This is a genomic window from Shewanella morhuae (genome assembly GCF_900156405.1).
Classification (GTDB): Bacteria; Pseudomonadota; Gammaproteobacteria; order Enterobacterales; family Shewanellaceae; genus Shewanella; species Shewanella morhuae.
This window is the reverse complement of record NZ_FTNN01000002.1, coordinates 390,903-442,956: the sequence shown is the minus strand read 5'-3', so window position 1 is coordinate 442,956 and position 52,054 is coordinate 390,903. Positions and strand designations below refer to the sequence as shown.

General features: G+C 42.0%; 42 protein-coding genes, 1 rRNA gene and 2 pseudogenes (1 of these 45 running past the window's edge). 29 read left to right on the top strand and 16 right to left on the bottom strand.

What is annotated here, in order from left to right; genetic code table 11:
- The first annotated feature begins 8 nt into the window (after positions 1-8).
- Positions 9-124: ribosomal RNA gene (rrf, locus tag BW947_RS04230) — 5S ribosomal RNA — on the top strand.
- A 398-nt stretch (positions 125-522) separates the two neighbouring features.
- Positions 523-777 (top strand): annotated as a pseudogene (locus BW947_RS18850) (transposase); the annotation flags it as partial.
- Positions 778-1,009: 232 nt separating this feature from the next.
- On the opposite strand, the gene BW947_RS18765 reads toward BW947_RS18850, so the two are convergent.
- Together BW947_RS18765 and BW947_RS04215 are read right to left on the bottom strand one after the other, a co-directional pair.
- Positions 1,010-1,177: a hypothetical protein gene (locus tag BW947_RS18765; protein WP_167368901.1), complete on the bottom strand. Its 168-nt coding sequence runs from the start codon at positions 1,175-1,177 to the stop codon at positions 1,010-1,012.
- 238 nt (positions 1,178-1,415) lie between these two features.
- Positions 1,416-2,669 carry a dicarboxylate/amino acid:cation symporter gene (locus BW947_RS04215; RefSeq protein WP_076497063.1) on the bottom strand — a complete coding sequence of 418 codons (1,254 nt, stop codon included), beginning with the start codon at positions 2,667-2,669 and terminating at the stop codon, positions 1,416-1,418.
- Positions 2,670-2,960: 291 nt separating this feature from the next.
- Here BW947_RS04215 and BW947_RS04210 point away from each other — a divergent pair, with 291 nt between their 5' ends.
- The 5 genes from BW947_RS04210 to BW947_RS04190 all read left to right on the top strand — a co-directional run bounded on the left by BW947_RS04210 (position 2,961) and on the right by BW947_RS04190 (position 9,587).
- Positions 2,961-3,389: a YqaA family protein gene (locus BW947_RS04210; protein ID WP_076497062.1), complete on the top strand. Its 429-nt coding sequence runs from the start codon at positions 2,961-2,963 to the stop codon at positions 3,387-3,389.
- 244 nt (positions 3,390-3,633) lie between these two features.
- Complete coding sequence (locus BW947_RS04205; RefSeq protein ID WP_076497061.1) at positions 3,634-6,468, top strand: M16 family metallopeptidase; 2,835 nt, start codon at positions 3,634-3,636, stop codon at positions 6,466-6,468.
- Positions 6,469-6,730: 262 nt separating this feature from the next.
- Entirely contained in the window at positions 6,731-8,302 is a 1,572-nt protein-coding gene (gene gshA, locus BW947_RS04200) for a glutamate--cysteine ligase (protein WP_076497060.1), read from the top strand.
- A 44-nt stretch (positions 8,303-8,346) separates the two neighbouring features.
- On the top strand, positions 8,347-8,763 hold the full coding sequence (locus tag BW947_RS04195) for a hypothetical protein (RefSeq protein ID WP_076497082.1): 417 nt from the start codon (positions 8,347-8,349) through the stop codon (positions 8,761-8,763).
- Positions 8,764-8,969: 206 nt separating this feature from the next.
- The gene (locus tag BW947_RS04190; RefSeq protein WP_115405226.1) at positions 8,970-9,587 is read left to right on the top strand and encodes a transglycosylase SLT domain-containing protein; all 618 of its coding nucleotides are present in this window, start codon (positions 8,970-8,972) and stop codon (positions 9,585-9,587) included.
- Between the two features lie 358 nt (positions 9,588-9,945).
- Here BW947_RS04190 and BW947_RS04180 read toward each other — a convergent pair whose 3' ends face one another.
- The 4 genes from BW947_RS04180 to dauA form a co-directional block, all read right to left on the bottom strand.
- Positions 9,946-11,208: a GGDEF domain-containing protein gene (locus tag BW947_RS04180; protein ID WP_076497057.1), complete on the bottom strand. Its 1,263-nt coding sequence runs from the start codon at positions 11,206-11,208 to the stop codon at positions 9,946-9,948.
- Positions 11,209-11,382: 174 nt separating this feature from the next.
- Positions 11,383-12,474 (bottom strand): 5-(carboxyamino)imidazole ribonucleotide synthase, encoded by a 1,092-nt coding sequence (gene purK, locus BW947_RS04175; protein ID WP_076497056.1) that lies wholly within the window; start codon positions 12,472-12,474, stop codon positions 11,383-11,385.
- A complete protein-coding gene (gene purE / locus BW947_RS04170) occupies positions 12,474-12,965 on the bottom strand; it encodes a 5-(carboxyamino)imidazole ribonucleotide mutase (RefSeq protein WP_076497055.1) in 492 nt (163 codons plus the stop codon). The genes purK and purE overlap by 1 nt, the downstream gene beginning before the upstream one ends.
- A 281-nt stretch (positions 12,966-13,246) precedes the next feature.
- Complete coding sequence (dauA, locus tag BW947_RS04165; protein ID WP_076497054.1) at positions 13,247-14,998, bottom strand: C4-dicarboxylic acid transporter DauA; 1,752 nt, start codon at positions 14,996-14,998, stop codon at positions 13,247-13,249.
- Between the two features lie 231 nt (positions 14,999-15,229).
- On the opposite strand from dauA, the gene BW947_RS04160 reads away from it, so the two are divergent.
- The 4 genes from BW947_RS04160 to BW947_RS04145 all read left to right on the top strand — a co-directional run bounded on the left by BW947_RS04160 (position 15,230) and on the right by BW947_RS04145 (position 19,215).
- Positions 15,230-17,095: a vWA domain-containing protein gene (locus tag BW947_RS04160; protein ID WP_076497053.1), complete on the top strand. Its 1,866-nt coding sequence runs from the start codon at positions 15,230-15,232 to the stop codon at positions 17,093-17,095.
- A gap of 35 nt (positions 17,096-17,130) precedes the next feature.
- On the top strand, positions 17,131-17,736 hold the full coding sequence (locus BW947_RS04155) for a sigma-70 family RNA polymerase sigma factor (protein WP_076497052.1): 606 nt from the start codon (positions 17,131-17,133) through the stop codon (positions 17,734-17,736).
- Positions 17,729-18,460, top strand: coding sequence for a hypothetical protein (locus tag BW947_RS04150; RefSeq protein WP_076497051.1), 732 nt, complete (start codon positions 17,729-17,731; stop codon positions 18,458-18,460). The genes BW947_RS04155 and BW947_RS04150 overlap by 8 nt, the downstream gene beginning before the upstream one ends.
- Before the next feature lie 218 nt (positions 18,461-18,678).
- The gene (locus BW947_RS04145) at positions 18,679-19,215 is read left to right on the top strand and encodes a hemerythrin domain-containing protein (RefSeq protein WP_076497050.1); all 537 of its coding nucleotides are present in this window, start codon (positions 18,679-18,681) and stop codon (positions 19,213-19,215) included.
- Between the two features lie 204 nt (positions 19,216-19,419).
- Here BW947_RS04145 and BW947_RS04140 read toward each other — a convergent pair whose 3' ends face one another.
- The 5 genes from BW947_RS04140 to BW947_RS04120 form a co-directional block, all read right to left on the bottom strand.
- On the bottom strand, positions 19,420-19,605 hold the full coding sequence (locus BW947_RS04140) for a DUF3545 family protein (RefSeq protein WP_076497049.1): 186 nt from the start codon (positions 19,603-19,605) through the stop codon (positions 19,420-19,422).
- 213 nt (positions 19,606-19,818) lie between these two features.
- The gene (gene pgi / locus BW947_RS04135) at positions 19,819-21,456 is read right to left on the bottom strand and encodes a glucose-6-phosphate isomerase (protein ID WP_076497048.1); all 1,638 of its coding nucleotides are present in this window, start codon (positions 21,454-21,456) and stop codon (positions 19,819-19,821) included.
- 19 nt (positions 21,457-21,475) lie between these two features.
- A complete protein-coding gene (tal, locus tag BW947_RS04130) occupies positions 21,476-22,432 on the bottom strand; it encodes a transaldolase (protein ID WP_076497047.1) in 957 nt (318 codons plus the stop codon).
- Between the two features lie 251 nt (positions 22,433-22,683).
- On the bottom strand, positions 22,684-23,793 hold the full coding sequence (locus BW947_RS04125) for an OmpA family protein (protein WP_076497046.1): 1,110 nt from the start codon (positions 23,791-23,793) through the stop codon (positions 22,684-22,686).
- Positions 23,794-24,032: 239 nt separating this feature from the next.
- A complete protein-coding gene (locus BW947_RS04120; protein WP_076497045.1) occupies positions 24,033-26,399 on the bottom strand; it encodes a phosphoketolase family protein in 2,367 nt (788 codons plus the stop codon).
- Between the two features lie 429 nt (positions 26,400-26,828).
- Between BW947_RS04120 and BW947_RS04115 the strand changes: the two genes are divergently transcribed.
- Positions 26,829-28,271 carry an alanine/glycine:cation symporter family protein gene (locus BW947_RS04115; RefSeq protein ID WP_076497044.1) on the top strand — a complete coding sequence of 481 codons (1,443 nt, stop codon included), beginning with the start codon at positions 26,829-26,831 and terminating at the stop codon, positions 28,269-28,271.
- 137 nt (positions 28,272-28,408) lie between these two features.
- On the top strand, positions 28,409-29,182 hold the full coding sequence (gene yaaA / locus BW947_RS04110; protein WP_076497043.1) for a peroxide stress protein YaaA: 774 nt from the start codon (positions 28,409-28,411) through the stop codon (positions 29,180-29,182).
- 62 nt (positions 29,183-29,244) lie between these two features.
- Here the strand turns inward: yaaA and BW947_RS04105 are convergent, their stop codons facing one another.
- The gene (locus tag BW947_RS04105) at positions 29,245-30,651 is read right to left on the bottom strand and encodes a M28 family metallopeptidase (RefSeq protein ID WP_076497042.1); all 1,407 of its coding nucleotides are present in this window, start codon (positions 30,649-30,651) and stop codon (positions 29,245-29,247) included.
- Positions 30,652-30,787: 136 nt separating this feature from the next.
- Between BW947_RS04105 and BW947_RS04100 the strand changes: the two genes are divergently transcribed.
- Positions 30,788-31,084 carry an ArsR/SmtB family transcription factor gene (locus BW947_RS04100; RefSeq protein WP_006084975.1) on the top strand — a complete coding sequence of 99 codons (297 nt, stop codon included), beginning with the start codon at positions 30,788-30,790 and terminating at the stop codon, positions 31,082-31,084.
- A gap of 61 nt (positions 31,085-31,145) precedes the next feature.
- On the opposite strand, the gene rpsT is transcribed toward BW947_RS04100, so the two are convergent.
- A complete protein-coding gene (gene rpsT / locus BW947_RS04095; RefSeq protein WP_076497041.1) occupies positions 31,146-31,412 on the bottom strand; it encodes a 30S ribosomal protein S20 in 267 nt (88 codons plus the stop codon).
- Between the two features lie 252 nt (positions 31,413-31,664).
- On the opposite strand from rpsT, the gene murJ reads away from it, so the two are divergent.
- The 12 genes from murJ to BW947_RS04035 all read left to right on the top strand — a co-directional run bounded on the left by murJ (position 31,665) and on the right by BW947_RS04035 (position 45,407).
- Entirely contained in the window at positions 31,665-33,224 is a 1,560-nt protein-coding gene (murJ, locus tag BW947_RS04090; RefSeq protein WP_076497040.1) for a murein biosynthesis integral membrane protein MurJ, read from the top strand.
- 65 nt (positions 33,225-33,289) lie between these two features.
- Positions 33,290-34,225, top strand: a complete 936-nt coding sequence (ribF, locus tag BW947_RS04085) for a bifunctional riboflavin kinase/FAD synthetase (protein WP_076497039.1) — start codon at positions 33,290-33,292, stop codon at positions 34,223-34,225.
- Between the two features lie 32 nt (positions 34,226-34,257).
- Positions 34,258-37,080, top strand: a complete 2,823-nt coding sequence (gene ileS, locus BW947_RS04080; RefSeq protein ID WP_076497038.1) for an isoleucine--tRNA ligase — start codon at positions 34,258-34,260, stop codon at positions 37,078-37,080.
- 21 nt (positions 37,081-37,101) lie between these two features.
- Complete coding sequence (gene lspA, locus BW947_RS04075) at positions 37,102-37,617, top strand: signal peptidase II (protein WP_076497037.1); 516 nt, start codon at positions 37,102-37,104, stop codon at positions 37,615-37,617.
- Positions 37,614-38,036 (top strand): FKBP-type peptidyl-prolyl cis-trans isomerase, encoded by a 423-nt coding sequence (gene fkpB, locus BW947_RS04070; RefSeq protein WP_076497036.1) that lies wholly within the window; start codon positions 37,614-37,616, stop codon positions 38,034-38,036. The genes lspA and fkpB overlap by 4 nt, the downstream gene beginning before the upstream one ends.
- Position 38,037: 1 nt before the next feature.
- Positions 38,038-38,994 carry a 4-hydroxy-3-methylbut-2-enyl diphosphate reductase gene (gene ispH, locus BW947_RS04065; protein ID WP_076497035.1) on the top strand — a complete coding sequence of 319 codons (957 nt, stop codon included), beginning with the start codon at positions 38,038-38,040 and terminating at the stop codon, positions 38,992-38,994.
- A 204-nt stretch (positions 38,995-39,198) separates the two neighbouring features.
- The gene (pilV, locus tag BW947_RS04060) at positions 39,199-39,738 is read left to right on the top strand and encodes a type IV pilus modification protein PilV (RefSeq protein ID WP_076497034.1); all 540 of its coding nucleotides are present in this window, start codon (positions 39,199-39,201) and stop codon (positions 39,736-39,738) included.
- Positions 39,739-40,713: a PilW family protein gene (locus BW947_RS04055; RefSeq protein ID WP_076497033.1), complete on the top strand. Its 975-nt coding sequence runs from the start codon at positions 39,739-39,741 to the stop codon at positions 40,711-40,713. It abuts the gene before it with no gap.
- Between the two features lie 27 nt (positions 40,714-40,740).
- Positions 40,741-41,178 (top strand): pilus assembly PilX family protein, encoded by a 438-nt coding sequence (locus BW947_RS04050; protein WP_076497081.1) that lies wholly within the window; start codon positions 40,741-40,743, stop codon positions 41,176-41,178.
- A gap of 2 nt (positions 41,179-41,180) precedes the next feature.
- Positions 41,181-44,705 (top strand): pilus assembly protein, encoded by a 3,525-nt coding sequence (locus BW947_RS04045; protein WP_076497032.1) that lies wholly within the window; start codon positions 41,181-41,183, stop codon positions 44,703-44,705.
- A 13-nt stretch (positions 44,706-44,718) separates the two neighbouring features.
- Positions 44,719-45,114: a type IV pilin protein gene (locus tag BW947_RS04040; RefSeq protein WP_076497080.1), complete on the top strand. Its 396-nt coding sequence runs from the start codon at positions 44,719-44,721 to the stop codon at positions 45,112-45,114.
- A complete protein-coding gene (locus BW947_RS04035) occupies positions 45,111-45,407 on the top strand; it encodes a TapY2 family type IVa secretion system protein (RefSeq protein WP_076497031.1) in 297 nt (98 codons plus the stop codon). The genes BW947_RS04040 and BW947_RS04035 overlap by 4 nt, the downstream gene beginning before the upstream one ends.
- A gap of 21 nt (positions 45,408-45,428) precedes the next feature.
- Here BW947_RS04035 and BW947_RS04030 read toward each other — a convergent pair whose 3' ends face one another.
- Both BW947_RS04030 and BW947_RS04025 read right to left on the bottom strand, forming a co-directional pair.
- Positions 45,429-45,932: a GspH/FimT family pseudopilin gene (locus BW947_RS04030; protein ID WP_076497030.1), complete on the bottom strand. Its 504-nt coding sequence runs from the start codon at positions 45,930-45,932 to the stop codon at positions 45,429-45,431.
- 121 nt (positions 45,933-46,053) lie between these two features.
- Positions 46,054-46,566, bottom strand: a complete 513-nt coding sequence (locus BW947_RS04025) for a GspH/FimT family pseudopilin (RefSeq protein ID WP_076497029.1) — start codon at positions 46,564-46,566, stop codon at positions 46,054-46,056.
- Between the two features lie 243 nt (positions 46,567-46,809).
- Here BW947_RS04025 and BW947_RS04020 point away from each other — a divergent pair, with 243 nt between their 5' ends.
- A complete protein-coding gene (locus BW947_RS04020; RefSeq protein ID WP_076497028.1) occupies positions 46,810-47,148 on the top strand; it encodes a P-II family nitrogen regulator in 339 nt (112 codons plus the stop codon).
- A 353-nt stretch (positions 47,149-47,501) separates the two neighbouring features.
- Positions 47,502-48,791: an NAD(P)/FAD-dependent oxidoreductase gene (locus BW947_RS04015; protein ID WP_076497079.1), complete on the top strand. Its 1,290-nt coding sequence runs from the start codon at positions 47,502-47,504 to the stop codon at positions 48,789-48,791.
- A gap of 43 nt (positions 48,792-48,834) precedes the next feature.
- Here BW947_RS04015 and BW947_RS04010 read toward each other — a convergent pair whose 3' ends face one another.
- On the bottom strand, positions 48,835-49,854 hold the full coding sequence (locus BW947_RS04010; RefSeq protein ID WP_076497027.1) for a LacI family DNA-binding transcriptional regulator: 1,020 nt from the start codon (positions 49,852-49,854) through the stop codon (positions 48,835-48,837).
- 423 nt (positions 49,855-50,277) lie between these two features.
- Between BW947_RS04010 and BW947_RS04005 the strand changes: the two are divergent.
- Positions 50,278-52,054, top strand: a pseudogene (locus BW947_RS04005) (TonB-dependent receptor) (it continues 873 nt past the right edge of the window).

Here is a 52,054-nt window from a genome sequence, read left to right as displayed (position 1 = left end):
AGAATTTGCTTGGTGACAATAGCCTTGTGGAACCACCTGATCCCATCCCGAACTCAGCAGTGAAACGCAAACGCGCCGATGGTAGTGTGGGGTCTCCCCATGTGAGAGTAGGTCATCGCCAAGCGCCTAATTATCTCGATGAGATGTAACGAAGCCAGCTGAATAAGCTGGCTTTTTTGCGTCTGTGATTTGGTATAAACAATATTTTTGTGCATTGAAGACGCTGTCTTTGTTGCGACGTCGTCGTAAGCGTCTAGCGAAGTACACTTAGCATCGATGTTCTGATTATCTAATACCATTTATATTAATTAACTGGTCAACATTGCTCATCGTCTAGAGCACAATTTGCTCACCCTTTCTTTCTTCTCAATGAAGCTATTCCATGCGATGGAGCATTGCTCAACAATATCGTCATAACCACTAATACCAATTACTTTAATTATATGATCTAATAAGTCGTCACTTTCTCACCTTACAAAGTATGAACAAGCCCAATATCCTAGCCTTAGTTAAATCAGATAACAGCAATGTGAATATGCTTATCTCTTTGGTGCAGTGTGCCCAGCGACGGGGGTAACAGAAGCATTGGTCACGCTTTTCGTTAAAAGATGCTTAACGTAAATATCAGAGGCAACTCATTCGGATAGATATGCACTTGTTATCATTGATGGTGCGGTCTGGCATACGGATGATATAGCAAAAGAATTCCGTAATTTATCGGTTCTTAAATTACCAGCCTATTCCCCAGAGTTGAATCCGATAGAACAGGTATGGCAAAACTTGGGATAGGTTTATTCAGGTAAGGACAGGGGAAAAAGTTTGTGCACACGAGACTGGGCTAATATGGGCAAAAACTAATGCGGAATGGTATTGCTACTGCGTTGTTGGCGTTCATTAGGGTAACAGCGGGATGACTGATAAATCTAAAGTCTGCTGCTGACTGCTCGAAAATAAGGTTAGATTGGATCAACGGAAAGGCGTCTACGAGCGAGTAAATATTGTTACAGGGCTAAGCAGTTAGTAACAATAATGCCGTGAGGATTAAAATTAGCCCGCCACTGATGCCGATAATATAGATAAAACCCTGTTGGCCTTGCTTTAGCGTGAGCTTATTCGCTTTTAAAAATAATGCCCAAAACAGACACAAGATCAGCGGAATAAGGAATAGTCTGGTCATTTTATGCTGCTAAATAATGAGTTAGGATAATTTAGAGTCTAACAGTTTGATCTTATTTGAGTAACTTATTTTAGCAAGTAGAGAGCAGCTGTAATCTGAGATGGTTAACCAGTAGCGGTATGGATGAATAAGACTTTGATTTTAGCTTACTGACAAAGAGATTTTATTCGGTATTGGTATTAATAAAAGACCGCCGAAACGGTCTGTTGTTATGTTGGTGAGCTGCCGACCGCTATGATTACGAATTTACAGGTGTTACGTCTTGGGTATCATTTGAATAAAATTGCGCTTCATCCAGTTCATTCTCAGACTTACCAATCACTACTGCAGTCATCATATCACCCGTCACGTTAGTTGCCGTGCGGATCATATCGATAATACGGTCAATTGCGGCGATAAAGGCAATACCTTCAAGTGGCAGACCAATTACGCCCAAAGTTACCGTTAGCATCACCATCGCACTTCCTGGCACACCAGCGGTACCTACGGAAGCTACTGTTGCCGTAACAGCAATCATGACATAGTCGAGCGTATCGAGCGGAATATTATAAATTTGCGCGATGAAGATAGCGGCAATTGCGGGGTAAATCCCCCCACAACCATCCATGTTCATCGTGGCGCCTAATGGCATAACAAAAGCGCTATAACGTTTTGATACGCCCATCGTTTCTACTGCGCGGGTGCTCGCAGGTAAAGTACCAAAACTGGATGAGGTACTAAAAGCGACTAACTGCGCAGGCATCGCCTTACGGAAAAATTGAATTGGGCTTAAACCACCAACAAATTTTACCATGCCACCGTAAACGAAGATGATATGGATAAAGGCTGCAATGTAGATTGCACCAATAAACTTACCTAAAGGCAATAAGGTCGATAAACCGTATTCTCCTACTACCCATGCCATTAGGCCAAACACCCCGATAGGGGTCAGCTTTAATACCATACGAGTTAATTGGAACATGACTTCTGCGCCCGCTTCGATGGTACGTTTTAATGGTTCAGCTTTTTCGCCGACCTTATTAATAGCGATACCTACTAAAGCGGCAAATACGATAATTTGCAGTACCTTACCTTCAGCCAATGATGCGAAAGGATTCACTGGGATCATATCCAGTAACACTTGTGCAAAGCCAGGTATATTGCGCTCACGTACCTCTGTGGCTGTGAGTTGCATCGTGCCACCCATGTCAATCATTGAGCCTACCGCTAAGCCAATCAGAGAGGCAATTGTGCCGGTTAGCATAAACATACCTAAGGTTTTAAGACTGAGGCGTTTTAAGCTAGTTTGCGAGCCGAGTGACGTAATACTGACGACAATCGCACAGAATACCAAAGGTGCGACCAACATTTTAATGGCGCCAATGAACAGATCGCCCAATGGTTTTAGTACAATTGCTGTTTCACCTAAAATTATGCCAACGAGTGCACCTAAGATAAAACCTGCTAAGACTTTTTGCCAAAACGGAATGCGGCTAATGGTTTGAAAGATCATGCATATTCCAGAAAAATAAATTAAGTGTGAGCCAATAGACCTGTAATGATAGGATCCATATTCAACGAGTTGAGCCTGTTGGTAACATGCTCTTTATCATGTGTATTGTCATGGCCTGCCATAGTTAGCCCATTGTATCGACTGAGCTAGGGTGATAACAAACCGATTTTCTTATAACTTATTGTCATAAGTGAGTTTGTTATAAAAATATTAATTTAAAAATTTGATTAAAGTATTTTAAAAATAATCAAATGTGATTTTAAAAGACTTATTTATCATTGAGTAAAGATTATGGCTGAGTTGGGCATCATGTTTTCTGGCGCTTTTTTAGCAGCCACTTTGTTACCGGGAGGATCTGAAGTATTACTCATCGCGCTATTAAGCAATTCCCCCGAAGCATGGGGTGCGCTGGTCATCACGGCGAGCATAGGTAACACTTTAGGCGCGATGACAAGTTTCTATATAGGCCATTTAGCTCGTCTTGCTAAAACACCCGCGGAGTTAATCTCGGGTAAACGCACTAAGGGTCTTGCCTTAATTGAGCGTTACGGCGTATGGGCACTGTTACTTTCATGGGCGCCTGTTATCGGTGATGTGCTTTGTTTACTAGCGGGTTGGTTGAAGTTACCGCTAATTCCATCGATATTGATGATGTTAATCGGTAAAACAATTCGTTACTTGATTATTGCTGCAGCCGTATTGCAATGGCTTACATGGTAACGCTATGGTGAGCTATCAGCCTTTGGCTAAGAGAATTTTTGCTATTTAAGCATAATTTGCTGTATAGATAGGAACTTAGTGCTTATTTTACCAGTCTTAATCCTAATATTTAATCATTAAGTCGCATTTTAGATTAATACCAGACTCTCTTAGGGTTAGGCACTCTATTTTAGCCAGCGATGACTTAATACAGCATGCTAACGAGCAGGCTGTATTTTACCTATTGATGTAAGAGGGAAATGTTTTGAAAAAATGGATATTAGCGCTGGCAATTTCTGCCGCGCTCGCGGGTTGCGCATCTGAAATGACTTCTGCCAATTTACCTGCGGGCGTCACACTTATCGAAACTGTGCAATTTACTGATTCGCAAGTAGGTATCCCCTATAAAAAGTATCAATTAGCTAACGGTTTAACGGTTATTTTGCATCAAGATGATTCTGATCCATTAGTACATGTTGACGTGACCTATCATGTTGGATCTGCACGAGAATTAGCGGGCCGTTCAGGTTTTGCACATTTATTTGAACACATGATGTTTCAAGGCTCACAGCACGTTGCCGATGAGCAACATTTTGAAGTGGTGACCGAGGCCGGTGGCACTTTAAACGGCTCGACAAATACCGACAGAACCAATTATTTTGAGACAGTACCCAGCAATCAACTAGAAAAAATGTTGTGGTTAGAGTCGGATCGTATGGGATTTTTATTACCCGCATTGACGAGTGAAAAATTTGAAGTGCAGCGCGAGACGGTCAAAAACGAGCGTGCGCAACGTATTGATAACCAGCCCTATGGCCGAATGAGTGAACGTTTTAGTCAAGCTTTATACCCGGTTGGACATCCATATTCTTGGCCGGTTATCGGTTGGCCAGATGATCTTGAGCGTGCCAGCGTTGATGATGTAAAACATTTTTTCCAGCGTTGGTATGGCCCTAATAATGCCACGCTAACTATCGGTGGTGATTTTGACGAAATGCAGACCCTAGCCTGGGTTAATCAGTATTTTGGTGAAATCCCCCGTGGCCCTGAAGTCTCTTTAGAGCAAAAAGCGCTGGTTAACTTAGACCAGACGCGCTATATCTCCATGGAAGATCAAGTACATTTACCCTTGATTCGTATTGGTTTTCCTACCGTATATGCTAGACACTCCGATGAAGCCGCACTCGATCTACTCGCGAACATTTTAGGTGGCGGCAAGACCTCGTTGTTATACAAAAACTTAGTTAAGGATGGTTATGCGGTGCAGGCCAATGTCAGCCATCCTTGCCAAGAGCTTGCATGTCAGATGTCGATTTATGCACTCGCCAATCCTGAAAAGGGAGGTAAGTTGGCAGATCTTGAGCAGCGTATTCTTGCCTCTATTAATGAGTTTGAGCAACGCGGCGTCACTGATGCTGATCTGCAAAAAGTAAAAGTACAGTTTGAGGCAGATACCATTTTTAGCCTGCAAAGTGTTTCTGGTAAAGTCTCGACCTTAGCGTCAAACCAAATTTTGTCGGGTAATCCTAATATGATTGACGCGGATTTGAGCCGTTATGCCAAGGTCACTAAAGACGATGTGATGCGCGTGTTCAAACAGTACATCAAAGATAAACCTATGGTGGTCATGAGTGTAGTACCGCAGGGAATGATTTCACTCATTGCCCATGCCGATAACTTTACACCGGCAACTTTACCGATTGCCCAAACGGCGGTTGAGGGAGATTTACCAACGCCTAAATTGGTTTCAAGTTTTGATCGCACTAAGATGCCCACATCTGGCGTAGCACCTATGCTCAAAGTTCCTAAAATTTGGACTGAAAAGTTAAAAAATGGCATCGAAGTGATGGGCACTCAAAGCACTGAGACGCCAACGGTCGAGTTGATTGTGTATCTCAATGGTGGCCATCGACTCGTCCCCGTAGAAAAGGCGGGCTTAGCATTATTGACCGCAGAAATGCTTAATGAGTCTAGCCAAAAACGCAGTAGTGAAGCACTCTCGCAAGCCTTAGAAATGTTGGGTAGTACGGTCGATTTCAGTGCATCTGAATACCAAAGCGTGATTAAAATATCGGCTCTGACGGCTCATTTAGATGAGACGTTGGCGATTATGGAAGAAAAGTTGTTTCAGCCAGCATTTACAGATGCAGACTTTGCGCGAGTAAAGCAGCAGCTATTACAGCAGATCCAAAGCATGCAGTCTGAACCGAGTTATCTTGCTGACGCCGCGCTATCTTCCTTGCTATACGGCAAAGACAATACATTGGGCATAAGCGATATAGGAACCCTTAATTCGGTTGCTGCGCTCACGTTAGCTGATGTTAAAGCATTTTATGCTCTGCAATATCAAGGCGCCAACGCTAAAATAGTGACAGTAGCCAATTTGTCCGAAGCGGTATTACTGCCTAAGTTGGACGGGCTCAGTCAATGGCAGGGAAACGCTGCCGTTGTTCCGCCACTTAACCCTTTTCCGGCATTAAAAGGTGGCACTATTTATTTAATTGATAAACCAGGCGCTGCGCAATCGGTAATCAATATTGCTAAGCGCGCATTGCCCTATGATGCCACTGGAAATTATTTTAAATCTTACCTGATGAACTACCCGTTAGGTGGCGCATTTAACAGCCGTATCAACCTTAATTTACGTGAAAACAAAGGTTATACCTATGGCGCCCGTACCCGTTTTACGGGCGGAGCTGAAGTGGGATACTTTGTAGGAACAAGCAGTGTGCGTAGTGACGTAACAGCGAAAGCACTGGCTGAATTTGTTAAAGAAATCAGTACTTATCAGCAACAAGGTATGACAGATACTGAACTTACCTTTATGCGTAATTCTATTTCTCAAGGGCAAGCGCTTGATTATGAAACGCCGTATCAAAAAGCGGGTTTTATACGGATGATCCAACGCTATCAATTGGATCAGGATTTTACTGCTCAGCAGGATAAGATCATTAATAGCATCACAAAAGATGAACTCAATGCTCTGGCGGCTTCCGAGCTTAACATCAATGACATGGTGATTCTGGTGGTGGGAGATAAAGCGAAAGTTGAAACGGATTTAGCTACAATGGGTTATCCAATTGAGACCCTAGTATTGTAAATGGCTATTTTGCCCTTATATAGGGTTTAGGCGAGTATATTGTTAGTGGTGGTTTACCAACTATTCTACTGATATTTACATCGAAAAATGGTGGTAGCATTAGCTACCACCATTTATTTTAAATCACGCAAAGCGTGAATTTGGCTTGCCACATGGACAGGTTTAGATTTATTTTGAGGCGTATCTTGTAAGATAAGCCTCAAAATAAAGGTCTGACGGTTACCTTGTCGCGATAGCGAATCACCAATTAGAGAAGCGCAAATTGAAGTCATTCAATGAATTAGTACAAAATTTCTCCGACGCCAACGGGCGCACAGCACTCTTAGGTATGTTACGTGGCATAGAGCGTGAGGCATTACGCATTGATGAATCGGGCTATTTAGCCCTAGATACGCACCCAGAAGTATTAGGCTCGGCGTTAATGCATTCGCGTATAACCACTGATTACAGTGAAGCTTTGCTTGAGTTTATTACTCCTGTTCATCACGATGTTGAACAACTGTTAAGTGGGTTAACTGAAACCCATGCTTTTAGCGTGCGTAATTTAAATGGTCAACGCTTATGGCCTGTGAGTATGCCTTGTTATGTGAAAGATGAGCAGCAGATCCCCGTAGCTCGTTATGGCTCATCAAATACCGGCATGATGAAAACGTTATATCGTAAAGGCTTGACCTACCGTTATGGCGCTCTGATGCAGATCATCTCAGGGGTACACTTTAATTTTTCGGTATCGCAAGAATTATGGCAACGTTTGTATGATCTTAGCGATAAGCGGTTCAGTTACGATGATTTTATTTCAGAGTCTTATTTTGGCTTGATCCGTAACTACCGTCGTTTAGTCTGGGTGTTACCGTATTTTTTTGGCGCTTCACCAGCGTTATGCAGCTCTTTTATCAAAAATCAGAAAACCGACCTTAAGTTTGAAAAGACTGGCAAGGGCACGCTATATCTGCCTTATGCTACGTCATTACGTATGAGCGATTTAGGCTACACCAATAAAGAGCAAGAAGACCTCAATATTAGCTATAACTCTTTACCTGAGTATTTGGCAGGCATAAATGCGGCGATCAAAATGCCATCGGCAAGCTTTGCTAATATCGGCGTTAAAGTTGATGGCGAATACCGTCAACTTAATGCCAACGTATTACAGATTGAAAATGAGTTTTACTCACCTATTCGCGCTAAGCGCGTGACACGTAGTGGTGAGAAGCCATCTGAAGCCTTAGCGCGTGCTGGGGTTGAATATATTGAAGTTAGGGCTTTGGATGTCAATCCATTCAGCCCTATCGGAATCGAGATGACGCAAGTGCGTTTTCTTGATTTATTCCTGCTGTATTGTTTATTAACAGAATCACCTAAGTCTGATGCAACTGAAGAGGCGAGGCTCGGAGCGAATCTTAAAGCTGTTGTACTTGAAGGCCGTAAACCTGGGCTTGAGTTATCAACTGCTGAGGGAACTCTGCCACTGAAAATCTGGTTGGAGCAACTGTTCGATTCATTACAAACGCTAGCGGTGTTACTCGATGGTGAAAAAACAGATTATCAAGCGACTTTAGCCCATTGGCGTAAGGCGATTGAAGATCCTGATTTAACTTTATCGGGACAAGTGCTGCAAAACGTGATCCACCAAGGACAAGATCATGGTCAGTGGGTGATGACATTGGCGCAGCAATATTATCAATACTTTGTTGATTATCCATTATCTAGTGAAACCATTGCACAATACCAAGCTGAAGCTGTTAGCTCACTAAAAAAACAAGCCGAGTTAGAAGCTGCTCAAAGTAAGGTTGCCTTTGATGATTATCTTAAAGAGTATTTTGGTATGACGTCGTGACAGCGAGTTTACGCTCTTATGTGCGTTTGAGCGTCACTGCAATTATGATTGGAGGGGGAGCCTTCTTATCGGGTTGCGCCTCTTCACCCGAAGCCCCTTTGGGCTGTGGTACTGTGTCAGGTTATCTGCAACCCGATGCAAGTACGCATTGGTATCGTGTTGTGGTAACGCATTTAAATGGCCAAGCTGTGGTTTCGAAACCTAACTATCAGTTAGCGCCCGGTGAATATGAGTTTACAGTGGCAGAATTGATTGACGATCCTAACTTATCGGTTACGGTTACTGCACGGGTTCCTAAAGTATTGAAGCTTAACATCCAGAGCCATCAGCGTTATCACTTAGGAGCACTACTCCACACCGATAAGCGTTATATGGGAAAAGATACCGCTTATTGGGAGCCCGGTGTATGGCTACAAGAGCAGCACGAGTGTCAATTTGAACTGAGTCCTGAAACGAAATAGCAACATCATATCCGTTGTATTTATGTCACTCCATTCTGTTTAGGACTATTAATTCAACTTGTTATCACTGCAGATTATCTTGTTACTATGATAGTTTCGCGATAGCGTTTAGGTGATCTAAGCGCTAAAAAATGTTTTTTATGCTTGCCTCAAGCTGAGTCTATGACATCATGTTGCCAGCTAACTCTATAAAGAACATGATATTAATGAATAGGCTTTCCGCTATTTTGCTGTTTTCGACGCTGGGTATTTTATCTGGTTGCGCAACATCTCCTCCTAAATCTCCTGAAAATTTGTGTGAGATATTTCAAGAACACCGTGGTTGGTATGAAGCCGCTAAAGATGCCCGCGACAAATGGGGTGTACCGGTTCATGTCCCATTAGCGATGATGTATCAAGAAAGTTCATTCAAGCATAATGCCGCACCTCCTATGCAGTACTTTTTAGGTTTTATCCCGATTGGGCGTGCCAGTGATGCCTACGGCTATGCGCAAGCAAAAACTATGACATGGGACGATTATGTGCGTGAGACGGGGAACAGTTGGTCGAGTCGCAGTAATTTTGATGATGCAATAGATTTTATGGGTTGGTTTATCAGTAAAACCAATAAAATAAATGGTATCTCTAAGTGGGATGCAAGGGCTCAGTATCTTAATTATCACGAAGGTTGGGGCGGTTATCGCCGCGGCAGTTATAAATCAAAAGCTTGGTTAGTGAAGGTCGCGAGCAAAGTGGATGCGAGATCTAAACGCTATGCGGCTCAATATAAAACCTGTCAAAAAGAGTTAGATTCATCTTGGCTATGGCGTTTATTTTTTGGTTAAGCTTGAGCGTTGTGCCAGTGTTAACATTTTTAATCTTGAAGTTTATACCAGTCACATTAACTATCTAATCAGTTCAGAGCCTCACCGGTATTTCAATCCGAGGCGCATTGACGCAGAAATGGTCATTCCCTTTTAAGTTAATGCAACACGGAAGTGGGATACCGGTGAGGCTCCCAAAGGGCGGCTGATTTAACTGCATGGCAACACGCTTTATACTGCGTTTAAGGCTTTCGACAGAGCACCACTATGCCTTCAAGCCTTCGCCTTGTCTAAAGCGCGTTGAACTCCCGCTGAATGAACAGATAGTTAATACGATTGGTATTATTGCTAACACTGGATTTAAATATTGGCCTCAACTTCAATTAGTGTGTTGGGCTTTTATTGCGAAGGCCTCTAACGCTTTTATGGCTTTTTTCTTTGCCCGTTTTTGTTCATACATTGCATGATCAGCTATTTTGAAGGATTGAGACCAATCGTTTTCAAAAATCGCAATGCCATAACTAAAACTGAGGTTAAGCTCTGATTCGTGGTTTAAATTTTTACGCATGTTCTCTAAATCTTGTTCAATTTGAGTTTGTGGGCCATGGCATAAAACCACAAATTCATCGCCTCCAAAGCGGGAGATAATTGCATTATTCTGCCAGCACTTCAGTATGGCATTCGCTGTCTGAATGATGGCGATATCCCCCATTTGGTGTCCATAGGCATCGTTGATGGCTTTTAAATTATCCATATCGATAATGAGCAGAAAGCTGCCAAGGTGAGGTTTCTGTTGCCAGTGCTGTAGTTCATCTTCAAAGTTTTTTCGGTTATAAAGTCCAGTTAGCGAATCAAAGTTAGCGAGCTTAGTGATCTGTTGTGATTTTTGATAAAGCGCAATGGCATTACTGGCTTCGTGGGTCAGAATTGATACCAAATTACGATCATAATCGCTAAAAGCACCGACGCTGCTACTGTCGAGGTTTAGCATGCCATAAAGCCTGCCGTCAATACGGATAGGGCTAGACAGAGTTGAACGTATCGGCTGCTTAGATGCTGTAAGTAAAACTTGTTGATCTTCTTTGGATAAGGTACTGCCTGCATTAATATTTTCGATATTATTAACAACAACTACCTGATCACATCTTCCTTTTGTGAGTCGATATTCAAAGGTTTGTTCTAAGGTGAAGTCCAGCAATCTGAGTTTTGTTAAGTCGAGTCCTACACCCGCTTCAAAATGCAGTTTATTATTGTTTTCATTGACCTTAATGATGCTACCCATTTCGGCACCATTAATCACATATACGGCTTTGTTGAGTAAGGCATCAAGAAAAGCATGTTCATTTTTATAATGGCTTGAGAGGTGTGCCAGTTCGTAAATCGCATCATTCATCGTGACGACTTGTTCTAAGTGTTGCCAAAGTCGAGTCAGACGTCCTTGATGCAAGTAGTAAGTTAGGCTATAGGCAAAGATGTAAATGATACAAACAAATAGTAAGGGTAGAATGGTCCAGTTTTCAGTTGGCGCATTAAAGATAAATAGCAGCACGAATAGACATATCGGCACAATAAGTAGTAACAGATGATAGCGATAATCTAAGCGATCTATCGTTTTACGTTTGAAATTATCCCTTAATTTCACTCTAATATTCCTTTATTGGGGTTAGTGCTAGCTTTCATTTAATGCGATACATCATTAACTTATTTATGCTCCGTTAGTTAAGTATATAACGGAAATTAAAATATAAACTGATATGAAACATTGAATCGTTTCATATCAGTGATTTGTGGATAAAATACGACATTAACGTAATTATTATGTGAGTTCAGCCAATATCCACGCTAACGGAGCCTGATATTGCACTGGCATCCATGTTTGTAAGGCGGTAATGCTGCTTTTAAACACTGCCATATTGGGCACCGAAAGGTTTAAATGTCCAACTTTACGACCAGGGCGCACTTCTTTGTTGTACCAATACAACTCAGCATTGGGCAAACTTAACCAGCGTGAATCATGTTCAATACCAATAAGATTGACCATAACACATTGAAAGTTTACTTGTGGTTGCGGGATCGTAACCCCACAAAGTGCCCTAAGGTGTAATTGGAATTGATCCATATGAGTACCGGCTTGAGTCCAATGTCCGGAGTTATGTACTCGCGGTGCAAGCTCATTTACCAGCAGTTTGTCGCCAACACGGAAACATTCCATTGCCATTACGCCAACGTAGTCAAGCTCGTGCATAATTGCGCTAAGCATGGTTTCAGCTTGGGTTTGCAAATGGTTTAAGCGTGTTAGTGGCGCAATGGATGCCATTAAAATGCCGTCTTGATGCAAGTTAAGTGTCAGTGGATAAAACACACATTCGCCTGCACGGGTACGTACACCGACTAATGATATTTCTTCATCAAAGTTAATGGCTTGTTCTGCAATGGCGAGGTTACGCCAGTCGTGTGGAATATCACCCGCTTCGGCTTGTTTGAGCCAATGTTGACCTTTACCGTCATAACCACCGGTACGGCGTTTCATTAATACTCTTGGGCCGTAGTTTTGGTACAGCGTTGCAACTTGGGTGGTATCGTCGACTAACACCCAAGGCGCCGTAGGCACATTGAGTTGATCAAGCAGGCTTTTTTGGCTAAAACGGTCGGCTAAACGGCTAAATACCGGACCATTAACAAAATGGGGGTGAGAACTCAGTTGTAAGCTAAGGGCGGATTCTGGCCATTGCTCGCGCTCGGCGGTAATGATGTCATGGGGCGCTAGCGGTAGAATTTCATCGGTAGGCGTCATAATATCAACGGCGTGAACTTCAATCGCTAATGGCTCACCCGCGTGGGTTAGCATTGCCCCCAACTGACCATTACCTAATACCCAAACCTTAGGTTTCGTGTTTGTCTGAGTCATTAGGCTTCCCTCGGGTCTGGGTTGTCCAGTACCGCACGGGTTTGTTCTTCTCTGAATGCTTCTACGCGTTTTGCCAGTTCAGCATCATTATTTGCTAGTATTTGGCAGGCCAATAATCCTGCGTTAAATGCGCCAGCAGTGCCAATAGCTAAGGTACCAACGGCGATGCCTTTTGGCATTTGCACGATAGACAATAAGCTATCCATGCCTGACAGGGCTTTACTTTGTACCGGCACACCTAATACGGGTAAACGAGTTTTAGAGGCAATCATACCGGGTAAGTGCGCTGCACCACCGGCGCCACCAATGATGATTTTAAAACCACGATCGGCGGCAGAGGCTGCAAACTCCATGAGTTTATCTGGCGTTCTATGGGCGGAAACCACTTCAACATGATAAGGCACTTGCAGTTTATCCATTATTTCAGCGGCGGCTTCCATAGTGGGCCAATCACTTTTAGAACCCATAACAACAGCAACAAGGGCTTGCATGATAACTCCTTAACTCACTAATTTTAATTATATTTTAGCCATTTTCAGGCTTGGGTACAGTTGATATCTATCTAGGCGTAATCGCTAGCAAGCATCATGGGGCAGAATAATACCATGTTCCTAATGATTTCTGCCCGTTTTTGCATGGGGAGATCGTCTTTAATATTGTTGGATTTATGAGGGGATTTACTGAGAGAAAGACCCATTAAACCTTGGGTCTTTCTATTGTTCTGCAGGCGTTAAATTTGCTGATAAAGCGTAATGATATTGGCTTAACACGACTAAGGCGACGTGATTTCTGTATGCTGAGTGCATATTGGTGCTTCAGTTATGGCCTCACGCAATGTGGGGTAAAACTTCAATACACCTTCAATTGGCTGAACTCTGGCTCTGGCCAAGGTACGGATTGGCTGGAATTGGAGATCGGTAATAATGAGCTTGGTTCTATTCACTTTACATCTTTCAATCAGCTTGCTCAGTGCGGCTAAACCACCGGCATCTAAAATAGAGACGCCATCGAGATAAAGCACAATCACGTGTTTATCTTCAGTGAGGCTGGCAATTTCAGCAAAAATACGGTCGGCTGCAGCGAAAAATAATGGTCCATTAATTTTGATCACGGCCCAATCATCGGGTAATTCTTGCTCGACATAACGCTTATTGTTACTGACATCATAAAGCTTTGTCATCTCAGCAATTTCCTTCATAAACAGCAAGGCCGCTAGGATGATTCCTACACTGATGGCGATCACCATGTCGAAAATAACAGTTAATGAGAAACAGCTGAAAAAGACCATGATATCGCTGGTGGGCGCCGTTTTAATTAAATGTACTGCTTTATGGGCTTCGCTCATATTCCAAGCTACAACGAGTAACAGTGCAGCCATAGTCGACATGGGTAAATAGGCTAATACTCCCGCTAAGACGACTAAGCCAAACAGTACCACTATGGCGTGGATCATGGCAGCAATCGGGCTTTGTGCACCAGCTTTGACGTTTGCCGCGCTGCGCGCAATTGCTGCCGTTGCTGGTATGCCGCCAAAAAATGGTGTGATGATATTACCTATGCCTTGGCCTAATAACTCACTGTTGGCACTGTGACGTTTACCTGTCATACCATCGAGCACAACGGCGCAAAGTAATGATTCAATCGCACCTAACATGGCTATGGCAAATGCGGCGGGCAATAAGGCTTGAAAAGTGGCGAGATTAAATTCAAAGGCTTGGCCATTGACACCTGCTTGTAACCAAGGCCATTCGAAGCTGGGTAGTATGGCTGGTATCCCCATGCCTGTACTGCCATCACTGAGTTGATAGTGGAAACGGGTGCCTATGGTTTCTATGTCTGCCCCCATCGCATTGAGGACTAAAGCGAGCACAGTGCCAAGTATAATGGCCGGAAGATGCGCAGGTACGGGGGTTTTGAGTTTTGGCCACAGCAACATAATGGCTAATGTGGCCGAGGCGACCAGTAGGCTAGGTAAATGGACTGAGGGCAACGCTTGAGCTAATGCCATTAGCTTAGCCAAATATTGTTCTGGCATATGGGCAATCTCGAGTCCGAAAAAGTCTTTGAGCTGTAAGGTGGCGATAACAACGCCAATGCCCGCGGTAAAACCTAAGGTGACGGATTCAGGAATATACAGAATCAACCGGCCTAAGCGTAGCGTCGCCATACCGACAAGTATCATTCCTGACATCACTGTCGCGACTAATAATCCGGCTAAACCAAATTGTTGGGCAATGGGGTAAAGTAATACTACAAATGCCGCCGTTGGGCCTGACACACTGTAACGTGAGCCACCCGACATGGCGATAATAAAACCGCCGACAATCGCGGTATATAAGCCATATTGCGGCGCAACACCACTGGCAATCGCCAATGCCATTGCTAACGGAATGGCGATAATACCTACGGTGAGGCCTGCAAGAATATCTTGTCCAAAACGTTTAAACGAATACTTATCCTTCACGCAAGCTTCAGTGAGTGCGTGGGCGATCCTTAAAGAAAACAAATGAGCAGAGTGTGGCACGAGAAATTTCCATTGCGAGGGACAAAGTAACAAGCTCTATTCTAGTGCGCAGACACTATGTGCAGTGTGATCTTGTTGGCAAAAATGAGGGTAAATACTTTGTGTAATATAAAGAGTGTGCTTGGAGCTGATGTTAAGTCCCGTAATATTTTTTGAAAAAATAGAAAAGTGATAACTCTTTTTACCATTAGCGCCGTTTACAGTCTTAGGTCAACATCAAAGGTATTCAATATGAAAACGATATATTGCTTAAGATCCGTTTTAAATTCGGTGTCAATCAGGAAAAGTGCCGTCGTATTGGCGATTAATAGCGCCGCTTTATTGCTGGTCACTCTGGGTTTAGCGGCCTGTGGCGGTAAAGGCGTTGAGGTTCAACAACAGGCAGAACGGCAACAAGTAGAACAAAACCATAAAGAAAACTCGTTGCACCAAACAAAAATGCGTGATGCTGCTAAGGTTGAGATGGCTAGAGTCGTAGCGCCGATGTCAATATCTCGCAATAGTGCGACTATGGGAATCGCTCCCATGCCGCGAGACTATGCTGTAATCCCACGAGAACAAGATAAATTCGAGCGGCAGATACAAAATGGCATGATGGTGGCCGGAGAAACCCCAGTATCGACCTTTTCTATTGATGTCGATACTGGCAGTTATGCCACTTTAAGGCGAATGCTAAGGGAAGGGCGCTTACCCGAGCAGAGCACTGTCAGGGTTGAAGAGATGCTCAATTATTTTACTTACAATTATCCCTTGCCAGCTAAAAATACGGCGCCCTTTAGTGTCACGACTGAGCTTGCGCCTTCACCCTATAACTATGACATGATGTTGCTGCGAATTGGGCTGAAAGGTTATGACTTACCTAAGTCTCAGATAGGCGCCAGCAACTTAGTCTTTTTACTCGATGTTTCAGGCTCGATGGCGTCAGCCGATAAGTTACCTTTACTACAAACAGCACTCAAACTACTGACGGCGCAGTTAAGTGTACAGGATAAAGTTTCGATTGTAGTTTATGCCGGCGCCGCGGGTGTGGTGCTCGATGGCGCGTCGGGTAATGATACTCAAACCTTAACCTATGCGTTAGAACAACTGAGTGCAGGTGGGTCAACCAATGGCGGAGAAGGAATTACGCAAGCCTATCAATTGGCAAAAAAGCATTTTATCCCCAATGGTATTAATCGCGTGATCCTTGCAACCGATGGTGACTTTAATGTCGGCGTGACAAGTTTTGATGATTTAATTGCCTTGGTTGAAAAGGAAAAAGCCAATGGTATTAGCTTAACCACCTTAGGGTTTGGTCAGGGTAATTATAACGATCAACTGATGGAGCAATTAGCAGACAAAGGTAATGGCAACTATGCCTATATTGATACGTTAAATGAAGCGCGAAAAGTGCTGGTGGATGAGTTGATCTCCACCTTATTGACAATTGCCAAAGACGTTAAAGTACAAGTTGAGTTTAATCCGGCCTTAGTGTCTGAATACCGTCTGATTGGTTATGAGAATCGCGCGTTAGCGCGAGAGGATTTTAATAACGACAAGGTGGATGCGGGCGAAATTGGTGCAGGTCATACAGTGACGGCTTTGTATGAGCTAAGGTATGTGGAAGCTGGAAATAGGACGAATGATAAACTCAGATATGGCGTTGATGCTCAAACGGGGCAAGAAAAATATAGCCGTGAAGAAATCGCTTTTCTTAAATTGAGATATAAATTGCCAGATCAAACACAAAGCCAGTTGCTGAGTTATCCCATAAGGCTAGATCAAGGTGTTAAGCATTTAGATCAAGCGAGTGATGATTTTAGATTTGCCGCTGCGGTTGCAGGTTTTGGGCAATTACTGAATGGCAGTCACTATCTACATCAATTTGATTATACTCAGTTAAGCCTATTGGCGCGTTCGGCATTGGGGAATGACCCCTATGGTTATCGGCATGAGTTTTTGCAGCTGATACAAACTGCCTCGGCTATGGTGCAATCGGGTCGCATACCGATAAAAAAAGCATTCAATGGCTCAGGTAAACCTTTTCCTCCAGAAGATAAACTCCATAGCGAGCCTGTGAGTGACAAGAGCAATACAAGCCATGAGAGATTACAATAATCAAAGAGAACACAGCAAACGATGAGGAGTTTCCCGTGGCATTAGCCATACCGCAATTACCAAACCATGAGCACTCAGATGAGCAACTGATGTTGTGCTATGCCAAGGGCGATTCACAAGCGTTCGAACAGTTATACCTGAAACATAAAGGTGCGCTTTATCGCTATTTTGTACGTCAATTAGGTGACCAACAATTAGCGGAAGATTTGTATCAAGAAACCTGGGGGCGGGTGATCCGCGCCGCAGCTAATTATGAAGTTAGTGCCAAGTTTACAACTTGGTTATATCGTATTGCACATAACTTATTGATTGATCATGTGCGCGCGGTTAAGCCCGTCGATTTAATTGCCAGCGATGGAGATGAGGTCGAACTCGATACTTTTGTGGCGGGTGAACAAGATAAGCCCGATGTGCAGTGGCAAACAGCGCAAAAGAGTTTATTGCTGAAGACTTGTATCGCATTGTTACCGCAAGTTCAAAAGGAAGCATTTATTCTGAACATTGAAATGGGTTTTACGGCAGCGATTATTAGCGACATAGCAGGGGTTACGTTAGAAGCAACTAAAAGCCGTATTCGTTATGCGTATAAAAGCCTAAAAGATTGCGTTAGCGCAAAATGGCAGGAGGCGGGTCATGAGTAATACGACTTCAAATACCGATGAAGCTGCATTACAACAAGAGATACTGATTTGGTATCGCCAACAAGCTTTAGAGGTTCCAGCTGAACAACTTGATCAAGATATTTTACAACTCGCCCAAGTACACTTAGCTGAAATGCATCAAGGAAAAATAGCGCCTATTGAGACTCCAACTTCTACCTGGCGCCGCCATCCTTGGGCTTTATCGAGCGCTGCATCGTTAGTACTTGTTGTGGGTTTACTTATGCTTAATCGGTCGCTTATGGAAGATTCGTTTGCTCCAAGTCCTATAGCGATGAGTGCTCCGGCGCCGCAAACTATGGCAAGGATGGCTGATGCGCAGGCGATACCATCTTCTAATGGGCCAGCAGAAGCGATTGTTGAGCATCAAAAGCAAGCTCAAAAGCAACAAGCTAAAGCCGCATTAGCAGTCATTGAACCGCAACAGAATGTAATGAATCCTGCTATCGTTGCAAGATCTATGGAACCAAGAGTATCGGTATCAGAAAATCATAAAACGTCGCTAGCGGAGTCTCTGCAGCGGTTACAGACGTTAATTGATGCTAAGGATACTGCACAAGCAATCGTTATGGAGCAGCAGCTCGTGAAGGATTATCCGCAGCTTGTCGCTGAGGATGTCAATCCAGTGCAGCTAAGCCAGCAACAGCTAGCACTAAGACTCGAGTTTAAAAAACTACAACAGCAATTGCACCCGCTGGCAAAGTAAGTTTATACCTTTGCTGTTTGAGTCATGAAAAAGTGATGAGATCAACCATTCTGTGGCTTTTTATGGGTTAATACGCGCTGATATTTATAGCGCGTTTACTTTTTGGCAGGTGATTAACTTGATCAATGTCATAAAATGAAGCTGACGTAGCCTGTTATATTGGTATTCGTTGACAGCTTGTTTAGTATCAATTGTCTGATCCCGATTTAGGAGGCATTATGCTTAAAAGACTCATGAATGATCATAAACATATAGCAGTCTTGCTTAATGTTTTAAAAAACAAACAGATGAAATTGTCAGAAGGTGAGTCGATTAACTTCACTTTAGTGCGTGATATCGTTGAATACATGCAAGGATATGCGGAGCGCTACCATCATCCTACCGAAGATATTATTTATGCTTACTATTTGACGCATAAAGCCAATGGCTCCGTTGATAAGTTAAGTGCAGATCATGAGCGAGTTGGCCAAGCATCATCCGCGTTAATGGCAACGCTAAATCTTATTCTCAGTGATATTGTGGTTGCTCGTGAAAAACTGATTATTGATTTTGCTGAATATGTTGCATTACAAAAGCAGCATATGGAAATGGAAGGACGGGAAGTATTTCCTTTACTTTCAAGTGGTTTAACCGATCAGGATTGGCAACTTATTGAGTTGGAGTGCCAGAAGGCGCATATCGATGCTCCCTTTTTTCAGAAGCAAGAGCAGCAAGAGTTTGAGAGTTTACGGGCTTATTTTACTACGTCTGACTAAAACTGTTTTACTTGAGCCTAGTGATAACAGAGTTTAAGAAAGCAGCTTCTCAAAATAAGTGTTCGTGGCTTTAGCCCAAGCCATTATTTGAATATTTATCCATTTGTATACAAAAAATACATATTAATACCGTAAATAAAAAAGCGCCCAAGGCGCTTTCTATTCATGCTTGAAGATACTGAGTGAAATCATATCAACATGTGGTTACAGCTGGATAGTATCAATATCGTAGTTAAAATTATTATCGATTTCTTGGAGTTCTTTGATCAAAAGATACTTATCTTTTAGCGCTTCAATCTCACGCCATTTACGTTTTTTATTGGAGCCTCGCGAACGATCGGGTCTTTCAACGACTTCATCTAGCGCACAACCATAATCTAAACGATCCATGGCAACCTCCTGTTGTATGTTTTGTCAGCAATTAAATAACATATTTTCAAAACAGGGTGCAAGAGTTATGTTTCATTTGTGTTAACTTAAAATGACGTTTACATGATTTAGTATGGCTGTTGGATATGGGTTTAGTGTGGGGGTGTATTGAAAAGTTTAATATAAATAAGTGGTTAGGATTTAAAAAGCCAGCTACAGCTGGCTTTTTTTCGATTAAATTTTACCTTGTCGATAAAGATTAATCAGTGCGTTACTGGAGGCGTCTAAAGCATCGGAATCTTGCTCAGCACCAATACGTGCTAATACATCGTTACCTAGATTTTTACCGAGTTCCACACCCCATTGATCGAAGGAGTTTATATTCCAGATAGCACCTTGAACAAAGGTTCTATGTTCATATAGGGCAATTAAAGCGCCTAAAGTGCTTGGCGTGAGCTTATCCATAAGTAAGGTGTTGCTCGGCTTATTACCTGGCATCACCTTATGTTTAGCGATCAGCTGTTTCTCTGACTCAGATAATGCACTATTAGCGAGTTCAGCTAAGGCTTCATCAAGCGTGCGACCTTGCATTAAGGCTTGTGTCTGACCAAAGCAGTTTGACGCTAATTGGTCATGGTGTTCACCGATAGGATTATGACTTTGCAGTGGCATAATAAAATCGGCAGGGATCAGTGCTGTACCTTGATGCAACAGCTGGTGGTAGGCATGTTGTCCATTAGTACCTTCGCCACCCCAAATCACTGGGCCTGTGCTGTAGTCAACATCAGTGCCATTTAAGGTGACAGACTTGCCGTTACTTTCCATGTCGAGCTGCTGGAAGTAAGCGGGTAGGCCGCGCAGGTAATGATCGTATGTCAACACAACATGGGACTGTGCATTAAAGAAGTTACCGTACCATAGAGATAGTAATCCCATGATCACTGGCATATTTTCTGTCAGTGGCGCATTGGCGAAATGCTCATCCATTTGGTGTGCACCAGTGAGTAGGGCTCTGAAGTTATCCATGCCTATCAAGAGTGCAATTGGTAAACCAATCGCTGACCAGAGTGAGTAACGCCCACCAACCCAATCCCACATTGGGAAAATATTGTCTGCATCAATACCAAAATCCGTCGCTTTTGCCACGTTTGAAGTCACTGCGACAAAGTGTTTTGCCACATCCGACTGCAAACCGCCTTTTGCTAAGAACCATTCTCTAGCAGTGAGGGTATTGGTTAAGGTTTCCTGTGTACCAAAAGACTTAGACGACATGATGAACAACGTCGTTTCAGGATCCAATAACTTCAGTTTCTCACTAATAGAAGTACCATCGACGTTTGCCACAAAGTGACATTTCAATTCTGGATTCCAATATGGGCGCAGCGCCTGAGAGACAATCTTTGGCCCAAGGAAAGAACCACCAATACCAATGCCAACAATATCGGTTATGGCTTTACCGGTATAACCTTTCCATTTGCCTGATGTTACTGAGTCCACAAACCCTTGCATCTTATCAAGAGTTTGTTGGACTTCAGGCACTATGTCTTGACCCTCGGCAATAATCGATTGTTCTGCAGTGCTACGAAGCGCTGTGTGCAGTACCGCACGCTTTTCGGTGGTGTTAATAATCTCACCAGCAAACATCGCTTTAATTTTTGCTTCAAGCTGGCTATTGCTTGCCAACGCAAATAACAGGTCGAGCGTTTCCGCAGTGGCTCTGTTTTTAGAATAATCGAGTAATAAACCACAGCTAGATAGCGACATTTTATTGAAACGTGTCGCATCAGTGGCAAATAATTCACGCATATGCGGAATGTTTTTGCTGTGTGCTGATAAAGCTTGCCATATTGAACTTTGGGTCAAGAGTGTCATTTAACCATCTCCAGAATACTTAGTTTGCCAGCTTCGCGGTGAGCATGACTTCAAGTTTGCCTTGGTCAATCGCAAAATTACGAATCCCTTCAGCAAGCTTATCAACCGCCATTGGATCTTGATTAAAGTCCCAGCGGAATTGTGCTTCTGTCAATGGGGTTTCAGCTGTCGCAGTCGTTGTGGCAGCAACGAGTTTAGGCGTGATGTCCACTTGTGAATTAGCCAGTTCTTCTAACAAAGAAGGGCCAATGGTGAGGCGATCACAACCTGCTAGTTCAATAATTTCACCGATATTACGGAAACTTGCGCCCATAACGACAGTACTAAAACCGTGCTGCTTGTAGTAATTATAAATCTCAGTGACTGAAATAACCCCTGGGTCATTCACTGCATCATAATCTTTGCCAGTATCTTTTTTGTACCAATCAAGAATGCGACCAACAAAAGGTGAAATCAGGTAGGCACCCGCTTCGGCACAAGCACGTGCTTGGGCAAAGCTAAATAGTAGGGTTAGGTTGCAGTTAATGCCTTCTTTCTCGAGCTCTTTAGCAGCACATATGCCTTCCCAAGTTGAAGCTAGTTTGATCAGAATGCGTGATTTATCAATACCCGCTTCTTTATAGAGACGAACTAGCTTATGGGCTTTAGCGATTGATTTCTCTTTATCAAATGATAAACGAGCATCAACCTCAGTAGAGATACGACCCGGAACCAGTTTTAGGATCTCAACGCCAATGTTAACTGCTAGCTTATCGCTGGCATCATCAAGTTGTTGTGCTAAAACACTGCTTTGTGATTTTGCCCAATCAATTGCGTTATCTATCAGAGATACATATTCAGGGATTTGAGCGGCTTTCAATATGAGTGATGGGTTAGTCGTCGCATCTTCAGGCTGGTAGCGCTTGATGGCTTCGATATCGCCTGTATCAGCGACAATAGTGGTATATAACTTGAGTTGCTCTAACGTATTGGCCATGAAAAATATCCTTCTCAGGTAGCAGTTTAAACTCGGAATTCACTGATGACTATTAGAAGCGATTTTGCCAACTTTTCCAACCTTGAATGTAAAAAAATTACAAAAATGACAAGATTTAATCTATTTAGGCCTAATGCGAGTGATTTGTTATCTTCTTGGCACTAACACAGAATTATCGCTTGCCTTAGTGTATACCCCATAAAAACAAAAAGTCGCTGCAAGCAGCGACTTTTTTATTTCAGTAAGTAATATTACTTCAGAACAGGTTGCTTAGTTGTTGTCGTTACGATTGCTTCGATACGACGGTTAGCAGCGTGAGCTTCTTTTGAATCACCAGCAACTAATGGCTGAGTAACACCGTAGCCTCTAGAAGTTACACGGCTTTGGCTGATGCCATATTTATCAACAAGAATTTTAGCAACGGCGTTAGCACGTTTCTCAGATAGTTCCATGTTGTAGTCTGGCTTACCTACGTTTGAGGCATGGCCAGCAATTTCAACTGTGAACTCTGGGTTCTTGTTCATGTAATTTGCTAGTCTTTCGATATCTTTGTAGTAAACGTTTTTCACTACAGCTGAATCGTTAGCAAACTGGATTGAACCTACATCTTCTTTACTTTTCACGTTTTCATAGATAGTACAGCCAACAGCGTCAACCTTGTGAGTTGCTGGTGTTGCTGGGCACTGATCTTTGTCGTCGTAAACGCCATCGTTGTCTGAATCAACTGGCGTAGCAGCAACTACTGCTGCAGCTGCAGCGACTGGTGCTGCTGCGTTACCAAAGCGGTAGCTCAGCTCAAGACCCCAGTAGTTACTATCAGCTTCAACAATATTGTAATCGTCATTTAAATTTTCATAACGACGGTATTTAGCTTGTAACTTCAAGTTATCAGTGAAGTTATAACCAACGCCTGCGCCGAAGTATGGTGCAAAGTCATCGGTGCTATATTTGCTTGGGGTGAGGCCATTGTTTTGGCTGTTTTCAAGCGTGTAATACATGACACCAGCTTCAGCTGATAAGCTCCAACGGTTAGCTAGAGGCCATAAGCCCACTAAACCAAGAGTTGAACCTTTAACGTCTGCATCATTGCTGATACCGGCATTGTTCCAATCTGCATTACCTAAATCACGGAAACCGATTTCGGCACCGAAGTAATCATTAAACATGTAACCAGCAAAAATGTCCCATGCGAATGGATCATCTGAACCATTTTGGGTTGCTACGTGTTCATAGTTATTAACGCCTAAACCTGCGCCGACATACCAAGGGGTTAGCTCCTGAGATGCACTGGCTGCAAATGGAAGCATTGATGTAAGTAAAACTATCTTTAATGTGTTCTTCATCATTTTATTTAAGTCCATTGATTATGATTCTCCACCAATATGTTTTGTACAATTAATACAAAACATTGCTAGCACTTCGTGTGGGGATCCTTTAGAGATTGTAGCCAGCGATTTAATTATCACTTGGTTTGTTAAATTTTTCCAGCATTAAGATTTGCCTTTTTAAGGGGAGTCATTCGGTATGTCATCTTTAAATGCAAGAAAGGCACTCCGAGAAGTGCCTTTAAATATGCTTAATTGTCAGCCTAATATGTGTTTTAGCGTGTCCATATCCAGTTTTCAATCTCTATAGGGTCGACCCCATTAGCTTTAATGTAGTTGCGGTGGTCAACTAACTTTTGCAACATATCAGTCGTAATAGAAACATGCATCGTTTCATCAATAACGCCCTGCTGGAACAGCTTGTAGGCCATGTCAATCACTAAATGATAGCGTGAAGTACCATTGCGAACACCCATATCAAATGGTGTTGTTGTTGAGCCTTCTTCTTCATAACCTTTGATTCTGAAGCGGCGACTACCTTTATAATCAAAAATTAATTTCTTGATGGTATTTGGATAGCCGTGATAGTTAAATACTACGCCTTTATCTTGAGTAAATATTTCGTCCATTAACCAAGGTTTTTCTTTAAACTTGCGGCTACCTAAGCCATCACTGCTTAATTCGGTGACACTTACGAAGCGAATTCTCACTCTAGGTAGTAATTCTCTAATGGCGACTAAAGCAGCCATACACTCCTGAGTGACATAATCACCACAGCCTGCTAATACAATGTCTGGATTTTCATCTGATGCAAAATCCCATACCATTACACCATCTTTCGCTTGTTTACGCGCTTCATCTAAGCTCAACCATTGTGGTAGTTCTTTTTTACCAGCAACCAAAATGTTGAGTTTGTCGCGGTCAGCATAAGCGCGTTCGGTATAAACTAAGGTACTGTTAGCATCTGCAGGCAAGTAAGCCGAGATGATTTTAGGATGCTTTTCTAGCATAGCGCCTAAGAATGATGGGTTCTGATGTGAATATCCATTATGATCTTGACGCTCTAGGAGTGAAGATAATACGACGTTGCACGAAGGTAATGGTTTACGGAAATGCACTCCTTGGCTGGCATAGACGTATTTACAGTATTGATCCGCCATCGATGAAATCACTTGCGAGAAGGCTTCATAAGTCGGCAGCATACCGTGACGGCCTGTTACTGTGTAGCCGTGCAACATACCAAAAAGTAAGTTTTCAGAAAGAAGTTCAATTACTCGTCCTTCGCGAGACATATCTTCATCCCAGCTCTCAATCGGCCATTGCCATGCACGATCTGTTTCTTCAAATACAGCTTGGAGTTGATTTGAATAAGTTTCGTCAGGGCTAAAAATACGTAAATTACGTTGATCGCGGTTTAGTTTAAATGCATCACGCATCCACTCGCCCATTTTCAACATTGAGTATCCACGATGACCACGTGGAACCTCTGGGCCATAGCAGAGTTTTTCAAGATCTGGATTGCTTAAAGCTCTAACAACTTCACCACCATAGGTTAAATGTTGACGCCCACAAGCAAGTTGCTTTGGTGGAATGAGTGAACAAATGTCTGCATCAAAAATGAGTTCGCCTTTGTCATTCATTTGATAAAGTTCTTGGAAGTTGTAACTGGCTAGCCAATTATCCAATGCTTCTAGATGACCTTTATCAGTGGCACATTTATTAACGATTACTTGATGCGATTCGCAGTTACCTTCTAGTTTTTTACCCGAATACTCGCTAACGCCTGTCCAACCCTTGGCCGTGCGCATTAAAATGACGGGCCATTTAGGCTTAACCACATCTTCACCGCTGCGTGCGCGGCGTTGGATATCATTGATCATGGTATAGGCGGTATCCATGGCATTGGTCATCTGCACATAGATATCTTCTTCTAATTCGTTATCCACTATGATGGGGAAATAGCCAAGACCACGGAACTCCAGATCTAATTCTTCATGGCTCATGCGGCCCATGCGAGTTGGTCCAGAAATTTTATAACCATTAATATGCACAATCGGTAAAACTGCACCACTTGTTGCGGGAGACACTAAGCGGTTTGCATACCAAGATGCGGCTAATGGGCCAGTTTCAGCCTCTCCGTCACCAATTAAGACTGTTGCGATCAAATCTGGATTATCTAATACCGCGCCCCAGCCAACAGAGAGTGAATAACCTAATTCACCACCTTCGAGGATTTGTCCTGGGGCTTCAGGGTTTGCATGTGAAGGGTAGCCATAAGCTGCGGAGAACTTCTTACAAATATCTTCGATACCGGTTTCATTATAAGGGATCGTTTCTGGATAGAAGTGGCTTAATGAGCCTTCCATAAATAAGTTTGCTTGTACTGCAGGAAAACCATGACCAGGGCCAACTAAATAAATGAATGAGCGATTATGCTTTACGATCAGTCTATTAATGTTAGCGTAAACAAAGTTGATCCCAGGACAGGTTCCCCAATGACCCAATAAACGCGGCTTAATATCAGTATGGGTAAGAGGACGTTTATGCAGGACGTTTTGTTTGAGATAAATCTGCGAAGTCGCAAGAAAGTTAGTTGCTCTAACGTATTTTTTCAGAGCATTGATTTCGTGTACTTGTGTCATATTAAGCCTCACTAAAACAAACAAGAGATAATTGAAGTTTCTATGGGATTACTATATTTGTAATTTTATTACAAAAGTGTGCCCAGCATCCAAGTTTTGAAAGTTGTTTTTACTGTTAAAAAAAATGATGTATCTAGATAGTTTTGTTAGTGTTGATTTAACAGTAGCTTATCTTGAGCTGTACTCAGTGATACTCAGGATATTTGAAACTGCAAGTGTGAGCTTGATCACATGGGTGATTTCGAATACTGTGCTATTTTGCTGCGTTGAATTCGGTAGCTGTGATGTTGTAAAGTCACGGATGGATAATTTAAACAATTAAATCTACCGAAATTCTTATCTTTAATCTTGGAAGGATTCATTCACCATTGATGTTGTGCCTTTAATGATAATTAGGGGGGCATTCGCTACGGGAAGAAGTAAAATAATATGTTAGAAACCATCGTTAATTTTTTGAATGCGTTACTTTGGGGCAAGTTATTAGTGTATGGGTTGGTAGGAGCGGGTCTCTACTTTACGGTAAGGCTTAGCTTTATCCAATTGACCTACTTTAAACATTCCATCAAAGTCATGACCATGAGTCGCCAAGGTTGCGATAGCGGTCTGTCTTCATTTCAAGTCTTCTGTACCAGTATGGCCGCTCGTGTCGGAGCAGGTAATATGGCAGGTGTCGCTGTTGCTATTGGTGCTGCAGGTCCAGGCGCAGTATTTTGGATGTGGCTAATTGCCGTTTTGGGTATGGCGACCGCTATGGTTGAATCAACCTTAGCTCAGGTTTATAAAGTCAGAGATAACGATGGCCAGTTTCGCGGCGGCCCCTCCTACTACATGGAGAAAGGATTAGGGCAACGCTGGATGGGCGTATTGTTTGCTTTCTTCCTGATTATCGCATTTGGTTTAGTATTTAATGCCGTACAGGCTAATACCATTACTGGTGCTATGGAGCGCGTATTTGGTCTAGATCCCACTTATGTCGGTATTGGATTAGTGATCGCTAGTGGTTTTGTAATTGTTGGTGGTTTGCGTAAAGTTGCCCGAGTGTCTGAGTTTATCGTGCCTATTATGGCGCTTGCCTACATTCTTGTTGCATTTATTATTGTTATTTTCAATATAGAACAATTGCCTGCAATTATTAGTTTAATTGTGAAGAGTGCTTTTGGTTGGCAAGAAGCCGCTGCTGGTGGTGTGGCTTATACTGTGGCACAGGCGATGCAAGCTGGTATTGCTCGTGGTTTGTTCTCGAACGAGGCCGGTATGGGGAGCGCGGCTAATGTCGCGGCAAGTGCATCACCCAATCCGAATCACCCTGCATCGCAAGGCTTTGTGCAGATGATGGGCGTATTTGTTGATACTATCGTTATTTGTACGGCAACGGCTGCGATCATCCTACTTTCTGGTGATATTGGCTCGAGCGATGATGGTATTCGTCTAACGATTAATGCGATGTCATCCCATGTTGGTGATTGGGGGGGAGCATTTATTGCGGTGGCGATCTTTTTATTCTGTTTTACATCTATCATTGCCAACTACTCATATGCTGAGACGAACGTGATGTTTTTAACCGGAAATTGTACTAAAGCGTTACCTTTGTTCCGCTTGTGCGTTCTCGGTATGGTCATGTTTGGCGCGGTTGCTAAGATAAGCTTAGTATGGGATCTTGCTGATGTTTCGATGGGGCTAATGGCTATCGTTAACATTGTGGCTCTATTACTGTTATCAGGCTTGGCGATTCGTGTCATTAATGATTATCGCAACCAAATTAAAGCCGGTAAAACACCCGAGTTTGACCGTAGCAAGTTTCCAGAGCTATTAGATCAGCTTGACGATGATATTTGGCAAGATACCACTATGGCATCTGCTAAAAAACCGTAATTATTGTGTAGTTTAATGATTAACGAGATATAAAACGGATAGCCATAATCGGAAAAACCACGCTGTTTAAGCGTGGTTTTTTTATTTTCGTTCAGTATCATAGAAACTTATTTTTGTTTTATGTTAGGAGTTTTTTAATGTTGATATTAGTTTCACCTGCGAAAACCCTAGATTTTGAACAGCCACCTTTAACCAAAGAGCACTCACAATCTGACTTTTTAACGTCTAGTCAGGAGTTGATCCAAGTCTGCCAACAACTAACGCCTGCCGATATTGCCACTCTAATGAAGGTAAGTGATAAAATTGCGGGTTTAAATGCGGCTCGTTTTGGACAATGGCAGCCAAACTTGAATTTAGACAATGCCAAGCAAGCTATTTTTGCTTTTAGAGGGGATGTGTACACGGGGTTTGATGCCGATACTTTATCTGAAACTGAGATAACTCAAACGCAATCACAGTTACGTATTTTATCGGGCCTTTATGGCTTATTGCGGCCACTCGATTTGATTTTACCTTACCGCTTAGAAATGGGCACAGCGTTGGCTAATCCTAAAGGTAAAAACCTCTATGAGTTTTGGGGTAACACATTAACTGAAGCTGTGAATAAAACACTCGTAGAACACGAAGACGACATTATTGTTAACCTTGCTTCTAATGAATATTTCAAGGCAATAAAAGTTAAAAAGCTTCAAGGGCAATTAATTACGCCTGTCTTTAAAGATTGTAAAAAGGGTCAGTATAAAGTGATCAGTTTTTTTGCTAAACGTGCTCGCGGCATGATGGCGAGATATCTTATTCAGAATCAAGTTAATAGTTTAGCTGGGCTAAAAGCATTTAATGTTGCGGGTTATTATTATAGTGAAGAGCAAAGTTCGCCAGCCACACCTACATTTCTACGTGCTGAGCAATAGCAGAATATCAAAATGATGCGTATTTGCAGAGAACAGCAAATGCTGTTCTCTGCTCATTAGCGCTACTTTGTAGATGAAACAATCAAGGGGGTTAGCGTTGTGGTTGAATTTGCCATGATATAAGCAAATTGTGCATAAGCTGCAACGTTTTGAGCTAACGCTGCGGGATCTATTTTATCTAAAGTATCATTTGGCGTGTGATGGTAATCGAAGTAATCGTGACCATCTTGTCTCAGTGAGGCAACGGGTACACCTAAAGCGGGCAGCATAGACACATCAGGCCCACCAGAAGCTTGGTTATTGCCCAATACAACACCATTGAATGACATTGGACTCAGTGCTTTTTGTACCGCTGCAAATGCGCTCTCGTTAACCTTGGTATCGATTTGATAAATTCGGCCTGCACCAAAATCAGATTCAGCAGCAATATAGTGCAATGGCAATTCGGCTTTGTGCGCCTTCGCATAGGCTTTACCGCCCATAAGCCCGATCTCTTCAGCGGCATATAACACGACTCTTACTGTGCGCGCTGGTTTTATGGGTAAATCTTGGATATGTTTAGCTGCCGCCGTTACAATAGCAACTCCTGCGCCATCATCAATAGCACCCGTACCTTCATCCCACGAATCTAAGTGCGCACTAATGAGTACGATTTCATTGGGTTTACTGCTACCCGTTACTTCAGCAATCACATTATAAGAAGTATTAAAGCCTAAGTTTTTTGGTGACATATATAATTCAAGTATTGCATTAGGATCACGCTTTAGCAGTGCATTAACTAAATCAGCATCAGGATTGGACATGGCAGCAGCAGGGATCTGGGGAACGCCATCTTGATAGCGCATGACGCCAGTATGAGCCATGCGGTCATGATCTGTGCCTATGGAGCGAATAACGATAGCTACAGCCCCTTTTTGTGCAGCAACAACTGCGCCCTTTGAGCGTCCGCCGACACTTTTACCATAACCTTCACCAGTTATATGGCGTTCTGTTTTCTGATCAATAAAGGCAATCTTACCTTCGACCATTTCAGGCCTAGCTTGCTGAAGTGCTTCTAAGCTATCAAAACGTGCTATTTGAGCTTGTATTCCACTACTAGGGGTCGCAATGCTTCCACCTAGCGCAGTGATGACCAGTGGCTGTTCAACAGGGGCTATTATTCTGGCGTTGGCTTCACCTCGCTCCCAAATAGGAACTTGTACCGGTTCTTTATAAACACGATCAAATCCAAGACTTGTCAGCTTATTCATCGCCCAATTTACCGCGATAATATCTTTTGGACTTCCGGCTAGTCTTGGACCAACTTCAACAGTAAGAGATTCGACTAAATCGTAGCCTAATTGAGAAGACAGTGCCGCTTGCTGTAATTTAACGACGTCAGTGGTGGGAGAAGTTTTTACTTGGGTCTGACAGGCACTTAAACTGGTGATTAAAAGGCTTGAAAGTAGTGTCGTTTGATAGGGCTTCATTAGATTTCCTTTGTTTTTATTAAGCATGTCCCATTTTTAAAAACAATCTAGCAAAAAGTGTGCTTTATGTCCCGACTATATCCGTTAGGCAACGCTATATTAGGACAGGGGTTAGTTTTAGGAGATAAAGTGCGTAATGAATATTGAATTAATGCAGGAGCGAGCCGATCACGCTGTAGTACTTTTAAAGGCTCTGGCAAATGAACGCCGTTTATTTATTCTTTGTTATTTATTAAATGAAGGAGAAATGTGCGTTGGCGAAATGAATAAGAAATTAGGCTTAAGTCAATCAGCGCTATCACAACACCTTGCTTGGTTACGTAAAGATAATTTGGTCACCACACGCAAAGAAGCGCAAACAGTATTTTATTCGCTTAAAAGTGATGAAGTGCGGGAGATGATCCACTTACTAAATAATATTTACTGTCACTAAGTAAAATTTTAGAAATAAAAAAACCGGCAATTGCCGGTTTTTTTCATTTGCTATTAGTAGATTAAGCAGCGATTGCTTTGATCTTAGCATTCAAACGAGCCTTCTGACGACCAGCTTTATTCTTATGAATAAGACCTTTAGTCGCCATACGGTCAACGATTGGTTGTGCAACAGCAAAAGCTTCTGTTGCTGCTTTGTGATCGCCTGCTTTAATTGCAGCGATTACTTTTTTAACGTATGTACGTAACATTGAGCGACGGCTGGCGTTATGCTGACGACGCTTTTCAGATTGAAGCGCGCGCTTCTTTGCAGACTTGCTATTAGCCAAGGTGCAACTCCTAAAAACTGGATTTGATACTTTTAAAGGCCGAGGAATATGCCTGCATTTAGTCACTTTGTCAATGACTATGATTGAATATTCATCATAAAGATAAATTAATCCAACCTGCCTTGGCTATCTTCAACCCAACTCGTGTAATATGTGGCGCAATTCTAGCAGCTATTACCGCAGTGTGACAGAGCCTGAATCGATTTTTTGAGATGTATCACCTAATCAATTCGATAAAGGTCTGGGGGACGTTTGAGTAGAAAATTATTAAGATCGGGTATGATAGTCAGCGCTATGACATTGATATCACGAGTTTTAGGCCTTGTTAGAGATGTCGTTGTTGCTAATTTAATGGGTGCAGGAACCAGTGCGGACGTGTTTTTCTTTGCCAATAAAATTCCTAACTTTTTACGCCGTTTATTTGCTGAAGGGGCTTTTGCTCAGGCATTTGTGCCTGTTTTGACCGAATATCAAGAAAAACACACCGCTGAAGAAACCCGTGATTTACTCAGTAAGGTCGCTGGAACATTAGGCCTACTCGTTACAATAGTGACTCTCATTGGTGTGATTGGCTCACCGGTATTATCAGCTTTGTTTGGTGGCGGTTGGTTTATTGCTTGGCTTAATAATGAGCCAGATGGCGCTAAATTTGAGCTGGCAACTGTTGTACTTAAAATTACTTTTCCATATTTATGGTTTATTACTTTTACCGCATTAGCTGGATCAATTTTAAATACCCGTGGACGTTTTGCTGTTTCAGCGTTTACCCCGGTATTTCTGAATGTGGCGATAATTACCGCGGCTATCGTTTATGCGCCAACGTCGACGCAACCGGAAATTACACTGGCTTGGGGGGTTTTTTGTGGTGGATTAATCCAATTTTTATTTCAGATTCCTTTCTTGCTGCGTGAAAAAGCACTCGTTAAACCGTCTTGGGGATGGCATCACCCTGGTGTAGTAAAAATCAGAACTTTGATGATCCCCGCTTTATTCGGTGTATCGGTTTCACAGATAAACTTATTGTTTGATACCTTCATCGCCAGTTTTTTAATGACGGGATCAATTAGTTGGCTCTACTACGCCGATCGCTTATTAGAGTTCCCGTTGGGGTTATTTGGTATTGCGATAGGCACAGTTATTTTACCTGCACTGTCACGAAATCATATCAATGCCGAGGGTGAAGGTTTTGGCAAAACGATGGATTGGGGAGTTAAGGCGATTTTGTTATTAGGTTTGCCTGCGATGATGGGCTTAATTGTGCTCGCAAAACCTATGTTAATGGTGTTATTTATGCGCGGCGCTTTTTCGATACATGATGTAGAAATGGCTTCTTATAGTTTGATGGCTTATGGAAGTGGTTTACTCAGTTTTATGCTGATAAAAGTACTGGCTCCTGGTTACTACTCCCGTCAAGATACTAAAACGCCTGTGCGTTACGGCATTATCGCTATGGTCACTAACATGGGCTTTAATTTATTGTTTGCTATTCCTTTTGGTTATGTTGGGCTGGCTATTGCGACTTCTATGTCAGCATTGCTTAATGCCACCTTACTTTACCGTGGATTGCATTTAGCCGGTGTTTATCGCGTTTCTAAGCCGACAATGGTGTTTTTTGCTAAAGCCGTGGTTTCTACTGCCTTGATGGTGATAGTCTTATATTACTTTTTGCCTTCGCAACAAATTTGGTTGAACTGGCATTTGCTTGAGCGGGCAAAAGCCTTGATTGGCTTGATTTCAGTGGGGGCTTTGAGTTACTTACTGGGGTTGCTTTTGCTCGGAATTCGTCCTTGGTCCATTAAACGGGGAGTTTGATTGCTGATTCTCATCGCTAGCTGTTATATAATCAGCCGATTTGCGCTTAGCAGTTGTCTAAAGTTATGGAATTAATCCGCGGTACACATAACATTTTGTCATCTCATCACGGTTGCGTGTTGACGATAGGTAATTTTGACGGCGTTCACCGTGGTCATGCGCAAGTCATCGCTAACTTAGTGCGTAAAGCAAGACAATTAGGATTACCTTCTACTTTAATGACCTTTGAGCCACAGCCACAAGAGTTATTTTGCGGCAATAATGCGCCCGCTCGCCTGAGTCTATTGCGTGACAAAGTCATGCTGCTTGCTGAGTTAGGTGTTGAGCGGTTAGTGTGTATTAACTTTAACCGTGCCTTTGCGAGTCAACCAGCAGAGCATTTTATTGAAGAATTGTTGGTGCGTAAGCTAGGTGTAAAATACCTCGTTGTGGGCGATGATTTTTGCTTTGGTCAAGGCCGTAAAGGTAATTTTGACATGCTTGTGCAGGCAGGTATTCAATATGGCTTTACCGTGGTCAGCACTCAAAGCTTTATGCTGGGCTCGCTAAGAGTAAGCTCTACCGCTGTGCGTGAACAATTGGCAAAGGGTAATCTTGAGCAGGCTAGGCGCTTACTCGGTCATCCTTTTACCTTGAGTGGTCGTGTGGCACATGGGCAAAAAATTGGCCGCACTATAGGTTTCCCCACTGCCAATATCGCTTTAAAGCGTAATGTTGTGCCTGTGCGCGGTGTGTTTGCGGTCAAATGTTATTGGGATAACAGCGATATTTATGAGGGCGTAGCCAATATTGGCTTTCGTCCTACAGTCAACGGTCAAGTGTGTCAGCTGGAAGTGCATCTTTTTGATTTTGAAGGTGACATTTATGGCAAACATGTTGAAGTCGAGTTAGTAGCTAAACTCCGTGATGAACAACTTTTTGACTCATTGGATGCGCTTAAACAACAGATTTTGAATGATGCAAATGAAGCCCGAGCTTTATTTGGTAATGATGCAGGCTAAAATTTATCAGTTTAATTAACGGTATAGGATCAATGAGCGACTATAAATTTACTTTGAATTTGCCGGAAACAGAGTTTCCGATGCGTGGTAATTTGGCAAATCGTGAGCCAGAGATGTTAGAGCGCTGGACAAAAGACGGTTTGTATCAGCAGATCCGCGATAGCCGAATTGGTCGTACTCCTTTCATTTTGCATGACGGCCCACCGTATGCCAATGGCAGTATTCATATTGGTCACTCAGTGAATAAGATCCTCAAGGACATTATTGTTAAGTCAAAAACGATGTCTGGTTTTGACGCGCCTTATGTACCAGGTTGGGATTGTCACGGCTTACCTATTGAACTAAAAGTTGAGCAAAAAGTCGGTAAGCCGGGTCAAAAAATTACCGCAGCAGAATTCCGTGAAGAATGCCGCAAATATGCGGCAGAGCAAGTCAACGGTCAACGCGAAGATTTTATCCGTTTGGGCGTGTTGGGTGATTGGCAAAACCCATATCTAACAATGGATTTTTCAACTGAAGCCAATATCGTTCGTTCTTTATCTAAAGTCATTGAAAGCGGTCATTTGCATAAAGGCGTAAAGCCAGTGCATTGGTGTACTGATTGTGGTTCTGCATTAGCTGAAGCCGAAGTTGAATACGAAGACAAAACATCACCGGCTATTGATGTGGCATTTGTTGCCGTAGATAGCAAAGCTGTTGCGGCTAAGTTTGGGGTAAGCAACTACTCACATCCTGTTTCTATGGTGATTTGGACAACCACACCCTGGACTTTACCTGCGAACCGCGCCTTGTCTTTAAGCGCTAATCTGGATTACAGCTTAGTCGAGTTTGAAAAAGACGGCGTAACACAAGCGCTTATTTTAGCAGAAGTGTTAGCTGAATCTTGCCTGACTCGTTATAACGTTGAACAGCATATTGTACTAGGCTCAGCCAAAGGCGAAGAGTTTGATCTTATTCGCTTTAAACACCCATTCTTAGATTTTGATGTGCCTGCTATTTTAGGTGACCACGTTACTACTGATGCGGGTACTGGTATTGTTCATACCGCGCCAGGCCATGGTCAAGACGATTTTGTGGTTGGGCAAAAGTACGGTTTAGAAGTAGCAAACCCTGTTGGTGACAACGGTGTATACAAGCCTGATACCGAGTTTTTTGCAGGTCAGCATGTATTTAAAGCTAACGATAACGTGGTTGCTTTACTGAGAGAAAAGGGCGCCTTGCTAAATCATGTGGCTTATCGTCATAGCTATCCACATTGCTGGCGCCACAAAACTCCGATTATCTTCCGTGCAACGCCGCAATGGTTCATCTCTATGGATAACCATGGCCTGCGTACGCAAGCATTGAAAGAAATCGAACAGACCCAATGGATCCCTGATTGGGGCCAAAGTCGAATTGAAAAAATGGTTGAAAACCGCCCTGACTGGTGTATCTCACGCCAACGTACTTGGGGTGTGCCTATCACGCTATTTGTGAATCGTGAAACCGAAGAGTTGCACCCAGATAGCGTGTCACTAATGGAACGTGTGGCTAATCGCATTGAACAGCAAGGCATTCAGGCTTGGTGGGATCTCGATGCTGCCGAGTTACTCGGCGATGAAGCTGATCAATACCGTAAAGTAACTGATACCTTAGATGTGTGGTTTGACTCAGGGTCTACTTTCTCGTCAGTGGTAGCCGCGCGTCCTGAATTTAAAGGACATGGCGTTGACTTGTATCTTGAAGGGAGCGACCAACATCGCGGCTGGTTTATGTCATCTTTGATGATTTCAACTGCAATGAATGGCAAGGCACCGTACAAGCAAGTACTTACCCACGGTTTTACCGTCGATGGCAAAGGCCGTAAGATGTCAAAATCTATCGGTAACGTGATTGCACCACAAACGGTAACTAACAAATTAGGCGCCGATATTCTGCGTTTATGGGTTGCGGCAACAGACTATAGCGGCGAGATGACGGTTTCTGACGAAATCTTAAATCGCAGCGCCGATGCCTATCGTCGTATTCGTAATACTGCACGTTTCCTATTAGCCAACTTAAACGGTTTCGATCCTACTAAAGACTTAGTCGCCGTTGAAGAGATGGTGGCGTTAGATCGCTGGGTTGTGCGCCGTGCTGCTGCGCTGCAGCAGGAAATTATTGAAGCCTATGAGCAATATAACTTCCATATCGTAACGCAAAAACTGATGCAGTTCTGTTCAGTTGAATTAGGCAGTTTCTATCTAGACATTATCAAAGATCGTCAATACACGGCTAAGCAAGAAGGCCATGCACGTCGCAGCTGTCAATCGGCGTTGTATTTAATTTCTGAGGCCATGGTACGTTGGATTGCGCCAATTCTAAGTTTTACTGCCGATGAAGTATGGCAACTATTGCCTGGCGAGCGTGAAGCCTATGTCTTTACTCAAGAATGGTATCAAGGTTTGAAATCAGTCACTTTAGCGACGGACTTAAGCGACGATTATTGGCAGCAACTGCTAACCGTGCGTAACGAAGTCAATAAAGTGATTGAACAAGCTCGCCGTGATAAACGTATCGGTGGTTCATTAGAAGCGGAAGTGACTTTGTTTGCCGATGCAGCTTTGACTGAGCAATTAACCCATATCGGCGATGAGCTAAGATTTGTGTTATTGACCTCTGAAGCCAAAGTCTTGCCTTTAGCGAATGCGACATCGGAAGCGGTTGAAACTGAGCTGGCATCATTGAAATTAGTGGTTGCTTCAAGCACTGCAGAGAAGTGTGAGCGTTGTTGGCACCACAGAGAAGAGGTCGGCACCATTGAAGCCCACCCAACACTCTGTACTCGCTGCGTAACAAACATTGAAGGCGACGGCGAAGTTCGTCAGTTTGCGTAACGGCTTAGGTAAAGGAAAGTTATGCCATTAACTTGGAAGAACAGTGGCTTACGTTGGTATTGGGTGGCTGTATTGGTGTTTTTAGCCGATCAGCTATCTAAACAATGGGTCTTAGCTAATTTTGATTTGTATGAATCAGTTAAATTATTGCCATTTTTTAACTTCACTTATGTGCGTAACTACGGTGCAGCATTTAGTTTTTTAAGTGAGGCTGGCGGTTGGCAGCGTTGGTTATTTACGATTGTCGCAGTTGGATTTAGCACTTTACTGACAGTGTGGTTGCGTAAGCAATCTGCTTCGTTGTGGAAACTAAATCTGGCCTACACCTTAGTGATTGGCGGTGCATTAGGTAATTTGATTGACAGATTAATGCATGGCTTTGTGATTGATTTTATCGATTTTTACTGGAATAAAAGCCATTACCCCGCGTTCAATATCGCTGATGCTGCTATTTGTATTGGTGCCGTATTGATTATTTGGGATGCATTTTTAAGTGGTAAGTCTGAAACAGCTAGCGACAAAGGGGTTGAAAAGTGACTGTAACACGTTCTTTATTATGCCATATGAATATTGTGCTTTCTGATGGTTCAACCGCTGATAGCACTAAAGCTTCAGGTAAGCCTGCTCGATTAAATGTGGGTGACGGTACGCTGAGCCCTGCATTTGAAGCGCAATTGGTAACGCTTGCTGAAGGCGACAAGCACAGTTTTACGCTTGAAGCGATTGATGCCTTTGGTGAATCGAATCCTGATGCTATTCATTATCTAGATAGAAGCCGTTTTCCGGCAGACATGAGTTTGGAAGCGGGCGTGATTGTTAGCTTTGCTGGTCCTGGTGGCAGTGAAATCCCTGGTATTGTGCGCGATGTCGCGGGTGATTCCATTACTGTTGATCTGAATCATCCTCTGGCTGGGCATAAAATCACATTTGAACTGGACGTTGTAAAGGTACTTTAAGATGAAACTCGATCCTACTAGCCCAAGTTTAAATATTATGCTTGCCAATCCGCGAGGTTTTTGTGCGGGTGTCGATCGTGCTATCAGTATTGTTGAGCGGGCGTTGGAATTGTTTTCACCGCCTATTTATGTGCGTCATGAAGTCGTACATAACCGCTATGTCGTACAAAATCTGAAGGATCGAGGGGCGATTTTTGTTGAAGAGTTAGATCAGGTGCCAGACAACAACATTGTTATTTTCAGTGCACACGGTGTATCTCAAGCGGTGAGACAAGAAGCTAAAGCCCGTGGTTTAAGAGTGTTTGACGCAACGTGTCCTTTAGTCACTAAAGTCCATCTTCAAGTCACCCGCGCCAGTCGTAAAGGTATTGAATGCATCTTGATTGGTCACGAAGGCCATCCTGAAGTTGAAGGGACTATGGGGCAGTACGATAACCCCAATGGCGGTGTTTATCTTATTGAATCTCCAGCAGACGTAGAGACACTTGTTGTTCGTGACCCTAATAATCTATGTTTTGTCACACAAACGACCCTGTCGGTTGATGACACTCTCGATATTATTGCCGCGTTACTGAAACGCTTTCCGTCTATCGAAGGCCCGCGTAAAGATGATATCTGCTATGCCACGCAGAATCGTCAAGATGCAGTGCGTAATCTCTCGGCGGATGTTGATTTATTGATTGTCGTTGGTTCAAAAAATAGCTCTAACTCTAATCGTTTACGCGAGTTAGCGTTAAAGACAGGGACACAATCTTATTTAGTGGATACCGCTGATGATGTTGAATCAAGCTGGTTTGAGAATGTGACTCGTGTAGCGGTAACAGCAGGCGCCTCAGCCCCTGAGGTTTTGGTCCAGCAAGTTGTTCAGGCTATTGCTAAGTTGGCACCTAGCGTGGTGACTGAAGTTGAAGGCCGCAAAGAAGACACTGTGTTTGCGGTACCCGCCGAGTTGCGCTAAAACGATGGAGATTAATCATTAATAACAAAGAGGCGAAAGCCTCTTTTTTATTATCTTAAATTCGTTCAAAGCATAATGATGTCAATGCTTATATACTAATGTTACTGGCTACTTACATTTTACTCATATATCATTAACTGTTATTAATTTATTATCGTAAGACTAAGATTTTTAAAGATAAACACTCGGACATTTGTTAACGATATGAAAAACACCAAATGCTTTACTCAAAAAACATTTCAGCGAGGCTTCTCATTAATCGAAGTGCTTGTCGCATTGGTGATTTTAGTCATTGGCTTAATTGGAATTTTTAATTTACATATCGTAGCAAAACGTGGCAGTTTCGAGTCATTTCAACAAACTCAAGCCTCTTATTATGCAAATGACATGATAAACAGAATTAAATTAAATCGCACCCAGATTAGTTTGTATGCCGATACGTATTCTAGTGTCGCATCTTCACCAACTCCGAGTTGTAAAGGGGCTAATTTATGCACGCCTAGTCAAGTAGTACTGGCCGACAAATACGAGTGGAAACAAGCCATCTTTGGAGAAACCGAGAAAGTTGCAGGAAAGGCTGTCGGTGGATTAGACACTCCTACTGGATGCGTAACTGTGGTTGGTAATGTTGTTACTGTGACATTAGCCTGGAAGGGGATTAGTAGTACATCAGATGCGGGTGGCGATTGTGGTACGGCAAGCACTCGGCGACGAGTTTATTCAATCCAAACAGTGATTATGTAAATGACACAATCAGTTATTAAGCTAAAGCGCTTTCAATTTGGTATGTCACTTGTTGAGCTTATGGTGGCTATGGTCATTGGGTTATTTTTAACTGCTGGCGTATTCACCATGTTCAATATGTCTTCATCTAATGTGACAACAACAAGCCAATTTAATCAGTTACAAGAAAATGGTCGAATTGCATTATCGATTATGGAACGAGATATCACTCAACTCGGTTTTATGGGTGATATGACAGGGACGGATTTTATTCTTGGTAGCAATACGACTGTTAATGCTGCAATTTCTGGGGCGGATTGCATTGGCGCGGGATTGAATAATGCCTCCCTACCCAACAATCAACCTGCACATTTCAGGTTGTTGTGGGGTTATACCAGTGGCGGTAGCGCTTCGTTAGCATGCTTGTCTGGTGTTAAATCTGACACCGATGTACTTCAGTTAAAAAGATTAATTGGTCCAACTGCAGTTGCTAATTCAACAGGGTATTACGTTGCTGCAACATCGAGTCAAGCCATATTTTTTAATTCAGGAGCCCCTTCTGTAGCCCTTCCAAATGCTCGAGTCTGGGAGTATCAACATCATGTTTATTATATCGATGAAGCCAATAACACGCCTATGCTTAATCGAAAAACGCTAACTAATTTAGGCATGAATAATGATGAGCAACTGGTAGAGGGTATTGAAAATATTCGATTTTTGTATGGTTTTGATGACAATGGTGACGGAACGCCAGATAGTTTTATACCTGCATCAAGTGTCACATCATTAATGTGGGATAACGAAGGGTTCCAACGGTTAGTTGCTATTAAGATTTATGTGCTGGTTCGAACAACTCAAGCCGATAGTACCTATAATACTAGCGAAGCAACCTATCAATTAGGTGATAAAACTTTTAATGCACCTAATGACCATTTTCGACGCAAGGTAATGTCAACAACGGTGGTATTGGAAAATCCATTACTAATCCGTAGCTAGCTTGAGGCAATTATGAAAGATAAATCAATGAAAAATCAAAAAGGAGTGGTGCTATTCTTTGCCTTGATAGTATTGATTCTAATGACTTTAATTGGCGTGGCTTTAGCCGTAAATTCCACACAGTCGCTGCGAATGGCTGGTGCAGGTGCTGAACGTATTGAGGCTAATGCAATTGCTAACGGTGCGCTAGATAGCGTCATTAATAAATATAAAGGTGCAGCATTTGCCAATATGATGGTTTCTCAGCCAGATAGTTTGCTTGGTGGGAAACAACTTTTAGTGCCAATGCCATGGGATGGGACGGTAAAAGATGTTAGTTGCCAACGTAGTAGTAAAGCAAATGGTGCCAATTTAATTAGCTGTCGTCGGCTTGAAGTCGAAAGTGTTAGAGCATTTGGTCGAGAAAGCTTAGGCCAATTAGAAGTTGTTGCAGGTATTGAGCAAGAAGTGCTTACTGGGAGCTAAAAATGTTGAAAATATTAACCTTTATCTGTGTGTTTGTTTTGATTGGTATATCAAGTCAATCACATGGCGATGACACTGAACTCTATGTATTTGAAACTGCTACTGATGCAGGCGCACGCCCTAAGGTGCTGATTATATTTGATAACTCTGGCAGTATGGATACGAAGGAGAATGTCCCAGATCCTGATTTCATTCCACCAGTGGACTATGATTCTGACTATAACCCATCAAAAGATTATTCTGGTACTGGTATAAGTGACGTTATTTATTTCTCAACGAGCTCTAGTACTAATCTTGAGTCATTATTAAACTCAAATCAGAGTTTTTATAGTAAATATAATGGTTGTCACCAAAGTTGGACGCCTTTGGCTGATATTGGTTTTTTTAAAGGGCGTGTAGGTGAGTTCTATAAAAAATCTAATAGTTGGAGTTGGAATAAACTAAGAACCGACGAAAGTTTAGCAACGAAAAGATATGTAGATTGCTTGGAGGATGTAACTGCAGAAGACCCGATAAACTCGAGCGATTACGGTACGTCAGGTTTTCCAAAGAACGGTACTAAAAATGTTCCCTATACACATGTCTCTAGCCCATCAGAGAATGGTTGGGTGGCTGCTATAAATACAGCTAAAAGTACAAATGTAAAAACATTAGACTCAGTAACTCTTTACTCTAAAAACTATCTTTTATGGTATAAAAAACTTAAGGATGGCATTATTCCAATCGTTTCAAAGAAACGTATTGATATTGCAAAAAAAGCGATTTCGGATGTAATTAAAACCACACCCTCAGTAGATTTTGGTTTAGCGGTATTTAACGAAAACACCAATAATCGCAAGGAAGGAGGTAGAATCGTTTCGGGTATACAGGACATGAGTCCGGGCACGACTCCTGGGATCGCGGCGAGAAATAACATACTCACAAAAATAGGTCAGTTGAATCCCGAAACCAATACGCCATTATGTGAGACATTATTTGAGGCGTATCGATACTTATCGGGTGGAGCGGTGCAGTTTGGCCATGAAGATACTGCGAGCCCTAAGTGGGATACAAATGTTGAATCTAGTAATAAATATATTTCCCCACTTAAAATATGTACAGATATGGCATATGTCATCTATGTAACTGATGGTGCGCCAACTTCCGATAGTGATGCTGATGGGCTTGTAAAAAATTTGACATCAGGGGCAAGTAAATTCGGCAATTATGACGTTTTTTCCTATAAGCCTGATCCTAAGAAATCCGATAAAATAAGTAGCTATCTTCCTGCGCTAGCTAGCTATATGTATCAAAATGATTTAGTTAATAAGACTGATGATAATGACGATAATCCACTGCAAAATGCGCGAACCTTTACAATTGGTTTTAGCTCTGGCGCTGACGATGCTGCACCTTTACTGATTGAGACGGCAAAGCGTGGGGGCGGTAAATATTTTGCGGCGCAAGATAGCTTACAGTTAACTAATGCATTATCGGATGCATTGAGCTCAATTTTAGAGATTGATTCAAGTTTTACCTCACCTAGTATTGCAAGTAATAACTTCGATCGCACTCAAACCTTTGATTCAGCATATTATGCGATGTTTTTGCCCGGTAAAGGACCACGGTGGACTGGTAATCTTAAAAAGTTAAAAGTGAATTCTAGCGGAACATTGGTCGATGCTAAAGGAAGTATCGCCATTGGTGACAATGGTAATATTAAGAAAGAAGCCTGTACGTTTTGGACTAATTGCAGTGGCGGTACCGATGGTAATCAAGTTGAAATCGGTGGCGTAACACAAATGCTGGAAGGGCTTACTAAACGAAAGGTATTGAGTAATACCGCCAGCGGTAATGGACTCGAAGAGCTTACCATTGCTAATGCCGCCAATGGCAGTAAGGCAAATTTAGCTGCTTATATGAGTATTGATGAAGCTGAACTTGATGCTACATTCAAATGGCTATTGGGTGTAGATGTGGACGATGAAGATGGGGATAACAGCACCACAGACAAACGTAAAGATATTATGGGAGATCCATTACATTCTAAACCACTAGCAATTAATTTTGGAACGAGTGCAGCCCCTGATATTAGAGTTCTCTTAGGAACTAACCACGGGCTCTTGCATATGTTTAAAGACTCAGGAGTGAGTGTTGATGAAACATGGGCATTTATGCCCTATGAACTACTACCGAACGTACCAATATTACGTGAAAACTTACCTGGCGGTCATTACGTATATGGTATGGATGCATCTCCTGTCGCTTATGTAAAAAGCAGTATTGATGGTACTAAGCCAAGTGATGTTTGGGTTTTTGCTGGAATGAGACGGGGTGGCTCTTCGTATTATGCATTAAATGTAACGTCGCCAGATACTCCTAGCTTAATGTGGGCTATAAATCCTGAAACACTTGGGTTTTCTGAATTAGGACAAACATGGGCTGAACCAATTATTACCTTAATTCCTGGGCATAGCACACCCGTACTTATTTTTGGTGGTGGATACGATGTTAGCTACGACTCAACTCCGTCAGGTACTCCTTCAGGAAGAAATGTTTATATCGTTGATGCAAAGTTAGGGACTTTATTGCACACATTTGGCACTTCAGCAGGCACGAACGCTACCGTGTTACCTGGGATTATTGACAGTATACCTAATGCTGTTGCGGTTTTGGATAGTAACAATGATGGTGTTACTGACCGAATTTATGCGACAGATACAGGTGGTAATGTTTGGCGTATGGATTTGCCTAGCGAGGATGATAAGACTTGGACCGCCTACAAATTTGCTTCATTAGGTGGAGACTTAGCCGCGGATAGACGTTTTTTTGCCGAACCAGTGGTTGCTCAAACTACTTTTAATAATATCTCTGAAGTGTCCGTTGTTGATCCCAGTGGTGCAAAGACAGTGACTAAAAATTATCAGAATGTTCCTTATGATGCCATTGCCATCGGTAGCGGCAATAGGCCAACACCCTTATCTAAATCAACTGAAGATATGTACTATGTACTTCAGGATCGTAATGTTATCACTAAGAGTTATGGCGGTAGTGGTAATCCAGTAGCACCAGCAGCGATTACGCTGGGTAATTTGTATAATGTAACTGCAGCACCTCCGAAAACGGAGACTGAAAACATCGCATTTGGTAAGAAGCTAGGGTGGTATTATGACTATCCAACCGCGGGAGAAAAAAGCCTAACGGCCAGTTTAATCGTTGACGGGAAGGTTTACTTTACGTCATTTGTTCCTCCATCTCAGTCAGTATCAGACACAGTATGTACAGTTTCTGGTTTAGGTCGACTGTACGTTTTTGATTTGCATAAAGGCACTCGTACACTCACCAGTGTGTATTACGAATTAGGTGAACGGGTTCCGGATACACCGCAAATAGTCATTCCCACTCCTGAATCAGGAAAGGACCCGTATATTTATATTATTGGTGTTGGAAAAGGTGAGAAGCGAGATGATGGTGAATATAGCGGAACAATAAATGTAGGCTCAGGATTAGGGGTCAACAAAATTTATTACCATATAGATGATAATTAATGTAGATGAGAGTATGAAAGAAAATAAAGGTTTTACGTTGATAGAGGTAATGATTACGGTTGTTATAGTCGGTATTCTTGCTTCTATTGCCTATCCTTCTTATACGCAGTATGTCATTAAAAGTGCGCGTTCTGAAGGCGTAGCTGCAGTGATGCGAGTTGCTAATTTGCAGGAGCAGTATTATTTAGATAATCGTACTTATACAACCGATATGACTAAATTAGGACTAGATAAAAGTCCGTTTATTACTGAACATGGACACTACAGTGTAACGTCAACTGGAACAACAACGACAACAGTGACAGCAACGGCAATAGGTATCCAAGCATCTCGAGATGCCACAGCTTGTCCAACTATTACATTGACTAGTAATGGAGTTAAAGGGCCGTCAGAGGAGTGTTGGAAATGAATAAGTTAATATATGGTATTTTTGCAGCATTAATCGGGTTTAATTGTAGTGCAGCTGAAAGTGCTCAAGATTATAAGTGCTATATTAAATCTTCATATGGTAATGAGTATATCGTGTTTTTTAAATGGAAAGATAAAAATGTGCGCCGACATATGGCAGCATTACCAGCAACACAATTAACAGATCGAATGAATAAAAAGTATTTTGTTAAAACTGTTGATGAATGTATCACCATGGATAAGGAGTTTGTTTCAACTACAGCAAGAAAACTAGATCTGCAAACATTGAGGTAGCATTTGAAATATAAGTATTATTTAGGTGCACCCCATATCTTTTGCTCCAAACTTTATTAGCCCTGATGGTGATATGTTAATGCTACGAGAACCAGATGCTTTTCCATCTGGGCAGTAAATAAAAGCCCCTCCGGAGGAAAGACCATCGGGTGAAAACGTTATGTGTTCGCCATTTTTATTGTTAGCTGCAATTTTTGCAGGTCCTTTAACGCTATCATTAGTATTAAAGCTATCTATAGAACGTAAATTGTTAGTGGCGCCAATATAAACTCTAATACCATTATTCCAGTTTGTTCCACATGAAGAAACGCTAGCAAATGGACAGACATTAACGGTAGCACCATAGTTTATCGCTTGGTTTCGAGCAAAAGCCATAATGTCATGTATTTTTTCAATGTTACTATTTGCTCTAAAGCCTTCATACATAGATATGAGTGACGGAACCCCGATAGTTAATAATATGGCAGCAATTGCAATCGTGACCATTAACTCTACTAAGGTAAAGGCTTTTTTTTTATCGCGCATAATTTTTAATCCTTACTTATATTTTGTAAAGTATAAGCGAGAATCATATCAGTTTCAGTATAATTGAACCGAATCTAACTCCTAAGCATGTAATTTAGTAATGCTTTACTCATTATGCTTACTAACTACATTTTATGTTGTTTTCTGTGGAAAAACGTACTCTACCTGCCTGATTGACAATAATAGCTCTAGAGTAAGGATTTGTTACAGATAATGGGCAATATTTTAGTGTTCCATTAGTGCCTGACGCTAAGCCATCTGGCTGGAAACGAATTGTAGTTCGATTGTATTGGACAATGTCTTTTGAGTGGAATGCGTTTGTTGTGTACAGTTTTTTATCATTACTATCGAGTTGACTATTATTGTTAGTATCAATGAAGACGGTTAATCCGACCTGCCAGTTAGAGTCGCACTTTTCGTCAACAATAGCGCAAACGGTAACTTTTTTATTATAAGAAATAGCTTGGTTACGCGCTAATTGCAGTGTTTGCTGGATAATACGTATACTGCTATCAGCTCTATAGTTTGTATAGAAATCAGTTAATGAAGGCACTCCAATCGCTAGTAAAATTGCTGATACAGATAGTGTAATGATAAGTTCAATGAGGCTAAAACCTTGCTTGTGAGTTTTCATACTACTTCCTTGTTATTCATACGCTGGCATCCTGCGAGCGAGTTAATAATAGATCAAGAATGTAAGTATAAAATCACATACTAAAAGTAAGGCACTTTTTTTAGATTGTTATGGACTAACAGCAATATTGTAGAAACTGTGTTTTATGCGCTAAGCATCACATTCGCTTCAACATTATTCTCACCCCGTGTAAGCTAGCGTTATTCTGTTTATTTATATTAATGCAAGATATGAGAGATTCTGATGAAAAAAGTTGAAGCTATTATTAAACCATTTAAATTAGATGACGTGCGCGAATCACTTGCAGAAATAGGCATAACTGGCATGACAGTGCTCGAAGTTAAAGGCTTTGGTCGTCAGAAAGGTCATACTGAACTCTACCGTGGTGCTGAGTATATGGTGGATTTTTTGCCTAAAGTTAAAATTGAATTAGTGATCCAAGATGAACTACTTGAGCAAGCAATTGATGTCATTGTTGAAATTGCACGTACTGGGAAAATTGGTGACGGTAAAATTTTTGTGACTGATGTTGAGCGAGTTATCCGAATTAGAACCGGTGAAGAGAACGAAGAAGCGGTATAGCCTGCTTTGATACGATAGGATCTTTGCTGAGTGATCAAACGAGCGTGTTTCAACCTAAATATGTGTAAATCATACTCATACTAAGTTCAGTTGATAACCAATTTTATGGCTGGAATATCAAGTATTGCGCATGCATGCTTCACTCTGTACAAAAAAACACTCGTTCATATGGTGGCACTGAAGATTTTAGCCCTCTTTGATTTTTTTATTGTGGACGATAATCCAGTTTAATCATTTAGTTTCTGAACTATCTTTAATGGCAATCCCTCAATATTACGCGACTAATGTAGTTATCTCTTATCTGTTACATGATATAACTTAGCTACGTAAATATGCTCTACGAGGTTGTAATTTTGGCTACAAAAAGAATAGTGATTGTGGGTGGCGGGGCAGCTGGCCTAGCACTTGCTTCTAAGTTGGGCCGTAAATGGGGTGGCAGTGATGTCGTCGATGTGTGCTTAATTGACAAAAGTCCTATTCATATATGGAAACCTAAGTTACATGAAGTCGCTGTTGGCGTAATAGATCAATCAATTGAAGGGTTACTCTATCGTGATCACGGACTTAAAAATGGCTATCGCTATATTCGCGGCGAGATAGAGCTGTGTGACCCTGATACCAAATCAATTCAGTTAGCAGCGGTCTATAATGATGATGGTGAGTTACTTTTAGCTCCGCGCCAAATTGATTATGATATTTTAGTGCTCGCATTAGGTGGAGTATCAAATAGTTTCAATACCTTAGGCGCTGATGAGCACTGCATATTCTTAGACAATCTTGAAAACGCTAACTTATTTCACCATAAATTACTTGATGCATTACTCCAATTAAACGAAACGCAGGAAAGAGTTAGCATAGGTATTGTGGGCGCTGGCGCAACAGGTGTCGAATTAGCGGCTGAACTACACCATGTAATTGAGTCTGTTAAGGAATATGGTTACCTAAATATAGCCAAACATCATCTCGAGGTGCATTTAATTGAAGCGTCATCGAAAATACTACCTCAATTACCTGAACGTGTTAGTGCTAGGGCTCAGGCGGTTTTGGATAAAATCGGGATTCGTTTGCATATTGGGGTACAGGTTAAAGAGGTGACGCATGACGGCTTTGTTACGCAAGATGGTGATATCATTAAGGCTGGTTTGAAAGTATGGGCTGCTGGTGTGAAAGGGCCAAAAGCATTTCAGAATTTCACTAAACTCCCGATAACCTCACGTAATCAAATCGAAGTAGATACTTGTATGCGCGTTAAGGGGCAACAAGATATTTATGCTTTAGGTGATTGCGCACTATTAATCCAAGACTCTGGCAAACCGGTACCCCCTAGAGCTCAGGCAGCTGCACAAATGGCTGATACTTTATTTGATAATATTGTTAACCGTTTACAAGATAAACCCGAAAAAGCGTTTATTTATAAAGATTACGGCTCGCTCGTTTCTTTAAGTCGTTTTTCGGCAGTAGGTAATTTGATGGGGAATTTGCGTTCAGGCGATTTATTCGTTGAGGGACACCTTGCTAGGTTGATGTATATTTCTTTATATCAAAGGCACTTAGCGAGTCTTTATGGTTGGTTTTCTGCTATTGTTTATCGTATTGCACAAAAATTATTAAAATGGCAGCGACCAAAGCTTAAGTTACATTAATCGTTGTGAATTTGAGCAACAAAAAGTAGAGAGCAATAGCTCTCTATTTTTGTTTGGGTATAGTCGATGAATCACGAATAACAGGTTCTGGGGTAAAAGTTTTAGAATTTGTTGCACTATGCTCGCGACGTTTGGCAATTAATAACTCAGTGGCAACTTGAGCAATTTCAGCATTCGGCTGGTGAACAGTAGTTAACTTTGGCCAAGTTTGACGTGAGAATGGGCTATCTTCAAAACCTACAATGGATAAGTCAGTCGGTATATCTAAACCTGCCAAACGGGCAGCAAAAAGTGCACCAGCGGCAATTTCATCATTACAAGCTACGATGGCAGTGGGACGATTTTTTTGTTTAATTAATTGGTTTGCACCATCGACACCAGACTCAAATGAATACTTTCCTTCAATTATGTAGTTTTTATCCAATTTTAAGCCGTTGTTTGTTAATGCTTGTTTAAAACCAAGTAATCGCTCTTTGGTTGATTTATGATGTAAATCACCGCTTAAAAATGCGATGTGTTTGTGGCCTAAATCAATTAAGTGTTGAGTTATTTCAATCGCACCAAATTTGTCATTGACTAAAATAGTGAGTCCATTTGAGTCATTATCTTTTTCCCCCGCGATGATCCGCACATAATGAGCATCAATTTCTGTCAGTGCTTTAAGCACTTTAGGATCTTCTGAAAGAGGTGGAGTTAGTACGAGTCCTGCCAGCCTAGAGTATTTGACCAGCGCTGTAAGCTCATCACAAATCGTCTCCGATTTTGCATTGCAAGGGTGAATAACCAGTTCGTAGCCTTTACTCTTACATGCCTCTAAAATCCCATTTTGCATGTCAATAATGTAATATGCATTCGGGTTATCGTAAATAAAACCAATAGCATAGGATTTATTTCCTGCGAGATTTCTTGCTGCTAAATTTGGCTGGTAATGGAGTGCTTTTATTGCCTCATTCACTTTCTCAACGGTGGCTTGTTTTACTGAAGGTTCGTTATTGGTCACACGGGATACCGTCTTGATAGACACTCCTGCATGTTTAGCTACGTCGTTGATAGTGACTTTCATTGATGTAAAACTCTTTATAAGGTCGTGAAGGTATTAGCTGCTTAATGAACGGAAATCCTTCACTCGTCATTTACAAGCTGACATTTATTATCTGTATTTTTTATTTATACCCTTATAGTGCGAGCTTTTATAGTGCTTAGCAATCTTGAATTGTTACAAATTAGCGTTTTTTGTGAATGTTACAACGATGCAATAAGTTGTAAGTTTACATCGTTAGACATAACAATCTGTTTTATAATCATTTTTCGTTTTAATGGTCATCATTATTTTAAGTTGGCGACATTTTTTTGTGGTTACTGTTATTTTGTTGTGGCAAGAGTGTTGATTATTGTGTAATGTTTGCTCCAGACATGACAGCGTTGTCATTCCTTGGGGAATGGTTATGAATACTAAAACGATAATAAGTTATGGAAGGGAAACAAGATGCGACCATTAACCTTTAAGAAAAGTGTATTAGCTACAAATATTGCTATTTTACTTGGCAGTGCTGTATCCATCAGCGCTGTCGCTGCAGATGCTGCGACAACTGTCACTGCTGATGCCGCAGCCACTGTCGCTGCATCTGAAAATATAGAAAAAATTGAAGTGCGTGGTATGCGAGCTTCAATGAAGGCTTCGGTTAATGATAAGCGCTTTTCTGATGCTGTCGTTGATGCGGTAACGGCTGAAGATATTGGTAAGTTTCCTGATGGAGACGTTGGTGAATCATTAGGTCGAATTCCTGGTGTCGCGGTAAATCGTCAGTTTGGTCAAGGCCAGCAAGTATCTATTCGTGGCGCCTCTAGTCAGTTAACTAGCACGTTACTAAACGGTCACTCAGTAGCTTCTACGGGATGGTTTGATCAACAAGCGATTGACCGTAGTTTTAACTACAGTTTACTCCCACCAGAAATGGTCGGTGGTATTCAAGTTTATAAATCGTCTCAAGCTGATATTGCTGAAGGTGGTATTGGTGGTACGGTTATCGTTAAAACCCGTAAACCGCTAGATTTAGATGCAAACTCTATGTTCTTAAGCGCTAAAGGCGACTATGGCACGGTTTCTGAAGAAATAGATCCACAGACTTCGGGTTTATATAGCTGGAAAACTGAAGACGAAAAATTCGGTTTTCTAATTGCTGGTTCACTAGATAAAACTGAATACCAGCGTAACGGTATTGAGTCTTTGCTCAGTTGGGGAGAGATAGTCCCTACCACATTCCAGCAAGATCGTGAGCGTACAGCGATCAACGCGGCATTCCAATATCGACCAACTGATAATCTTGAGTTTGGTTTGAATGTAATGAGCCTTCAGCTTGATGCAAACAATGCTAACACCTCTATTTTCTTGTTCCCAACTCAGCAAGGTGAAAATACTTGTCTGAAGACCAATGCGGCAGGTGTGTGTACGTTAGTTGAACACACTGGTAAAGATGGATTTGCTTTTGCTCAAACATGGGCTCGTAAAGCTAGCATGTCTTCTGACACCATTGATCTGGACTTTGCCTATCAAGCTGATACCTATAAGTTAGAAGGTCGTATCGGTAAAACTAAAGCCGAAGGCGGAACAGATCTGACGGCTAACTATGGTCAATCTATTGGTAAGCCTGAAGATTTTGCAGGTATCTATGATGCTACTGGTGATGTAATTGATATTAATATTGCCAACAACTCATTTGATGCTAGTGATTTTAATGGTCAGTTAGATACCCAAGGTTGGGCGCTTAAAAAAGCAACCAAATACAGATGAAGAATCATTTGCTACATTCGATATTACTATCCCGGTAGAATTTGGCGTTATTACCTCAATTAAATCAGGTATTAGTTATGCCGATCATGATGTCTCTCAAACCACTGAAGCGGCACAATCATCTGGCATAGTAGCTAAAGATGCGTCAGCCTACTATTCAGGCACCATGTCATCTGGCGCAGGTTTTACACTGCCTAAACCTATTTTTGACAATATGATCAACGATGCTTATGCCGCGGTTGATGGTTTCACTCTTGATAAGTCTGGGTATGGCACACTCCAAGAGAAAAACTTGGCACTGTATACCATGGCGACATTCGCCGGTGAAGGAGTGCGTGGTAACTTCGGTTTAAGATATATTTCTACTGATGTTGAGTCTGACTACTATGCATTTAGCCCAACAGGCACTTATGCAGACGGTTTAAGCACTGACAAAGCAAGTTATAACGATGTGTTGCCGAGTGTGAATATT

What these genes read in the sequence shown, in the direction of transcription:
- BW947_RS18765 (WP_167368901.1), bottom strand. Translation starts at nt 1,177, where the DNA reads ATGACCAGACTATTCCTTATTCCGCTGATCTTGTGTCTGTTTTGGGCA.
- BW947_RS04215 (WP_076497063.1), bottom strand. Translation starts at nt 2,669, where the DNA reads ATGATCTTTCAAACCATTAGCCGCATTCCGTTTTGGCAAAAAGTCTTA.
- BW947_RS04210 (WP_076497062.1), top strand. Translation starts at nt 2,961, where the DNA reads ATGGCTGAGTTGGGCATCATGTTTTCTGGCGCTTTTTTAGCAGCCACT.
- BW947_RS04195 (WP_076497082.1), top strand. Translation starts at nt 8,347, where the DNA reads ATGATTGGAGGGGGAGCCTTCTTATCGGGTTGCGCCTCTTCACCCGAA.
- BW947_RS04190 (WP_115405226.1), top strand. Translation starts at nt 8,970, where the DNA reads ATGAATAGGCTTTCCGCTATTTTGCTGTTTTCGACGCTGGGTATTTTA.
- purK (WP_076497056.1), bottom strand. Translation starts at nt 12,474, where the DNA reads ATGACTCAGACAAACACGAAACCTAAGGTTTGGGTATTAGGTAATGGT.
- purE (WP_076497055.1), bottom strand. Translation starts at nt 12,965, where the DNA reads ATGCAAGCCCTTGTTGCTGTTGTTATGGGTTCTAAAAGTGATTGGCCC.
- BW947_RS04160 (WP_076497053.1), top strand. Translation starts at nt 15,230, where the DNA reads ATGAAAACGATATATTGCTTAAGATCCGTTTTAAATTCGGTGTCAATC.
- BW947_RS04150 (WP_076497051.1), top strand. Translation starts at nt 17,729, where the DNA reads ATGAGTAATACGACTTCAAATACCGATGAAGCTGCATTACAACAAGAG.
- BW947_RS04145 (WP_076497050.1), top strand. Translation starts at nt 18,679, where the DNA reads ATGCTTAAAAGACTCATGAATGATCATAAACATATAGCAGTCTTGCTT.
- BW947_RS04140 (WP_076497049.1), bottom strand. Translation starts at nt 19,605, where the DNA reads ATGGATCGTTTAGATTATGGTTGTGCGCTAGATGAAGTCGTTGAAAGA.
- pgi (WP_076497048.1), bottom strand. Translation starts at nt 21,456, where the DNA reads ATGACACTCTTGACCCAAAGTTCAATATGGCAAGCTTTATCAGCACAC.
- tal (WP_076497047.1), bottom strand. Translation starts at nt 22,432, where the DNA reads ATGGCCAATACGTTAGAGCAACTCAAGTTATATACCACTATTGTCGCT.
- BW947_RS04125 (WP_076497046.1), bottom strand. Translation starts at nt 23,793, where the DNA reads ATGGACTTAAATAAAATGATGAAGAACACATTAAAGATAGTTTTACTT.
- BW947_RS04120 (WP_076497045.1), bottom strand. Translation starts at nt 26,399, where the DNA reads ATGACACAAGTACACGAAATCAATGCTCTGAAAAAATACGTTAGAGCA.
- BW947_RS04115 (WP_076497044.1), top strand. Translation starts at nt 26,829, where the DNA reads ATGTTAGAAACCATCGTTAATTTTTTGAATGCGTTACTTTGGGGCAAG.
- yaaA (WP_076497043.1), top strand. Translation starts at nt 28,409, where the DNA reads ATGTTGATATTAGTTTCACCTGCGAAAACCCTAGATTTTGAACAGCCA.
- BW947_RS04105 (WP_076497042.1), bottom strand. Translation starts at nt 30,651, where the DNA reads ATGAAGCCCTATCAAACGACACTACTTTCAAGCCTTTTAATCACCAGT.
- BW947_RS04100 (WP_006084975.1), top strand. Translation starts at nt 30,788, where the DNA reads ATGAATATTGAATTAATGCAGGAGCGAGCCGATCACGCTGTAGTACTT.
- ribF (WP_076497039.1), top strand. Translation starts at nt 33,290, where the DNA reads ATGGAATTAATCCGCGGTACACATAACATTTTGTCATCTCATCACGGT.
- ileS (WP_076497038.1), top strand. Translation starts at nt 34,258, where the DNA reads ATGAGCGACTATAAATTTACTTTGAATTTGCCGGAAACAGAGTTTCCG.
- lspA (WP_076497037.1), top strand. Translation starts at nt 37,102, where the DNA reads ATGCCATTAACTTGGAAGAACAGTGGCTTACGTTGGTATTGGGTGGCT.
- ispH (WP_076497035.1), top strand. Translation starts at nt 38,038, where the DNA reads ATGAAACTCGATCCTACTAGCCCAAGTTTAAATATTATGCTTGCCAAT.
- pilV (WP_076497034.1), top strand. Translation starts at nt 39,199, where the DNA reads ATGAAAAACACCAAATGCTTTACTCAAAAAACATTTCAGCGAGGCTTC.
- BW947_RS04055 (WP_076497033.1), top strand. Translation starts at nt 39,739, where the DNA reads ATGACACAATCAGTTATTAAGCTAAAGCGCTTTCAATTTGGTATGTCA.
- BW947_RS04050 (WP_076497081.1), top strand. Translation starts at nt 40,741, where the DNA reads ATGAAAAATCAAAAAGGAGTGGTGCTATTCTTTGCCTTGATAGTATTG.
- BW947_RS04045 (WP_076497032.1), top strand. Translation starts at nt 41,181, where the DNA reads ATGTTGAAAATATTAACCTTTATCTGTGTGTTTGTTTTGATTGGTATA.
- BW947_RS04040 (WP_076497080.1), top strand. Translation starts at nt 44,719, where the DNA reads ATGAAAGAAAATAAAGGTTTTACGTTGATAGAGGTAATGATTACGGTT.
- BW947_RS04035 (WP_076497031.1), top strand. Translation starts at nt 45,111, where the DNA reads ATGAATAAGTTAATATATGGTATTTTTGCAGCATTAATCGGGTTTAAT.
- BW947_RS04030 (WP_076497030.1), bottom strand. Translation starts at nt 45,932, where the DNA reads ATGCGCGATAAAAAAAAAGCCTTTACCTTAGTAGAGTTAATGGTCACG.
- BW947_RS04025 (WP_076497029.1), bottom strand. Translation starts at nt 46,566, where the DNA reads ATGAAAACTCACAAGCAAGGTTTTAGCCTCATTGAACTTATCATTACA.
- BW947_RS04020 (WP_076497028.1), top strand. Translation starts at nt 46,810, where the DNA reads ATGAAAAAAGTTGAAGCTATTATTAAACCATTTAAATTAGATGACGTG.
- BW947_RS04010 (WP_076497027.1), bottom strand. Translation starts at nt 49,854, where the DNA reads ATGAAAGTCACTATCAACGACGTAGCTAAACATGCAGGAGTGTCTATC.